At 69.8% G+C, this 56,315-nt stretch carries 52 protein-coding genes (1 of these 52 cut by a window edge); 21 read left to right on the top strand and 31 right to left on the bottom strand.

Features of this window, described 5'->3' with window-relative positions:
- A protein-coding gene (locus AB0I54_RS02795) for an O-methyltransferase (RefSeq protein ID WP_363294361.1) crosses the window boundary here: on the top strand, nt 1–148 show its end. Its footprint begins 551 nt before the window's first position; the window shows 148 of its 699 coding nt (coding positions 552–699); its start codon lies off the left edge, out of view; the stop codon is at nt 146–148.
- 114 nt (nt 149–262) lie between these two features.
- On the opposite strand, the gene AB0I54_RS02790 is transcribed toward AB0I54_RS02795, so the two are convergent.
- A complete protein-coding gene (locus AB0I54_RS02790) occupies nt 263–430 on the bottom strand; it encodes a DUF3117 domain-containing protein (RefSeq protein WP_018544333.1) in 168 nt (55 codons plus the stop codon).
- Between the two features lie 372 nt (nt 431–802).
- Between AB0I54_RS02790 and AB0I54_RS02785 the strand changes: the two genes are divergently transcribed.
- Complete coding sequence (locus AB0I54_RS02785) at nt 803–1,606, top strand: enoyl-CoA hydratase-related protein (protein WP_363294048.1); 804 nt, start codon at nt 803–805, stop codon at nt 1,604–1,606.
- A gap of 71 nt (nt 1,607–1,677) precedes the next feature.
- On the opposite strand, the gene AB0I54_RS02780 is transcribed toward AB0I54_RS02785, so the two are convergent.
- Together AB0I54_RS02780 and AB0I54_RS02775 are read right to left on the bottom strand one after the other, a co-directional pair.
- Nucleotides 1,678–2,262 (bottom strand): DNA-3-methyladenine glycosylase I, encoded by a 585-nt coding sequence (locus AB0I54_RS02780; protein WP_363294047.1) that lies wholly within the window; start codon nt 2,260–2,262, stop codon nt 1,678–1,680.
- On the bottom strand, nt 2,259–2,615 hold the full coding sequence (locus tag AB0I54_RS02775; protein ID WP_363294046.1) for a DivIVA domain-containing protein: 357 nt from the start codon (nt 2,613–2,615) through the stop codon (nt 2,259–2,261). The genes AB0I54_RS02780 and AB0I54_RS02775 overlap by 4 nt, the downstream gene beginning before the upstream one ends.
- A 137-nt stretch (nt 2,616–2,752) precedes the next feature.
- Between AB0I54_RS02775 and folP the strand changes: the two genes are divergently transcribed.
- Nucleotides 2,753–3,613 carry a dihydropteroate synthase gene (folP, locus tag AB0I54_RS02770; protein WP_363294045.1) on the top strand — a complete coding sequence of 287 codons (861 nt, stop codon included), beginning with the start codon at nt 2,753–2,755 and terminating at the stop codon, nt 3,611–3,613.
- Between the two features lie 189 nt (nt 3,614–3,802).
- On the opposite strand, the gene AB0I54_RS02765 is transcribed toward folP, so the two are convergent.
- The 3 genes from AB0I54_RS02765 to dapE all read right to left on the bottom strand — a co-directional run bounded on the left by AB0I54_RS02765 (nt 3,803) and on the right by dapE (nt 6,037).
- Nucleotides 3,803–4,069 (bottom strand): type II toxin-antitoxin system prevent-host-death family antitoxin, encoded by a 267-nt coding sequence (locus tag AB0I54_RS02765; RefSeq protein WP_363294044.1) that lies wholly within the window; start codon nt 4,067–4,069, stop codon nt 3,803–3,805.
- Nucleotides 4,070–4,084: 15 nt separating this feature from the next.
- On the bottom strand, nt 4,085–4,843 hold the full coding sequence (locus AB0I54_RS02760; protein ID WP_363294043.1) for a TIGR00730 family Rossman fold protein: 759 nt from the start codon (nt 4,841–4,843) through the stop codon (nt 4,085–4,087).
- Nucleotides 4,844–4,957: 114 nt separating this feature from the next.
- A complete protein-coding gene (gene dapE, locus AB0I54_RS02755; RefSeq protein WP_363294042.1) occupies nt 4,958–6,037 on the bottom strand; it encodes a succinyl-diaminopimelate desuccinylase in 1,080 nt (359 codons plus the stop codon).
- Nucleotides 6,038–6,130: 93 nt separating this feature from the next.
- Between dapE and AB0I54_RS02750 the strand changes: the two genes are divergently transcribed.
- Nucleotides 6,131–7,129: a heavy metal transporter gene (locus AB0I54_RS02750; RefSeq protein ID WP_363294041.1), complete on the top strand. Its 999-nt coding sequence runs from the start codon at nt 6,131–6,133 to the stop codon at nt 7,127–7,129.
- A gap of 311 nt (nt 7,130–7,440) precedes the next feature.
- Complete coding sequence (locus tag AB0I54_RS02745) at nt 7,441–7,887, top strand: ATP-binding protein (RefSeq protein ID WP_363294040.1); 447 nt, start codon at nt 7,441–7,443, stop codon at nt 7,885–7,887.
- Nucleotides 7,888–8,022: 135 nt separating this feature from the next.
- Here the strand turns inward: AB0I54_RS02745 and AB0I54_RS02740 are convergent, their stop codons facing one another.
- A complete protein-coding gene (locus AB0I54_RS02740; protein ID WP_363294039.1) occupies nt 8,023–9,120 on the bottom strand; it encodes a bifunctional succinyldiaminopimelate transaminase/glutamate-prephenate aminotransferase in 1,098 nt (365 codons plus the stop codon).
- Between the two features lie 123 nt (nt 9,121–9,243).
- The gene (fdxA, locus tag AB0I54_RS02735; RefSeq protein ID WP_263212261.1) at nt 9,244–9,564 is read right to left on the bottom strand and encodes a ferredoxin; all 321 of its coding nucleotides are present in this window, start codon (nt 9,562–9,564) and stop codon (nt 9,244–9,246) included.
- A 140-nt stretch (nt 9,565–9,704) separates the two neighbouring features.
- Here fdxA and AB0I54_RS02730 point away from each other — a divergent pair, with 140 nt between their 5' ends.
- Both AB0I54_RS02730 and AB0I54_RS02725 read left to right on the top strand, forming a co-directional pair.
- A complete protein-coding gene (locus AB0I54_RS02730) occupies nt 9,705–10,718 on the top strand; it encodes a GNAT family N-acetyltransferase (RefSeq protein ID WP_363294038.1) in 1,014 nt (337 codons plus the stop codon).
- Nucleotides 10,719–10,796: 78 nt separating this feature from the next.
- The gene (locus tag AB0I54_RS02725; RefSeq protein ID WP_363294037.1) at nt 10,797–11,648 is read left to right on the top strand and encodes a transglutaminase-like domain-containing protein; all 852 of its coding nucleotides are present in this window, start codon (nt 10,797–10,799) and stop codon (nt 11,646–11,648) included.
- Between the two features lie 27 nt (nt 11,649–11,675).
- Here AB0I54_RS02725 and AB0I54_RS02720 read toward each other — a convergent pair whose 3' ends face one another.
- The 7 genes from AB0I54_RS02720 to mshB form a co-directional block, all read right to left on the bottom strand.
- Nucleotides 11,676–12,290, bottom strand: a complete 615-nt coding sequence (locus tag AB0I54_RS02720) for a response regulator transcription factor (protein ID WP_363294036.1) — start codon at nt 12,288–12,290, stop codon at nt 11,676–11,678.
- Nucleotides 12,287–13,483, bottom strand: a complete 1,197-nt coding sequence (locus AB0I54_RS02715) for a histidine kinase (RefSeq protein ID WP_363294360.1) — start codon at nt 13,481–13,483, stop codon at nt 12,287–12,289. Before AB0I54_RS02715 ends, AB0I54_RS02720 begins: the two co-directional genes overlap by 4 nt.
- Nucleotides 13,484–13,488: 5 nt before the next feature.
- A complete protein-coding gene (locus tag AB0I54_RS02710) occupies nt 13,489–14,229 on the bottom strand; it encodes an ABC transporter permease (RefSeq protein ID WP_363294035.1) in 741 nt (246 codons plus the stop codon).
- A complete protein-coding gene (locus tag AB0I54_RS02705; protein ID WP_363294034.1) occupies nt 14,226–15,152 on the bottom strand; it encodes an ABC transporter ATP-binding protein in 927 nt (308 codons plus the stop codon). The genes AB0I54_RS02710 and AB0I54_RS02705 overlap by 4 nt, the downstream gene beginning before the upstream one ends.
- A gap of 148 nt (nt 15,153–15,300) precedes the next feature.
- Nucleotides 15,301–17,571, bottom strand: a complete 2,271-nt coding sequence (locus tag AB0I54_RS02700) for a hypothetical protein (RefSeq protein ID WP_363294033.1) — start codon at nt 17,569–17,571, stop codon at nt 15,301–15,303.
- A gap of 156 nt (nt 17,572–17,727) precedes the next feature.
- Nucleotides 17,728–18,120, bottom strand: a complete 393-nt coding sequence (locus AB0I54_RS02695) for a DUF6113 family protein (protein ID WP_363294359.1) — start codon at nt 18,118–18,120, stop codon at nt 17,728–17,730.
- A 35-nt stretch (nt 18,121–18,155) separates the two neighbouring features.
- Nucleotides 18,156–19,019, bottom strand: coding sequence for an N-acetyl-1-D-myo-inositol-2-amino-2-deoxy-alpha-D-glucopyranoside deacetylase (mshB, locus tag AB0I54_RS02690; protein WP_363294032.1), 864 nt, complete (start codon nt 19,017–19,019; stop codon nt 18,156–18,158).
- Between the two features lie 583 nt (nt 19,020–19,602).
- Here mshB and AB0I54_RS02685 point away from each other — a divergent pair.
- Both AB0I54_RS02685 and AB0I54_RS02680 read left to right on the top strand, forming a co-directional pair.
- Nucleotides 19,603–20,520 (top strand): helix-turn-helix transcriptional regulator, encoded by a 918-nt coding sequence (locus AB0I54_RS02685; protein ID WP_363294031.1) that lies wholly within the window; start codon nt 19,603–19,605, stop codon nt 20,518–20,520.
- A complete protein-coding gene (locus tag AB0I54_RS02680; protein WP_363294030.1) occupies nt 20,517–20,726 on the top strand; it encodes a DUF397 domain-containing protein in 210 nt (69 codons plus the stop codon). Before AB0I54_RS02685 ends, AB0I54_RS02680 begins: the two co-directional genes overlap by 4 nt.
- Nucleotides 20,727–20,860: 134 nt before the next feature.
- On the opposite strand, the gene AB0I54_RS02675 is transcribed toward AB0I54_RS02680, so the two are convergent.
- Nucleotides 20,861–21,055, bottom strand: a complete 195-nt coding sequence (locus AB0I54_RS02675) for a hypothetical protein (protein ID WP_030346161.1) — start codon at nt 21,053–21,055, stop codon at nt 20,861–20,863.
- Between the two features lie 190 nt (nt 21,056–21,245).
- On the opposite strand from AB0I54_RS02675, the gene AB0I54_RS02670 reads away from it, so the two are divergent.
- On the top strand, nt 21,246–23,375 hold the full coding sequence (locus AB0I54_RS02670; protein ID WP_363294029.1) for a prolyl oligopeptidase family serine peptidase: 2,130 nt from the start codon (nt 21,246–21,248) through the stop codon (nt 23,373–23,375).
- Nucleotides 23,376–23,485: 110 nt separating this feature from the next.
- Here the strand turns inward: AB0I54_RS02670 and AB0I54_RS02665 are convergent, their stop codons facing one another.
- The 5 genes from AB0I54_RS02665 to AB0I54_RS02645 are packed head-to-tail and all read right to left on the bottom strand — an operon-like array spanning nt 23,486 to nt 29,034.
- A complete protein-coding gene (locus tag AB0I54_RS02665; RefSeq protein ID WP_363294028.1) occupies nt 23,486–24,535 on the bottom strand; it encodes a dipeptide ABC transporter ATP-binding protein in 1,050 nt (349 codons plus the stop codon).
- Nucleotides 24,528–25,502 (bottom strand): ABC transporter ATP-binding protein, encoded by a 975-nt coding sequence (locus AB0I54_RS02660; RefSeq protein ID WP_363294027.1) that lies wholly within the window; start codon nt 25,500–25,502, stop codon nt 24,528–24,530. The genes AB0I54_RS02665 and AB0I54_RS02660 overlap by 8 nt, the downstream gene beginning before the upstream one ends.
- 6 nt (nt 25,503–25,508) lie before the next feature.
- Nucleotides 25,509–26,489, bottom strand: a complete 981-nt coding sequence (locus AB0I54_RS02655) for an ABC transporter permease (protein WP_363294026.1) — start codon at nt 26,487–26,489, stop codon at nt 25,509–25,511.
- Nucleotides 26,482–27,405, bottom strand: a complete 924-nt coding sequence (locus AB0I54_RS02650) for an ABC transporter permease (RefSeq protein ID WP_363294025.1) — start codon at nt 27,403–27,405, stop codon at nt 26,482–26,484. The genes AB0I54_RS02655 and AB0I54_RS02650 overlap by 8 nt, the downstream gene beginning before the upstream one ends.
- A 6-nt stretch (nt 27,406–27,411) precedes the next feature.
- On the bottom strand, nt 27,412–29,034 hold the full coding sequence (locus AB0I54_RS02645) for an ABC transporter substrate-binding protein (protein WP_363294024.1): 1,623 nt from the start codon (nt 29,032–29,034) through the stop codon (nt 27,412–27,414).
- A gap of 490 nt (nt 29,035–29,524) precedes the next feature.
- Between AB0I54_RS02645 and AB0I54_RS02640 the strand changes: the two genes are divergently transcribed.
- The 6 genes from AB0I54_RS02640 (at nt 29,525) to AB0I54_RS02615 (ending at nt 36,596) form a co-directional block, all read left to right on the top strand.
- A complete protein-coding gene (locus tag AB0I54_RS02640) occupies nt 29,525–30,553 on the top strand; it encodes an ABC transporter permease (RefSeq protein WP_363294023.1) in 1,029 nt (342 codons plus the stop codon).
- A gap of 79 nt (nt 30,554–30,632) precedes the next feature.
- Entirely contained in the window at nt 30,633–32,393 is a 1,761-nt protein-coding gene (locus tag AB0I54_RS02635; protein WP_363294022.1) for an ABC transporter substrate-binding protein, read from the top strand.
- A gap of 97 nt (nt 32,394–32,490) precedes the next feature.
- Nucleotides 32,491–33,471 (top strand): ABC transporter permease, encoded by a 981-nt coding sequence (locus tag AB0I54_RS02630; protein WP_363294021.1) that lies wholly within the window; start codon nt 32,491–32,493, stop codon nt 33,469–33,471.
- Nucleotides 33,472–33,517: 46 nt separating this feature from the next.
- Complete coding sequence (locus AB0I54_RS02625) at nt 33,518–34,555, top strand: ABC transporter ATP-binding protein (protein ID WP_363294020.1); 1,038 nt, start codon at nt 33,518–33,520, stop codon at nt 34,553–34,555.
- Nucleotides 34,556–34,581: 26 nt separating this feature from the next.
- Nucleotides 34,582–35,625, top strand: a complete 1,044-nt coding sequence (locus AB0I54_RS02620) for a dipeptide ABC transporter ATP-binding protein (protein ID WP_363294018.1) — start codon at nt 34,582–34,584, stop codon at nt 35,623–35,625.
- 230 nt (nt 35,626–35,855) lie between these two features.
- Nucleotides 35,856–36,596, top strand: a complete 741-nt coding sequence (locus AB0I54_RS02615; protein WP_363294017.1) for a methyltransferase domain-containing protein — start codon at nt 35,856–35,858, stop codon at nt 36,594–36,596.
- Here the strand turns inward: AB0I54_RS02615 and AB0I54_RS02610 are convergent.
- The 7 genes from AB0I54_RS02610 to AB0I54_RS02580 all read right to left on the bottom strand — a co-directional run bounded on the left by AB0I54_RS02610 (nt 36,593) and on the right by AB0I54_RS02580 (nt 47,530).
- A complete protein-coding gene (locus AB0I54_RS02610) occupies nt 36,593–37,711 on the bottom strand; it encodes a dipeptide ABC transporter ATP-binding protein (RefSeq protein WP_363294016.1) in 1,119 nt (372 codons plus the stop codon). The genes AB0I54_RS02615 and AB0I54_RS02610 overlap by 4 nt on opposite strands.
- A gap of 17 nt (nt 37,712–37,728) precedes the next feature.
- Nucleotides 37,729–38,793 carry an ABC transporter ATP-binding protein gene (locus AB0I54_RS02605; protein WP_363294015.1) on the bottom strand — a complete coding sequence of 355 codons (1,065 nt, stop codon included), beginning with the start codon at nt 38,791–38,793 and terminating at the stop codon, nt 37,729–37,731.
- Between the two features lie 19 nt (nt 38,794–38,812).
- Nucleotides 38,813–39,793, bottom strand: a complete 981-nt coding sequence (locus AB0I54_RS02600) for an ABC transporter permease (protein WP_363294014.1) — start codon at nt 39,791–39,793, stop codon at nt 38,813–38,815.
- Nucleotides 39,794–39,884: 91 nt separating this feature from the next.
- The gene (locus AB0I54_RS02595; protein WP_363294013.1) at nt 39,885–41,693 is read right to left on the bottom strand and encodes an ABC transporter substrate-binding protein; all 1,809 of its coding nucleotides are present in this window, start codon (nt 41,691–41,693) and stop codon (nt 39,885–39,887) included.
- Nucleotides 41,694–41,784: 91 nt separating this feature from the next.
- Entirely contained in the window at nt 41,785–42,819 is a 1,035-nt protein-coding gene (locus tag AB0I54_RS02590; RefSeq protein ID WP_363294012.1) for an ABC transporter permease, read from the bottom strand.
- Between the two features lie 559 nt (nt 42,820–43,378).
- Nucleotides 43,379–45,295, bottom strand: coding sequence for a translational GTPase TypA (gene typA, locus AB0I54_RS02585; RefSeq protein WP_363294011.1), 1,917 nt, complete (start codon nt 45,293–45,295; stop codon nt 43,379–43,381).
- 141 nt (nt 45,296–45,436) lie between these two features.
- A complete protein-coding gene (locus AB0I54_RS02580; protein ID WP_363294010.1) occupies nt 45,437–47,530 on the bottom strand; it encodes an ABC transporter family substrate-binding protein in 2,094 nt (697 codons plus the stop codon).
- Nucleotides 47,531–47,855: 325 nt separating this feature from the next.
- On the opposite strand from AB0I54_RS02580, the gene AB0I54_RS02575 reads away from it, so the two are divergent.
- The 4 genes from AB0I54_RS02575 (at nt 47,856) to AB0I54_RS02560 (ending at nt 51,786) form a co-directional block, all read left to right on the top strand.
- On the top strand, nt 47,856–48,146 hold the full coding sequence (locus AB0I54_RS02575) for a hypothetical protein (RefSeq protein WP_363294009.1): 291 nt from the start codon (nt 47,856–47,858) through the stop codon (nt 48,144–48,146).
- A 95-nt stretch (nt 48,147–48,241) separates the two neighbouring features.
- A complete protein-coding gene (locus AB0I54_RS02570; RefSeq protein ID WP_363294008.1) occupies nt 48,242–49,063 on the top strand; it encodes a hypothetical protein in 822 nt (273 codons plus the stop codon).
- Between the two features lie 18 nt (nt 49,064–49,081).
- Nucleotides 49,082–51,019: a fumarate reductase/succinate dehydrogenase flavoprotein subunit gene (locus tag AB0I54_RS02565; protein ID WP_363294007.1), complete on the top strand. Its 1,938-nt coding sequence runs from the start codon at nt 49,082–49,084 to the stop codon at nt 51,017–51,019.
- Nucleotides 51,016–51,786, top strand: a complete 771-nt coding sequence (locus tag AB0I54_RS02560) for a succinate dehydrogenase/fumarate reductase iron-sulfur subunit (RefSeq protein ID WP_363294006.1) — start codon at nt 51,016–51,018, stop codon at nt 51,784–51,786. Before AB0I54_RS02565 ends, AB0I54_RS02560 begins: the two co-directional genes overlap by 4 nt.
- On the opposite strand, the gene AB0I54_RS02555 is transcribed toward AB0I54_RS02560, so the two are convergent.
- The 3 genes from AB0I54_RS02555 to AB0I54_RS02545 are packed head-to-tail and all read right to left on the bottom strand — an operon-like array spanning nt 51,767 to nt 54,179.
- Nucleotides 51,767–52,081 carry a hypothetical protein gene (locus AB0I54_RS02555; protein WP_363294005.1) on the bottom strand — a complete coding sequence of 105 codons (315 nt, stop codon included), beginning with the start codon at nt 52,079–52,081 and terminating at the stop codon, nt 51,767–51,769. The two genes, AB0I54_RS02560 and AB0I54_RS02555, sit on opposite strands and share 20 nt — an antisense overlap.
- A gap of 5 nt (nt 52,082–52,086) precedes the next feature.
- Entirely contained in the window at nt 52,087–53,061 is a 975-nt protein-coding gene (locus tag AB0I54_RS02550; RefSeq protein WP_363294004.1) for a phosphotransferase, read from the bottom strand.
- Complete coding sequence (locus tag AB0I54_RS02545; protein WP_363294002.1) at nt 53,058–54,179, bottom strand: hypothetical protein; 1,122 nt, start codon at nt 54,177–54,179, stop codon at nt 53,058–53,060. Before AB0I54_RS02545 ends, AB0I54_RS02550 begins: the two co-directional genes overlap by 4 nt.
- 79 nt (nt 54,180–54,258) lie before the next feature.
- Here AB0I54_RS02545 and AB0I54_RS02540 point away from each other — a divergent pair, with 79 nt between their 5' ends.
- Nucleotides 54,259–55,812, top strand: a complete 1,554-nt coding sequence (locus AB0I54_RS02540; protein ID WP_363294001.1) for a hypothetical protein — start codon at nt 54,259–54,261, stop codon at nt 55,810–55,812.
- Nucleotides 55,813–56,315 lie beyond the last annotated feature (503 nt).

Here is a 56,315-nt window from a genome sequence, read left to right as displayed (position 1 = left end):
CGGTAACGGCCGGACGGTCGACTCGGGACCGCAGCCCACGGAGGTGCTGCGACTGCGCGAGCTGCTGCGCACGGTGCGCGAGAGCCAGGAGCTGGTGCCCTCACTGCTGCCGGTGGGCGACGGCCTGCTGTGCGCCGTCAAGCGCTGACCGCCCGCTCGGACGGCAGCGCGGTCGACGGACGCGGACCTGCGCCCGGGAACGCAACTGCCCCGGCACCGCGTACGGTGCCGGGGCAGCTGAAAGGGTATGGTCGCTGGCGCGTCAGACGACGACCTTCTTGAGGGCGTCGCCGAGCGCCTCTGCCTCGTCAGGGGTCAGCTCGACGACGAGCCGACCGCCGCCTTCGAGCGGAACGCGCATGACGATGCCCCGCCCCTCCTTGGTCACCTCGAGCGGGCCATCGCCCGTCCGCGGCTTCATGGCCGCCATGCTCGTTCCCCTTCCTGAAACCAGCTCATCGTCTGCCGACGGCCCTGGAGGGCACGCGCGATCCGTGTGGGACACGCGACACCGGCATCGAACACATTGCTTCCAAGCCATTATCCCGCATCTCAGGACCCGATGACCAACATCAGTCGGCATCGCTTGGGCAACGCGCGCGAGCAAAACCACTCAATTCGGCGATGTGACTGCGATACTGCGCCACCGCACGGACGTCGGCCGACGAAAACCGTGGCGGATTTCTTTGACGCAGGTCACACGTCGGGTCCGGCCCGTGGACGGGGTTCTCCGCCATGCTGTCCTCAGACATCGGCGTACCAAGTGGTACGTCAGAGCCGTTCACAGCAGAGGGGATGCGCCATGGCCGACACCGTGCTCTACGAGGTGACCGACGGGCTCGCAACGATCACGCTGAACCGCCCCGAGGCGATGAACGCGCTGAACATCGCGGCCAAGGTCGCCCTGCGGGACGCGGCACAGGAGGCGGCGGGCGACGGGTCCGTGCGGGCGATCCTGCTCACCGCCGCCGGGGACCGGGCGTTCTGCGTGGGCCAGGACCTCAAGGAACACATCGGGCTGCTCGCGGCCGACCGCGAGACGGGGGCCGGGCAGACGATGACCACGGTGAAGGAGCACTACAACCCGATCGTGCGGGCCCTCGCGGGGGCCGCGAAGCCGGTCGTCGCGGCGGTGAACGGGGTCGCGGCCGGGGCGGGCTTCGGTTTCGCGCTGGCGGCGGACTACCGGGTGGTGGCGGACACCGCGGCCTTCAACACGTCGTTCGCCGGGGTGGCGCTGACCGCCGACTCCGGGATCTCCTGGACGCTGCCGCGGGTCGTGGGCGCCTCGCGCGCCGCGGACCTGCTGCTCTTCCCGCGCAACATCAGCGCGCAGGACGCGTACGAGCTCGGCATCGCCAACCGGCTCGTGCCGGCCGCCGAGCTGCGGGCCGAGGCCGAGAAGGTCGCCCGGAAATTGGCCGACGGGCCGACGGTGGCGTACGCGGCGCTCAAGGAGTCGATCGCCTTCGGGCTCGCGCACTCCCTGGACGAGACGCTGGACAAGGAGGACGAGCTGCAGATCCTTGCGGGCAGGTCCGAGGACCACGCGATCGCGGTGCAGGCGTTCGTGAACAAGGAGAAGCCGAAGTATCTGGGCCGGTGACGGACGGCCGTCGGCCCACGGCCGACGGCCTCTTCCTCACCCGCAGGTCTACGCGTTGCTCACCCGCCGGTCTACGCGTTGCGGCGTGCGCAGCCTTCCAGGTGGTCGTTGACCAGTCCGCACGCCTGCATCAGCGCGTAGGCCGTCGTCGGGCCTATGAAGCGCAGGCCCCGCTTCTTGAGGGCCTTGGACAGGGCCGTGGACTCCGGGGTGACCGCGGGGACGTCGGAGAGGGTCCTCGGGGCCGGGCGGGCGGCCGGATCGGGGGCGTGGGACCAGATCAGGCTGTCCAGCTCGCCCGAGGACCACTCCGCGAGCACGCGCGCATTGCCGAGGGTCGCGTCGATCTTGGCGCGATTTCTGATGATGCCCGGGTCCACCAGGAGGCGTTCGCGGTCGTCGTCCGTGAAGGTGGCGACCTTCTCGATCCTGAAGTCGGCGAAAGCGGCGCGGAAACCCGGGCGGCGGCGCAGGATCGTGATCCACGACAGGCCCGACTGGAAGGCCTCCAGGCTGAGGCGCTCGTAGAGGGCGTCGTCGCCGTGGACGGGACGGCCCCACTCCTCGTCGTGGTACGTCACGTAGTCGTCGGTGGACAGCGCCCAGGGGCAGCGCGGCGTGCCGTCGGGGCCGGCCAGGGCGGTGCCGTCGCTCACCGCTGGTCCTCCTGCGCGGGCTTGTCCAGCCGGACGTGCGCGGCGGCCTGGGCACCGGCGAGCGCGGACTCCAGGTGGGCGATACGGGCGTCCCGCTCGGCGAGTTCGGCGCCGAGGCGGCCGAGGGCGTCGTCCACGTCCGCCATGCGGTAGCCGCGGGGGGCGAGCGGGAAGCGGAGGCTCTCCACGTCCGCGCGGCCGACGGGGCGGTCCGGGGGCAGCGAGTCGTCGAGGCGCTCGGGCGCGACCTCGGGCAGGGGGCCGGTGGCGCCCTCGCCGCCGCCCACCACGGCGAGTGTCACCGCGGCGACCACGACGGCGAGCGCGACGACCAGGAACAAGAACATAACCATCGCTGGGTCCCCACGCTCTGTAGTACTCGGTCTCTAAAGTCTCTCGCTCCGATCGTGCCATGCGAGTCTGACAGTTAGGGTCACAGGCGGGCGCGGGGCGGAACACAAGCACGACTCACTGGAAGAGGTCACAGGGGATGCTCAGGCTTGGCAGGCGGGAATTCGAGCCGCACGAGCCGGTGATCATGGCGATCGTGAACCGGACCCCGGACTCCTTCTACGACCAGGGGGCGACCTTCCGTGACGAGCCGGCGCTCGCGCGCGTGGAGCAGGCGGTGGCCGAAGGTGCCGCGATCATCGACATCGGCGGGGTGAAGGCCGGGCCCGGGGACGAGGTGACCGCAGAGGAGGAGGCGCGGCGGACGGTCGGCTTCGTGGCCGAGGTACGGCGGCGGTTCCCCGACGTGATCATCAGCGTGGACACCTGGCGGGCCACGGTCGGGGAGGCCGTGTGCGAGGCCGGGGCGGACCTGCTGAACGACGCCTGGGGCGGGGTGGATCCGGGGCTGGCCGAGGTCGCGGCGCGGTACGGGGTGGGGCTGGTGTGCACGCACGCGGGGGGCGCCGAGCCGCGGACCCGGCCGCACCGGGTGACGTACGACGACGTCATGGCCGACATCCTCCGGGTGACCCTGGGACTGGCCGAGCGTGCGGTGGCGCTGGGTGTGCCCCGCGAGTCGGTGCTGATCGATCCCGGTCACGACTTCGGGAAGAACACGCGGCACAGTCTTGAGGCGACCCGGCGGCTGGACGAGATGGTGGCCACGGGGTGGCCGGTGCTGGTGTCGCTGTCCAACAAGGACTTCGTCGGGGAGACGCTGGACCGGCCCGTGAAGGAGCGGGTGTTGGGGACACTGGCGACGACCGCGGTGTCCGCGTGGCTCGGCGCCCAGGTGTACCGGGTCCACGAGGTGGCGGAGACGAAGCAGGTCCTGGACATGGTGACGTCGATCGCGGGCCACCGCCCGCCGACGGTCGCGCGCAGGGGGTTGGCGTAGACGCTCCCCGCCGACGCCGACCCCCCGCTGCCGCTCACTGTGATGGGTACCCCAGGCCCTGGAACCTTCAGGCCTGGGGTCCTAGGCGAGTTGATCGGTCGCCTGGAGGAGCGTGTCCACTCCGTGGGGTCGTCCTTGAGGAAACCGGTGGCTTCGTCGAGCGCCATCGGCTCCGCTGGACCTCCCAGGTCACTCCGTACTCCTCCCTCCGGCTTCGAGGAGTATCCGCCGAGCCTCCGCATGGGGGACGGGGACTTCGGTGCGCCCCAGAGCGCGGTCCCGCTCAAGGCGGGCCAGCGCCAGAGCATCCTCAAGGTCTTCCAGTTCCGCCGGAGAGACGAGGACGGCAGTCGGGATGCCACGGTCGGTCAAGGTGATGTGCTCATGCTGGGCAGCACGGCGGGCAAGCTCGCCGAGTTTGCCCCTCGCCTCGGCGGTGGGACAGGTAGCAGACATGTATCACCTCGGCGCCTAACGCGCGGCTTCCTTCGACACCAGTGCCACCGCCTCCTCCACGTCGTCCGTGACGTGGAAGAGGAGCAGGTCCTTTTCGGAGGCCTTGCCCTGGGAGATCACGGTGCTCCTCAGCCAGGTGACCAGTCCGCCCCAGTACTCGGTGCCGAAGAGCACGATGGGGAAGCGCGTGACCTTCTGGGTCTGCACGAGGGTGAGGGCCTCGAAGAGCTCGTCCAGGGTGCCCAGGCCGCCGGGGAGCACCACGAAGCCCTGCGCGTACTTCACGAACATCATCTTCCGGACGAAGAAGTACCGGAAGTTGAGGCCGATGTCGACGTAGGGGTTGAGGCCCTGCTCGAAGGGCAGCTCGATGCCGAGGCCGACCGAGGTGCCGCCCGCCTCGCAGGCGCCCTTGTTGGCCGCCTCCATCGCGCCGGGACCGCCGCCGGTGATCACCGCCCAGCCGGCCTCCACCAGCCCGCGGCCGAGCCGCACACCGGCGTCGTACTCCGAGGAGTCCACCGGAGTGCGCGCCGAGCCGAACACGCTGATCGCGGGCGGGAGTTCGGCCAGGGTGCCGAAGCCCTCGATGAACTCCGACTGGATCCGCAGGACCCGCCAGGGATCCGTGTGGACCCAGTCGGACGGGCCGCCCGCGTCCAGCAGGCGCTGGTCCGTCGTGCTCGCGGTGACCTGGCCCCGCCGCCGGAGGACCGGCCCCAGGCGCTGCTCCTCCGGTGGGCGCTTCTTGCCCTCGGGGTTGCCAGTAGCCATGTGCGCTCCCTCCGCGTGCAGGTGTATCCACGCAAGAGTAGATCCACCCTGGTTACGCGCGGGGGACGTGAGCATGTCCGCATTGAAGCGTCAGGCCCACACCCGCCACGCGTCTCAGCTCGTCAGCCAGGCCCGCAGGCGCTCCTCGCCCGCCAGGATCTTGGCGATTTCAACCCTTTCATCCCTTTTGTGAGCCAAGTGGGGGTTTCCGGGGCCGTAGTTGACCGCCGGGATGCCCAGGGCGGAGAAACGGGAGACGTCCGTCCAGCCGTACTTCGGCTGCGGAGTGCCCCCGACCGCCTCGATGAAGGCCGCCGCGGCCGGGTGGGACAGCCCCGGCAGCGCCCCGCCGCTGTGGTCGTCCACCACGAACTCCGTCACGCCGCAGTCCGCGAAGACCTCGTGGACGTGCGCGAGCGCCTCCTCCTCGGACCGGTCCGGGGCATAACGGAAGTTGACCGCCACCACGCACTCGTCGGGGATGACGTTGCCCGCCACCCCGCCGGAAATGCGCACCGCGTTCAGGCCCTCGCGGTACTCCAGGCCGTCGATCACCGGGTAGCGCGGTTCGTACGCCGCCAGGCGGGCCAGGATCGGGGCCGCCGCGTGGATCGCGTTGGAGCCCATCCAGCCGCGCGCCGAGTGGGCCCGCTCGCCCTGCGTCCGCAGCAGCACCCGCAGGGTGCCCTGGCAGCCGCCCTCGACCTGGCCGTCGGAGGGCTCCAGCAGCACCGCGAAGTCGCCCGTCAGCCAGTCGGGGTGCGCCTCGGCCACGTGCTTGAGGCCGTTCAGGTCGGCGGCGACCTCCTCGTTGTCGTAGAAGACGAAGGTCAGGTCGCGGTTCGGGGCGGGGACCGTGGCCGCGATGCGCAGCTGGACGGCCACGCCGGACTTCATGTCGCAGGTGCCGCAGCCCCACAGGACGCCGTCCTCGTCGAGCCGCGAGGGGACGTTGTCGGCGATCGGGACCGTGTCGATGTGGCCGGCCAGGATCACCCGCTCCGCCCGGCCCAGCCGCGTACGGGCGACGACGTTGTTGCCGTACCGGTCGACCGTCAGATGCGGCAAGGAGCGCAGGGCGGCCTCGATCGCGTCGGCGAGGGGCTTCTCGGTGCCGCTCTCCGAGGGGAAGTCGACCAGCCGCGCGGTGAGCGCGGCGGCGTCCAGCGTCAGGTCAAGCGTGGTGTCGGCCATGGTGACGACCCTAACGCTCCCCCGGTCCGGCCGGGCCGCACCGCAGGCGCCACCCGCCTCCCGGGCCCGGAAGGCCTCCAGTACCTTGTACGGGTGCCAGAGCCGTCCCCCACTTCTCCCAAGCGTCGCGGCCGCCTCTTCCGTTTCAGCGCGGCCTTCTTCGTCCTGTTGGCCGTCACGGGCTATCTCGTGGTGCAGTACGTCACGGGTGGCACCAGAGCCCCGGGCTGCAAGGTCGTCTCGGCCGAAGGCGGCGAGACCCCCTACGAGTTCACGCCCGAGCAGGCGGTGAACGCGGCGACGATCGCCGCCGTCGGCACCGGACGCGGCATGCCCGAACGCGCCGTGACCATCGCGCTGGCGACCGCGCTGCAGGAGTCGGGCCTGCGCAACATCGAGCACGGCGACCGTGACTCGCTGGGCCTGTTCCAGCAGCGCCCCTCGCAGGGCTGGGGCACCGAGAAGCAGATCATGGACCCGACCTATTCGGCGGGCATCTTCTACGAGCACCTGGCCAAGGTGCCCGACTACAGGCAACTCCCGCTCACGGTGGCCGCGCAGCGCGTGCAGCGCAGCGGCTTCCCGGAGGCGTACGCCAAGCACGAGCCGGACGCCAAGCTGCTCGCCGCGGCCCTGACCGGACAGGCGGCGGCCACGCTGACCTGCCAGGGGCGCCCCGCGACGGGCACCTCTGCCGAGGCGGCGGCGACGGGTCCGGACGCCGTACGGGCCGCGCTGGTACGGGACTTCGGGCGCGACGCGCTCCAGGAGGCCGGCGCCGAGGTGAGCGGTGCGGCGGAGGCGAGTCCGTCCCCGAGCGTGACCGCCGAGGCGCAGGGCAGGACCGTGACCGTGCCGGTGCCGGAGGGCGCGAGGACCGACCGGAGCGGGCGCAGCGAGCGGGAGCGGGGCTGGCAGCTGGCCCACTGGGCGGTGGCCAACTCCTCGGCGCTGCACATCGCACGGGTCTCGTACGCGGGGCGCGTGTGGGCCGCCGGGAGCACGGACAGCCAGTGGCGCACGGCCGGCACGACGGGTGCCGCGGGTGCGGAGAAGTCGGCGGGGTCCGTTCGGATCGTGACCGGGCAGTAGTACGGGGGTTCACTCGCGGGGGTCACCCTGCGGGTGATGACGCGGCGGTGTGCGCAGGTTTTCGTGCGGTCACCCTCCTGGTCGTAAACGCCCTTGGAAACAAAGGGCCGTAAGGATTCTGCGAAGTCATACGGCGGGTGACTTTTGCCCGTTTTTATCCACAGCAGATAATGCGATGCGTTGCCAACTCTTTACCTTTGGGCTCCGCAACCTTCGTGGGCTTCGAGCGGTAGTCACTGCGTCCGAGCCCGGAGATCAACTGCCGGACACGGTCGGACACTTCAACGTTCCCTCCCGTCGAATGGAGCATCATGTCCCTCCCCCTGACCCGCAGGATCGCCCGTGCCGCGCTGCTCGTCGCAGCGGGAGCGGCAGCCGGGGTCGGTGCGGCCGGCTCCGCGAGCGCTGCCCCCGATCTGCCGGCCACTCCGAACCTCGGCGGCCTGACCGCACTGGACGGGGCTCAGGTCGGCAACACGGTCGACGGTGCCACGCAGCACGTCACCGGGCTCGCGGGCGACGCGGGCGGCCAGGCGGTCAAGAAGGCGGTGCCGGCCGCGGGCAAGGCCGGCGGCAAGGCCGTGCAGAAGGCGGCGCCCGCGGCACAGAAGGCCGCGGGGGACGCGGCCGGATCCGCCGGGCAGGTCCTCGGCGCCACGGCCGGGACGGCGACCAAGGGCGGGCTGCCCACGGACTCCCTCACCAAGGGCGGGCTGCCGACGTCCACGCTGCCGATGAGCGGCCTGCCGCTCGGCTAGGCATCTCGGTCTCGACAGCGCGAAGGGGTCCAGGGAACTCTCCCTGGACCCCTTCGCGCTGTGCAGTGCTGTGCAGGTGCAGTGCTGTGCTGTGCTGTGCTGTGCTGTGACGAACGGTGCGCTGTCCGGGCCGAGCTAGCCCGCCAGGCGCGCCACCGCGGCCGCCACGCGCTCGTCCGTCGCCGTCATGGCCACGCGGACGAACTTCTCGCCCGCCGTGCCGTAGAAGTCGCCGGGGGCGACCAGGATGCCCCGCTCGGCCAGATGGGCCACCGTGTCCCAGCAGGACTCGTCACGGGTGGCCCAGAGGTACAGGCTGGCCTCGCTGTGCTCGATGCGGAAGCCGTGGGCCAGCAGGGCGTCGCGCAGGGCGGTGCGCCGGGCGGCGTAGCGTTCGCGCTGCTCGCGGACGTGGATGTCGTCGGACAGGGCCGCGACGACCGCCGCCTGCGTGGGCGCCGAGGTCATCATGCCGCCGTGCTTGCGGATCTCCAGGAGGGGGCCCAGGACGGCCGGGTCGCCGGCCAGGAAGGCCGCGCGGTAGCCCGCCAGGTTGGACCGCTTGGAGAGGGAGTGGACCGAGACGATGCCCTCGTACGAGCCGCCGTTGACGTCCGGGTGCAGGACCGAGACCGGGTCGGCCTCCCAGCCCAGCTCCAGGTAGCACTCGTCGGAGAAGAGCAGGACGCCGTGCTCGCGGGCCCAGGCGACGATCCGGGTGAGCTCCTCCTGGCCCAGCACCCTGCCCGTGGGGTTGGACGGCGAGTTCAGCCAGAGGAGCTTCAGGTTCGTGGGGTCGAGCTCGGTCGGGTCGTCGTAGACCTCGTAGTCGGCGCGGGCCAGACGGGCGCCGACCTCGTAGGTCGGGTAGGCCAGACGGGGGTACGCGACCCGGTCGCCGGGGCCGAGGCCCAGCTGGGTGGGGAGCCAGGCCACCAGTTCCTTGGAGCCGACGATCGGCAGGACATGGCGGTGGGTGACCTCACGGGCGCCCAGCCGGCGCTCCAGCCAGCCCGTGATCGCGTCGCGCAGCGCCGGCGTGCCCCAGACGGTCGGATAGCCCGGCGAGTCGGCGGCGGCGATCAGGGCCTTCTGGATCAGCTCGGGGACCGGGTCGACCGGGGTGCCGACGGACAGGTCGACGATGCCGTCCGGGTGCGCCGCGGCCGTCTTCTTGTACGGCTCCAGCTTGTCCCAGGGAAAGGTGGGCAGACGGTCGGAGACTGCGGACACGATGTTCTGGCTCACTTTCGTCGGTAACGGCAAACGCCTCGGTCCCGTACGGCGATGATCAAGGCGATCGGGCCGTACGGGACCGAGGCGGCGCGCTGCGGGCTGCTGCCGGCCGCCTGCGGATTACTCGGCCTGCGGCGGGAGCGCGGCGATGAGGGGGTGGTCGCGCTCGATCAGGCCCAGCTTGCTGGCGCCACCGGGAGAGCCGAGCTCGTCGAAGAACTCGACGTTGGCCTTGTAGTAGTCCTTCCACTCCTCCGGAGTGTCGTCCTCGTAGAAGATTGCCTCGACCGGGCAGACCGGCTCACAGGCACCACAGTCGACGCATTCGTCCGGGTGGATGTACAAGGACCGCTGGCCCTCGTAGATGCAGTCGACCGGGCACTCCTCGATGCACGCCTTGTCCTTCACGTCGACACAAGGCTGCGCGATGACGTAGGTCACGCTGTCGTTCCTCCTCGATTGGGCGCTGGCGGGCCTCCGTAGGCTCCGCCGCCTGGCGCGCGGGAGCGCGGCGTCGTCGATGCCCGCCCCTAGTATCTCCGTTCTTGGGCATGATCCGAACAGGAGGGGTGAACCGACCTGTGGAAATCTCTGCCGCTGGGCGACTCGAGGTCCGTATCACCGCTGCTGACGTGGGTAAACGAGTCTCCGTACGGCGCTTGAGCGAACCTGGAACACGGGGTGAGAAGTTCACCGACACGGTGGGTGTTCTCACATCATGGGACAAGGGTGTGCTGCTGATCACACGAAAGAACGGGGAGACCGTCCGGATTCCGGAATCCTCGCTGGTCGCGGGCAAGGTCGTACCGGCCGCCCCGGCGCGTCGGCGGGGTCCCGCCGCCTCCTACGAGGAGCTCGCGCGCATCGCCTCGCGGGCCTGGCGGCCGGTGGAGAGCGAGCGGCTGGGCGAGTGGGAACTGCGCGCCGCCGAGGGGTTCACGCGGCGGGCCAACAGTGTGCTTCCGCTCGGCGACCCCGGCCTTCCGCTCGACGCGGCGCTGGAGGCCGTACGACGCTGGTACGGCGAGCGCGGCCTGCCCGCGTACATCCAGACCGCGACCGGCGCCGAGGGCACGCAGGAGCTGCTGTGCGCGGAGCTGGAGCGGCGCGGCTGGGTGCGCGAGGTGACCGCCGAGCTGTGGATCGGCGCCCTGGCGCCGGTGGCCGACCGGGACGAAGGCGCCCAGGTGGTGCTGGCCCGGGCGGCGGACGAGGCATGGCTGGACCGGTATCAGCGCAAGGGGGTGAGCGAGGTGGCCCTGAAGGTGCTGGGCAGCGGGCCGTCGGTGTGGTTCGCGACCGTCCCGGGTGAGGCCGGGGGCGCGCCGGCCGCGATCGGGCGGTGTGTCGTGGACGGCCGGTGGGCGGGCTTCGCGGCCGTCGAGGTGGCCCCGGAGCAGCGCAGACGCGGCCTGGGCAGTGCCGTGATGGCCGCTCTCGCCCGCCAGGCCCTGGCCGAGGGGGCCTCGGCCGCCTGGCTGCAGGTCGAGGATGACAACGAGGCGGCCCGGGCGCTGTACGCCGCCATGGGCTTCGCCGCGCATCACGCGTATCACCACTACCGGGAGCCGGGTGCCTCCGGCGCCGGCCGGTGATATGGATCATCGCCGGTCGGTAGGACGGATCATCGTCGATCGGTGGTACGGATCACCGTGAAAGGGCACGAGCCAGCTATGCGTCCCCCTTATCCCCCATCGCCGGAGCGGTCGGCCGAGGTGCGGCACCGGTTCGCCGAGGAGGCACGGTCCGAACGGCCCGACCTCTCGGCGCTGTGTCTGCTGCTCGGCGCGGAGGCCGACGGCTCGCTCGACGAGGCGGGCATGGACGCCGCGCAGATGGAGCTGGACCGGCTGGCGGGACAGCTGCCGTACCGGCCCGGCGGGCCCCTGGCCTGGGCGACGGCGCTGCACCACCTGCTCGGCGTCCGCTGCGAGTTCCACGGCTCCGCCGCGGACTACCGCCGGCTGGAGTCCTCGCTGCTGCACGAGGTGCTGCGGCGGCGGCGCGGGTTGCCGATCCTGCTGTCGGTGGTGTGGATGGAGGTGGCGCGACGGGCGGGCGCGCCGGTGTACGGGGTCGCGCTGCCGGGGCACTTCGTGGTCGGGTTCGGGGCGGCCGGGGAGCAGGTGCTCGCCGATCCCTTCGACGGGGGCCGGGTGCTCACGGGGACGGACGCCGAACTGCTCGTCGTCGGGGCGACGGGGGCTCCGCTGGACCCGGGCATGCTGGTGCCCGCGGATCCGCTGGATGTCGTCGTGCGGATCCTGAACAACATCCGGGCGTGGGCCGCGGCCCGGCCGGAGCGGTCGGACGTGGCCCTGTGGGGGGTGGAGCTGTCGTTGCTGCTGCCCTCGCATCCGGCGCGGCTGCGCTACGAGCGGGCGCAACTGCTCGTGCAGCGCGGCGAGTTCCTGGCCGGAGCGGCGGAACTGGAGGCGTACGCGGAGGTGGTGGCCGGGGTGGACGAACCGACCGCACAGCGGGTACGACGTCAGGCGCACACGGCGCGCTCCATGCTCAACTAGGGGCGACCAGGGAGGTGTTCCAGCGGGTTACAGCCAGCCCTTCTCCCGTGCGATCCGTACCGCCTCCGCCCTGTTCCGCACGGCCAGCTTCTGGATCGCCGTCGAGAGGTAGTTGCGGACCGTGCCCTGGGACAGGTGCAGGGCCGCCGCCAGTTCGGCGTTGGTGGAGCCGTCGGCCGCGGCGCGCAGCACCTCGCGTTCGCGGTCGGTGAGGGGGTTGGCGCCCTCGGCCAGGGCGGCCGCGGCGAGCGTGGGGTCGATGACCCGCTCGCCGGCCAGCACCTTGCGGACGGCCTCGGCGAGTTGGGCGGCCGGGGCGTCCTTGACCAGGAAGGCGTCGGCGCCCGCCTCCATGGCGCTGCGCAGATAGCCGGGGCGGCCGAAGGTGGTGAGGACGACCAGCTTGACCGCGGGAAGTTCCTTGTGGAGCCGGGCCGCGGCCTCGATTCCCGTGCAGCCCGGCATCTCGATGTCGAGCAGGGCGACGTCCACACCGTGCTCCCGGGCGGCCGCCGACACCTCGTCGCCGCGCGAGACCTGGGCCACGACCTCGATGTCTTCCTCAAGGCCGAGCAGGGCGGCCAGCGCCTCGCGGACCATCGACTGGTCCTCGGCGAGGAGAACCTTGATCGTGCTGCTCATGCCCCGGATACTACGTCCACCCCACTGGCCGTGGGCACACGGGCGACCAGCCGGAACCCATGCCTGACCCGGCCCGCCTCCAGCGTGCCGCCGACCTTCTCGAGGCGCTCGGTCAGACCGGTCAGACCATTGCCGGGACCCTTGCCGGAGCCGCCCGATCCATCGTCCTCGACGGAGAGTTCGAGGACCGGGCCGTCCAGCGTCTGGCGTCCGAGGAGCTCCACCGTGCAGCGTCCGGCGCCGCTGTGCCGTACGACGTTGGTGACCGCCTCGCGCAGCGCCCAGGCGAGGGCGGACTCGCCCTCCTCGGGGACGCCGTCGAGGACCGGTTCGGCGGGCACCTGGGCGGTGACCCCGGCGGCGGTCAGGGCGACCTGGGCACCGGCGAGTTCGGCGGCCAGCCGGGGACGCCGGTAGCCGGTGACCGCCTCGCGCACGTCGACCAGGGCCTGCCGGCTTACCTGTTCGATGTCGGCGACCTGCTGCGCCGCCTTGTCGGGGTGGTCGGGGAGCATCCGGCCGGCCAGTTCGCTCTTCAGCGTGATGAGGGAGAGCGAGTGGCCGAGCAGGTCGTGCAGGTCCCGGGCCAGGCGCAGCCGCTCCTCGTTGGCGGCGAGTTGGGCGACGGTGGCGCGGGCCTTGCGCAACTCGATGGTCGTACGGACCAGTTGGACGACCCCGGTCATGGCGAATCCGATGAGGAACACCAGGATCAGCAGGTCCAGGGCGTGCTGCTCGCCGACGTGCAGGCCGACCAGCAGCAGCACGCCCGCCGTCCCCGGGATCGCCCAGCAGGCGGCCCGCAGCGGGAGGGTGGCCCCGCAGGCGACGGAGACGTAGCAGTACAGGGCGAGCCAGGGCGCGCCGAGCGTGAAGGACAGCAGGGTCGCGAGGACCCCGAGGACGGCGATCAGGGCGCCGACCCGCCTCGGGGTGGCCGGGCTGCCCATGTCCCGGAAGACCAGGGTCAGATAGACCCCGACGAAGACCGCCAGGCCCACCCACCCGGCCACGGTCGCCCCGGTGGTGTGGCTCCCGGAGACGAGGTCGTCGACCGGGGCGCTGAGGAAGACCAGCCAGACGCCGATCCACAGCATCTTGCGCAGGAACAGGTCGCGCCGGCTGCGGGGGGACTGTCCCAGGGGGATCAGCTGCTCCCGGCGGGCTTCCTCGGTCAGCGGGTCTTCCGTCATGGCGCTCACGCCTTCAGCGTGTCCTTCCGGTACAGCCAGGCCGCGCCGCCCGCGAAGAGGACGAAGAAGACGGCGAGGACGGCGATGTCCTGGGCGTGCGGGGACTGGCTCTGCTCGATCGACCGCCCGAGGGCAGCGTACGCGTGCGTGGGCAGCCACTTCGCGATGTCCTGGAGCCACTGCGGGAAGGTCGTGGTGGGCATCCACAGGCCGCCGAGCATGGACAGGCCGAAGTAGGTGATCATCGTGATCGGGCGGACGGCGTCCCCGCTGGCGAGGTAGCCGATGGCGACGCCGAGCGCGGCGAAGACCAGGCTGCCGGCCCAGATGGCGCCGGTGAGGGCGAGCCACTGCCAGGCGTCCAGCCGCACGTCCTTCACTGCCGCGGCGACGACGAAGACGACGACGATGGAGGGCAGGCTGACGACGGCCGCGCTCGCGGTCTTGGCGAGGACGTATCCGCGCCCGGGCAGGGTGGTCAGCCGCAGCTGCCGTACCCAGCCGCTCTCCCGCTCCTTGGCGATGCGCTCGCTGTTGCCCATCAGGACCGCGGTCAGGGCGCCGAAGGAGGCCATGGAGACCATCATGTACGTCGGCACGGTGAGCCCGGTGCCGTCAATCTTGGTCTTGCTGTCGGCGTTGCCCGCGATGAGCAGGAACAGGGCGGAGGGGTAGATCACCGAGAAGAACAGGAACTTGCGGTTGCGCAGGGCGCGGGCGAGTTCCAGCTTGATGAGACTGTTCATGCCTGCTTGGCCTCCTCGGCCTCCGTGATGGCGACGAATGCCTGCTCCAGGCCGAGCCCGGCGACTTCGAGATTGCGGGGGTAGACACCGAGGCCGTACAGGGCGTGGACGGTGGCGTCGGCATCGGTGGACTGGATGCGGACGGTCTGGCCGGAGACGCTGACCGAGGCCAGGAAGGGCAGCGCGCGCAGGGCCGGCTCGTCGATGTCGCCCTCCAGGTCGAAGGAGACCCTGCGGGCCCCCGCCTTCGCCTTGATCTCGGCGGCGGTGCCGTCGGCGAGCAGCCGGCCGCGGTGCAGGACGAGCACGCGGTCCGCGATGGCGTCGGCCTCTTCGAGGTAGTGGGTGGCGAAGAGGACCGTACGGCCCTGATCGGCCTGTTCGCGCATGGTGGCCCAGAAGGCCTGGCGGGCGGAGACGTCCATGCCCGTGGTCGGCTCGTCGAGGACGATCAGGTCGCTGTCCCCGGCGGTGGCGAGGGCGAAGCGGACGCGCTGGGCCTGCCCGCCGGAGAGCTTGTTGACCTTGCGGTCGGCGATCTGGGAGATGCCGGCGCGGGCCAGTACGTCGGTGACCTTGTACGGCTTCGGGTGCAGATCGCAGGCGAGCCGGACCAGTTCGGTGACGGTGACCTCGTCCATCAGCCCGCCGCTCTGCAGCATGGCGCCCACCCGCCCGGCGACGATCGCCTCGCGCGGGCTGGTGCCGAAGACGCTGACCGTGCCGCCGTCGGCCTGCTTGAGACCGAGCAGCAGGTCGAGGGTGGTGGACTTGCCGGCGCCGTTCGGACCGAGCAGGGCGACGGTCTCCCCCGGGTGCAGCGCGAGCGACAGCCCGTCCACCGCCCGCACGCTCCCATAGGTCTTGCTCACCTGATCGAACCCGACCACCGGGGCGCCGGTGGTCACCGCTGTCGTTGTCATGGCGTCCATGGTGGCCAGGGGGGCCGGGTGCGGGGCAGTGTCGGGGGTCCTGAGAGCCGGATGACAGATGTCATACCGCCGACGTGACATGCCGGAGGGGCGCCCGGTGAACACCGGACGCCCCTCTGCGGGCCGGGCTGGTTCCGGGCTAGTTCGGGGTGGTGTCGATGACCGCGATCCGGTTGGTCTTGCTCGTCAGGGCCTGGCGGAGGGCGCCGTACACGTCCTGCGGGGTGACGGGCGTCTTCTTGCCGTTGGACCGGGTGATCAGCACGCCGTCGAACGCCTGGCCGTAGAGGTTCTTCAGGGCCACCAGGTCGGGCTTGTCGACGAGCTTGCCGTCGACGGCCGTCACCCGGAGGAACTTCCACAGCGAGTTCTGCGGGCTCAGCGGGACCGAGTGCGCGGCGTCCGTCTGCACGGTGACCTTGGCGGACATCGCCGGCTCCGCGAAGGCCTTCATCTCGCGGTCGACCTCGGCGTTGGAGACCGTCGGCTGCTGAGTGGTCGTCGGCACCGTGACCGGGTTGGCCGTGCCGGTTTCCACCATCGACCGGTAGGCCTCCTCGACCGCCTGTGTCGAACCGGCCGCGTCGATGCCCTTGCCCGCCTTGCCGTAGACGGCGACGGCCTTGCCGGACTGGAACTTGATCGTGCCCTCGGCGACCGAGCCGGAGCCACCGCCCGCGTCCTTCAGGGCGACCTGGAGCTTCTCGTCGTCGACCGGCATGACCGGCTCCACGACCCGCTTCTGGCCGAAGAGGGAGCCGATCACGGAGACGGGGTTGTAGTCGCTCGTCGCGGCCGCGCTGACGGTGGCGGTGGTGTCGAACTGGAGTCCCGCCTTGTCCGGCGTGAGCGAGACCGTCTTGCCGCCCACCGACAGCTTCAGCGGCTTGTTCACCCGGTCGCCGAACGCCTCGTCGAGCTTCTTGACGGCGTCGTCGCGGGTGCCGCCGCCGATGTCCACACCGAGCACGGTGGTGCCCTTGGGCACGTCGGAGTGGTTCATCAGCAGTCCGGCGCCGTACACACCGATGCCGGCGACGACCACGACCCCGCCGAGCAGGGCCGGCTTGCTGCGGCCCTTCTTCTTCTTGGACTTGCTCTGCGGGACGTTCGGCGAGACGGGCTCGGGCAGCTTCGGGGGCGTGTGCGACATGGCCCCGTCGGAGGGGGCGCCCGGCCCGAACGGCGAGGCCGCCGTGGGCGGGACGACCGGGATGCCGCTGGTCACGGTGTGCCCGGAGATGTTGTCCGCCGGGGAGCCGTAGCCGGGCATGCCCGGTTCGGGGGCCGGCTTCTGCGGGGTGAGGATCGCGGTGTCGTCGCTCAGACCGCCGCCGGGGCCGCGGCCGGCGGCGGGACCGACGCCGGGGGTCCGGCGGTGCCCGCCGACGGTGCCGGGGCCGGTGAAGGACTCGCCGGGCACCGTGCCGAGGCCGCCGGGTCCGCCGGTGACCGGCGGCACCATCGGGCCGTCGCCGGTGACCGGACCGCCGGTCGGGCCCGCGGGGCCCTGCGGAACGCCGGGGCCGCCGAGACCGTTCGGACCGTTGAAGCCGCTGGAACCGTCGGGTCCGGCCGGGCCGGCGCCCTGGCCGTTCGCACCGCCGAAGCCGTTCTGGCCGCCGGGGCCGCTCTCCGCGAAGTACGGCAGATCGTCGCGGCGCGGCTCGTCGCCGCCCGCGCCGGGACGGGAGCCGTTGCCCAGCGGGCCCGCGGCCAGCGCCTCGGTCACGTCGAAGGAGCCGGTGCCACCGCCGTGCCCGGGAGCCACGGGTCCGCCGGTGGCGCCGGGGAGCCCCGCGCCGTTCGTACCGCCGGGACGGGAGCCGCCCGGCGCGCTCATGGAGCCGACCACACCGCCGGGGCGACCGGCGCCCGGACGCGCGCCCTTGGGCGCAGCCGCGCCGCCGGGGGCAGCCGTGCCCGTGCCGGAAGCGGTCGCGCCGGCCGCGGAACCGCCGGGGATTCCGGCGCCGTTCGTGCCGCCGCCGGCCGGACCGCCCTTGCCCGCGCCGGACTTGCGGGGTGCGAACCAGTCGCTCGTCTTCTCCCCGGCCGCCGCCGCGGGCTCGCCGGACGGCTCGACGCCGCCGCTGGGCCCGGTGGGCTTCGGGGCGGGCGCCGGCTGCGCCTCGGGGGCAGCGCCCGTGTCGTCGTCGGAAGCCTCGGTGTCCGCGACGGGCGTGCGCACGACGACCGGCGGAATGGGCCGCGATCCGGGGATGTTGATCCGGATGCGCGTCGTCAGCGTGGTCTCGGTCTTTCGCTCCTCCGGCTGCGCGGCCGAACGGTCCGCGCCCGTACCGTCGCCGGAAACCATGGGGGTCCCGTACGGCGGCGTGCCCGAGGGGTATGCGGCTCCGCCGCGCCCGTTGGGCCCGGAGGACGGAGTGTCAGTTTCACGACTCAAGGCAGGTTCTCCCGGTTGGCTCCGCCGCCCGTCACGACCTTGCTCGGGCGGCTCGGCGGCGCGCACCACCATACTGGCCACTTCTGGCGCGTATCCCATGACCGCTGGGGAAACCCACACCGGACTCGCACGCGCGCCCCGTGGCGAATTGGTACGTCACTTGGCAAGTCGGGCGGCATCGCCGTCCGGTTGCCGCCCCGGTCCAAGGGTGGCGCAGATCACAGCCAGAGCCATGCCGCCCAGCAGGAACAGATAGGAACCGCCCCCCGCGCCGAACAGGAAGTCTCCTTCGGGGCGGCCGGCGGTGAGCAGGATGACGGTGACGATCCAGCCCGCCGCGGGCGCGACCGCCCCGGCGCGGCCGCCGGTGGCACGCGCCCCGCCGAGGAACACCCCGGCCGCGCCCGCCAGGGCGAGCAGCAGCCCGCCGGGGAACCAGCCGCCCTGCACCAGCGCCCCGGCGAGCCCGACCAGGGCTCCGAGCACGAACAGGCCCACATGGGCGGCGATCCGCCCGGCGGAGGGCCGCTGCAGCGGCTGGGCGAGCATGGATCCGCGTCCTGCCGAGCCGCGTCCTGCCGAACTCATGACGCCTCCTCGACGCCGGTCCCGGCGAACAGGTCGGTCTCCCGGGTCCGCGGGCGCTCTGCGCCCACCAACTCGTAGTACTCCGTGGTGAAGACGGGCTGGGCCAGTTCGTTGGAGAGCGCGAAGTACGGTTCGGCCACCTCGATCTGGGTGGCGTGCGCGCGCATCGCAGCGGCCTTGGCGGCGGCGTACGCGGTGCCGTCGACCTCGGCGGTGACGCGCTCCTCGTCGACCACGCCCGGGACGTCCTCGACGGAGGCCGGCTTGGCGAAGGGCAGAGCGGGCAGATCGTCCCGAAGGCGGGCGAAGGCGTCCTCGGCGACCCGGCGCGGAACGCGATTCCAGTAGACCTTGGGGACACTCCAGCCCGCGTCGGCGGCCAACTCCACAGCCCTCATGGCGACGCGGTGGGCCTGGATGTGGTCCGGGTGGCCATACCCCCCATTGTCGTCATAAGTGACCACGACCTGGGGCCGGACCTCCAGGATCACCTCCACGAGGTAACCGGCGGCCTCGTCGAGGTCGGCCTGCCAGAAGCAGGCGGGGTCGTCGTTGTCGGGCAGCCCCATCATCCCGGAGTCCGCGTAGCGCCCGGCGCCCCCGAGCAGCCGGAAGTCATCGACACCCAGCGCGCCCATGGCACCCCGTAGCTCACGCAGCCGGTACTCACCGAGGGCGGCACCGCCCAGATGCCCCAGCTCGGGCGGAATCACCTCACCTCGCTCCCCGAGGGTGCAGGTGACCAGGGTGACCCGCGCTCCCTCGGCCGCGTACTTGGCCATGGTCGCGCCGTTGTTGATCGACTCGTCGTCCGGGTGCGCGTGCACCAGCAGCAGACGCCGGGCGGGCAGTTCCGTCATGACCCCACCCTACGAGGCACCCACCCACACCGCGGCACACGCCCACCCAGACGCCCAGGTGGCGGACGCCCGGGTGCCCCCACGGAGAGGGGGGTGGGTGAGGGCGGGATAAGCCGGGTGCGGTACGGCGGGGAGCGGCTTGCGGGGTGTGCGCTCCTTGGGTGTCTTGGGCCTCTCGGGGGCTCGGGGGCGTGGCCGGCAGCTGGTGACTGTACGACGCCCGGCGCAAGCCCACCCGGCGTGCCACCACGCGCCTCCCCGCGCCCCACCCGCCGGCCGCTTGCCGCCAGGCCCACCCGGCGTGCTGGCGAGGCGAGACCGCGCCCCCGTCACCCCGGACGCGAACGCAGCCCACCCAAGGGATGGTGCCCCAAGTCGGCCACTTTCCCCGGGCTGCCCGCTCGCTTCTCACCCGTGCTGCGGAAGCACGACACTGACGAAGAAGCGGGCGGCCCACCTGTGCTTGACAGTCGACGTCGGGACAACGCCCCCCGCCGCTAGAACGTCCCCGCGGGTGTCCGTTTTCCTGGTTCACGTCACTCAGCGTGGCCACCTCTGCGTACCGTGAACAGTGACGCAGCCGATGCGTGCGGTTACTGTCCGGAGTTCGACGGAGGGGTGCGGGACGAGTGTGGACGGCGAGGCGGTACGGCTCAAGAGCGAGGCCGACGAACCGGGTTGGGAAGTGGACCCGGACGACGACTGGGGCATCGCCGTGATCGCAACCGTCGGACGTCAGCTCAAGCTGCGGCGCGAGGCGGCGGGGATGCGGGCCGCCGTGTTCGGGGAGGCCGTCGGGTACGGCGAGGACATGGTCTACAAGATCGAGGGCGGGAAGCGGATCCCGAGGCCCGAGTATCTGGACAGGGCGGACGAGGTGTTGGGGGCGGGCGGACTGCTCTCGGCGATGAAGGAGGACGTGGCCAAGGTCCGGTATCCGAAGAAGGTGCGGGACCTGGCGAAGATGGAGGCCAGGGCGGTCGAGCTTCAGCTCTACGACCCGCTGAACGTCCATGGGTTGTTGCAGACGCCGGAGTACGCACGAGGGCTGCTCCTTATGCGGCGCCCGGCGTACACCGAAGACGAGGTGGAGCGGTTCATCGCCGCGCGGGTGGCCCGCAAGGCTGTGTTCGAGCGGGATCCGGCGCCCGAACTCAGCTTCGTCCTGGAGGAGTGGACCCTGCGACGCCCACTCGGCGGGAGGGCGCTGCTACGCCAGCAGCTTGATCATCTCCTTGAGGCAAGCCAGTTGCGGAACGTCGAGCTTCAGGTCATGCCGATGGATCGCGAGGAGCACGCCGGACTGGCCGGCGGGATCGAGGTGCTGAAATTCGCTGACGGCTCGGCGGTGGGGCGCTCCCCAGTGGTGGCCGGCGGCCGACCGGTGTCCGAACCGAGGCAGCTCCGTATCCTTGAGCTGCGGTACGGCATCATCCGGGCGCAGGCTCTCACGCCACGTGAGTCGGCGGCCTTCATCGAGCAACTGCTGGGGGACACATGATCCGCAACACCTCGACCGAGGACGCCTCGGAACTGGCGTGGTTCAAGAGCAGCTACAGCAGCAGCAGCGAGGGGGACTCCTGCGTCGAACTCGCCACCACCCCCGCCACCGTCCACGTCCGCGACTCCAAGCACACCGCGGGCCCCCGCCTGGCCTTCTCCCCCGCCAGCTGGTCCGCCTTCGTGCCGTACGCGGCCCAGGACTGACCACTCCCCGCCGCCGACACGGCTTCAGCCCATCGAGTGCCGTCGCCGCGTCGAAACCCCGTCCGCGCGATCCGCGCCATCGGCGCGAACCACCCGGCCCCGGCGAGGCCGCCCAGGGCCAGGCTCGGCGCGTGTCAGAACTTGATGCTGCCGATCATGCTCGCCACGTTCGTCGTCAGCTCACTGATCGTTGGAGCGACGGTCGAGGAGGCCAGGTAGAAGCCCAGCAGCATGCAGACGACCGCATGGCCGCCCTTCAGCCCTGACTTCTTGATCAGCAGAAAGACGATGATCGCCAGCAGCACCACCGCCGAAATCGAGAGTGCCACGGCGGCTCACCTCCAAAGATCCCAGGTACGCGGGGGGTTCGGACTATGGGGGTTGTAGATCGGTACAGCAAATCCATACACGAGCCAGCAGGTTCATACCCACTCAGCGGTAGTGATCATAACTATCCGTACTCGCGCATCGGTCGGCGCACGGCCGCACAAGGGGGCGCATGGCCAATATGGTCGGGGGATGACGACCGAGCCTGACTCCTTCCCCCGACGACACGCCCGCACCCAGCGGTTCACGCTCGGCGCGCCGCGTGCGTTCACCGTGGCTCCCGACGGTTCCCGTGTCGCGTTCCTGCGCTCGCACTCCGGTACGGACCGGGCCAACTCCCTGTGGATCATTGACGTGACGGACGGCCGGGAGCGCCTCGCGGCCGACCCACGGGCGCTGCTGGGCGGCGCCACGGAGCATCTCTCGCCCGAGGAGCGGGCGCGCCGCGAGCGCAGCCGTGAGGGCGGTGCCGGCATCGTCGGCTACGCCACCGACACGGCCCTGGAACTGGCGTCTTTCGCCTTGTCAGGGCGGCTTTTCACGGCGGAGCTACGGGCCGGCACGGCACGTGAACTCCCGGTTCCCGGACCGGTGATCGACCCGCGTCCCGCCCCCGACGGACGACATGTGGCGTATGTCGCCGGGGGCGCCCTGCGGGTGGTGGGTGCGGAGGGCGAGGGGGACCGGGCGCTGGCGGAGCCCGACGCGGACGGGGTCACCTATGGATTGGCCGAGTTCATCGCGGCCGAGGAGATGGGGCGTGCGCGGGGCTTCTGGTGGGCCCCGGAGTCGGACCGGCTGCTCGTGGCGCGTGCGGACGACACGCCGGTGCGGCGGTGGTGGATCGCGGATCCGGCCCATCCGGAGCGTGAGCCACAACACGTCGCGTATCCGGCGGCGGGCACCGCCAACGCGGACGTACGGCTGTTCGTGATCGGCCTCGACGGGTCCCGCACGGAGGTCGCCTGGGACCGGGCGCGCTATCCGTATCTGGCTCATGTGCACTGGTCAGAGGCGGGTGCCCCACTGGTCCTGGTACAGGCGCGGGACCAGCGCAGCCAGCTGTTCCTGGCCGTGGACCCGGACTCGGGGGCGACCCGGATGGTGCATGCGGAAGAAGATCCAACATGGCTGGAACTTTTCCCTGGCGTGCCCTGCTGGAGCCCCTCCGGACAGCTCGTGCGGATCGCAGACGAGGGCGGTGCGCGGGTGCTCGCGGTGGGCGAACGCCCGCTGACCGGAGCCCAGTTGCACATCCGTGCGGTGCTCGACGTCTCGGACGACGACGTGCTGGTCTCGGCCTCGGCCGGCGAGGAGGCCGAGGCTCCCGGCATCGGCGAGGTGCACGTCTACCGGGTGAACGAGCTGGGTGTGGAGCGCGTGTCGCAGGAGCCCGGCGTGCACTCGGCGGTGCGCGCGGGGGGCGTGACCGTACTGGTCTCCGCCGCGCTGGACCGGCCGGGTGCCCGCGTCCAGGTACTGCGTGACGGAAAACCGACGACGACTGTCCAGTCGTACGCCGAAGATCCCGGTATGTCCCCGCGGGTGACGCTCACCGAGGGGGGCGCACGGCGAATCCCGTGCGCCGTGCTTATGCCACAGGACTACCCCTCCGACACTCCCCTGCCGGTGCTGCTGGACCCCTATGGCGGTCCGCACGGCCCGCGCGTGGTCGCCGCGCACAATGCGCACCTGACCTCGCAGTGGTTCGCCGACCAGGGCTTCGCGGTGGTCGTCGCCGACGGCCGGGGCACCCCGGGGCGCTCCCCCGCCTGGGAGAAGGCGGTGCACCGTGACTTCACGGTGTCCCTGGACGACCAGGTCGAGGCGCTCCAGGACCTCGCGAAGCGTTACCCCCTCGACCTGACCCGGGTGGCGATCCGCGGCTGGTCCTACGGCGGCTGGCTGGCGGGCCTGGCCGTGCTGCGCCGCCCGGACGTCTTCCACGCGGGCATCGCGGGGGCTCCGGTCACCGACTGGCGTCTGTACGACACCCACTACACCGAGCGGTACCTGGGCGACCCGGCCACGGACCCGGCGTCGTACGCGAAGAGCTCCCTGGTCACGGACGACGGTCTGGCCTCCCCTGCCGAGCCGCACCGCCCGCTGATGATCGTGCACGGTCTGGCCGACGACAACGTGGTGGTGGCCCACGCGCTGCGCCTGTCCTCCGCCCTGCTGGCCGCCGGCCGCCCGCACGAGGTGCTGCCGCTGTCCGGCGTCACGCACATGACCCCGCAGGAGCAGGTCGCGGAGAATCTGCTCCTCCTCCAGGTGGACTTCCTCAAGCGTTCGCTGGCACAACCGCGCAAACACGCGTGAACCGCGTTAACACGCAGGCAACTTCGCGGAAGCGGTACCGATATACGGACGCGCGACGCTGAACAGCGTACGGCCGTGCGGGTGCCGTAAACGGGCCGGGGTGCACCATGTCACCCCGGCCCGTTGCCGTGTTCCTCCAGCGGGACCACCTGCTTCTCCTCCGCGAAGTGACACGCCGAGTCGTGCGCCGCGGGACCCGTCGTGCCGCGGAACTCGGCGGGTACGGCGAGCGCCGGCACCTCCAGCGCGCAGCGCTCCTGGGCCTTCCAGCAACGGGTCCGGAAACGGCAGCCGGACGGGATGTTCGTGGGGGACGGGACATCGCCCGTGAGGATGATGCGCTCGCGGTGCTCACGGGCGTCGGGGTCCGGCACCGGGACCGCGGACAGGAGGGCCTGGGTGTAGGGGTGCGTGGGGTGGTCGTAGATCTCGGCGTCCCTGCCGGTCTCCACGATGCGCCCCAGGTACATCACCCCCACCCGGTCCGAGATGTGCCGCACGATCGACAGGTCGTGGGCGATGAAGACGTAGGAGAGCTCGAACTCCGTCTGGAGCCGGTCCAGGAGGTTGACGACCTGCGCCTGGATCGAGACGTCAAGCGCCGACACCGGCTCGTCGGCGACGATCACGTCCGGGCGCAGCGCCAGCCCGCGTGCGATGCCGATGCGCTGGCGCTGGCCGCCCGAGAACTGGTGCGGATAGCGGTTGACGTACTCGGGGTTGAGGCCGACCACGTCCAGGAGTTCCTGGACCCTGCGGCGGCGGTCGCCCTTCGGGGCCGCCTCGGGGTGGATCTCGTACGGCTCCCCGATGATGTCGCCCACCGTCATACGGGGGTTGAGCGAGGTGTACGGGTCCTGGAAGACCATCTGGATATGGCGTCGTACGGCCTTCAGGGCCTTGCCCGAGAGCCTGGTGATGTCCTCGCCCCTGAATCGGATCGAGCCCGCCGTCGGCTGTTCCAGGTTGCACAGCATCCGGGCGACCGTCGACTTGCCGCAGCCCGACTCGCCCACCAGACCCAGGGTTTCGCCCCGGCCCAGCGTGAAGTCGACGCCGTCCACGGCCTTCACCGAGCCGATCTGCTTCTTGAAGAGGATGCCCCGGGTGAGCGGGTAGTGCTTGACGAGGCCGCTGACCTCCAGGATCGGCTCAGTCATGGAGGCACTCCCGCCAGAAGTGGCAGGCGCTGCCGCGCTCCTCGGAGACCTCGTACAGCGGGGGTTCGTCCGTGCGGCACACGTCCCGGGCCATCGGGCAGCGCGGGTGGAAGGCACAGCCCGGCGGGATGTCCATCAGGTTCGGCGGCAGGCCCTTGATGGCGTAGAGCTCCCGGCCCTTCTGGTCCAGGCGCGGGATGGAGTCGAGCAGGCCGCGTGTGTACGGGTGGGCGGGCGCCTTGTAGATGTCGTGGACCGGGGCCGACTCGACGATCCGTCCCGCGTACATGACGGCGATGCGGTCGGCGACGTCGGCGACCACGCCGAGGTCGTGGGTGATCAGGATCAGCCCCATGTCGTACTCGCGCCTCAGCTCGGCGAGCAGATCCATGACTTGGGCCTGGACGGTGACGTCGAGGGCGGTGGTGGGCTCGTCGGCGATGATCAGCGCCGGTTCCAGGGCCAGCGCCATGGCGATCATGATGCGCTGGCGCATTCCGCCCGAGAACTGGTGGGGATAGTCGCGCACCCGCTGGGCGGCGCCAGGGATGCGCACCCGGTCCATCAGCTCGATCGCCCTGGCCCGCGCGTCCTTGCGTGACATCCCCCGGTGCACGGTGAACATCTCGCCGAGCTGCTCGCCCACGGAGAGCACGGGGTTCAGTGCCGACAGGGCGTCCTGGAAGATCATCGCCATTTCGGCGCCGCGGATCCTTCTCCTCTCCTCTTCTTTCATCTTCAACAGGTCCTGGCCCCGGAAGAGGATCTCGCCGCCCGTGATCCTGCCGGGCGGCATGTCGAGAATGCCCATGACGGCCTGCGCGGAGACCGATTTGCCCGACCCCGACTCACCGAGCACCGCGAGGGTCTCCCCCGCGTCCACGCCGTAACCGACGCCGTTCACGGCCTTGGCGACCCCGTCCCGGGTCCTGAACTCCACGTGCAGGTCACGCACTTCGAGCAGCACGGCGGCTCACCTCAGCTTCGGGTCGAGGGCGTCGCGCACCGCGTCGCCGAGCATGATGAAGGCCAGGACCGTGATCGCCAGGGCGCCGGAGGGCCACAGCAGCGCGTGCGGGGCGTTGCGGATGAAGGGGGAGGCGGCGGAGATGTCGATGCCCCAGGAGACGCTGGGTGGCTTCAGGCCGACGCCGAGATACGACAGGGTCGCCTCCAGCGAGATGTAGGTGCCGAGCGCGATGGTCGCCACGACGATCACCGGGGCGACCGCGTTGGGCGCGATGTGGCGCAGCAGGATGCGGGCGTTGGAGGCGCCCAGGGCGCGGGCCGCCTGCACATAGTCGTTCTGCTTGACGGTGATGACGGAGCCGCGGGCGATGCGGGAGACCTGCGGCCAGCCGAGCAGCACCATGAACCCGATGACCGGCCAGACCGTATTGCTGGTCACCACGGAGAGGAGGACGAGACCGCCGAGGACGACGGGGATCGCGAAGAAGATGTCGGTCACCCGGGACAGGAGCGAGTCCCAGGCCCCGCCGAAGAACCCGGCGAGGCCGCCGAGCGCGGACCCGAGGAGCGCGACCCCGAGCGAGGCGCAGACGCCGACCGTGACGGACGTACGGGCCCCGTAGACGGTCCGTGTGTAGACGTTGCAGCCCTGGCCGTCGTACCCGAAGGGGGCGCCCGGCTGGGAGCCCTCCTGGGACTTGGCGAGGTTGCACTGCAGGGGGCTGCCGGTGGTGATCAGCGAGGGCCACAGGGAGATGACGACGAGGAAGAGGATGACGAGCGCGGAGACGATGAAGACGGGGTTGCGGCGCAGGTCCCGCCAGGCGTCGGACCACAGGCTGCGAGGCTTGGCGCGCGGGCCCGTGCCCAGCGGTCCCCCCGGAGTCTTCTCCAGCGTCTCGGCCTCGCTCGCCGCCAGGTCCATCCCGCTGCCGGCGCCGGTGCCCGCGATGGCGCGTTCGGGCTCGTGCAACTGCTCAGGCATAGCGGATCCTCGGGTCGAGTACGGCGTACAGCAGGTCCACGAGCAGGTTGACCAGCAGGAAGACGAGGACGAGGACGGTCACGAAGCCGACGACCGTCTGCGTGTTCTGCCGCAGGATGCCCTGGTAGAGCTGGTAGCCGACGCCGTGGATGTTGAAGATCCGCTCGGTGACGATCGCGCCGCCCATCAGCGCCCCGATGTCGGCGCCGATGAAGGTGACGACGGGGATGAGCGAGTTGCGCAGCAGATGGCGGGTGACGACCCGGCGCCGGGGCAGGCCCTTGGCGACGGCCGTACGGACGTAGTCGGACCGCTTGTTCTCCGCGATGGAGGTGCGGGTCAGCCGGGTGACGTAGGCGAGGGAGACGGCGGCGAGGACGAGGCCCGGCACGATCAGTTCGCCGAAGGCGGCCTGCTGGGAGACCGACGGCTGGATCAAGTGCCACTGCACGCCGAGCAGCAGCTGGAGCAGCAGGCCGGTGACGAAGGTCGGTACGGAGATCACGACCAGGGTGGTGAGGAGCACACCTGTGTCGACGGGGCGGCCGCGGTGCACTCCGGTGACGACGCCCAGGGAGATGCCGATGACGATCTCGAAGAGGATCGCCACGATCGTCAGCCGGATGGTGACGGGGAACGCGGTCGCCATCAGCTCGGTGACGGGCTGGCCGTTGAAAGCGGTGCCGAAGTCGCCGGTGAAGATGTTCCCCATGTAGGTCAGGTATTGCTGCCACAGCGGCTTGTCGAGGCCGAACTCCCGCTTCAGCTGGGCGGCCGTCGCCGGGTCGCAGGCGCGCTCGCCGCACAGTCCCGCGATGGGGTCGCCCATCACGTTCACCATCAGGAAGATCAGCAGCGTCGCCCCGACGAACACCGGGACCATCTGGAGCAGACGCCGGACGACATAGCGCCCCATCGCGGCTCAGCCGACCTTGATCTCGTTGTAGACGGGGACGCTGAACGGGTTCAGGGCGACGTTGGACAGCCGCTCCGAGTAGCCCGCGCTGCCGTTCTGGTACCAGAGCGGGATGGCGGCCATGTTGTCCCGGACGACCCCTTCGGCCTGCTGGAAGGTGGAGACCGCCTTGGCGGTGTCGGTCTCGGCGTTGGCCCGGTCCACGAGCTGGTCGAACTGCGTGTTGGACCACTTGCCGTCGTTGGAGGAGGCGTTGGTGTAGTAGAGCGGCTGCAGGAAGTTCTGGATCAGCGGGTAGTCCATCTGCCAGCCCGCCCGGAAGGGGCCGGTCATCTTGTGCTGGCCGATCTGGTTCCTGAAGTCCGCGAAGGTGCCGATCGGGTTGCCCACGCAGGCCCTGTCGTTGCCGAGCGCGTTGTTGATGGAGTTGCACACGGCGTCCACCCACATCCTGTGCGAGCCGGTGTCGGCGTTGTAGGTGATCTTGAGCTGCCCGCCCGGGAGCCCGCCGCCCTCCTGGATCAGCTTCTTGGCCCCGGCCGGGTCGTACTCGCAGGCGCTCCCGCACAGCCCTTCCTTGAAACCGCCTGCCGTGCCGAGCACCGGCGAGGTCCAGTCGCTCGCCGGGGTGCGGGTCTTCTGGAAGATCGTGTCGGTGATCTGCTTCCGGTTGATCGCCATGGACAGGCCGGTGCGGACCTTCTCGGCGCCGGCCCTGTCCCAGTCCTTGTCGTAGTACGGGAAGGCGAGGGTCTGGATGATGCCGGCCGGGGTGTTGATGTAGCGGTTGCCGATGTCCTTCTTGACGTTCCTCAGCTGCGCGGCGGGGACGTCGTCGACGAGGTCGAGGTTTCCGGCCAGCAGGTCGGTGTAGGCGGTGTCGCTGTCCGTGTAGACCTTGAGGGTCACACCGTCGTTCTGCGCCTTGTCGGTGCCGGGGTAGCCGTCCCACTTCGTCAGGGCCATCTGGAAGCCCCTGGTGTACGAGTCGATCATGTACGGCCCGTTGCCGACCGGCTTCTCCAGCCAGGCGGCGTGGTCGGAGAAGAACGAGCGGGGCAGCGGCGCGAAGGCCACGTAGCCCAGGGTGTCCGGGAAGCCGGAGAACTTCTGGTTCAGCTTGACCGTGAAGGTCCTGTCGTTCACGACCTTCAGACCGGAGAGCGTGTCGGCGCTCTGTGAGCCGGCGGCCGGGTGGACCTTGTCGTAGCCCTGGATGTAGCCGAAGAAGTAGGCGTTCTTCTGGTTGTTCTTCAGGCTCGCACCGTAGTTCCAGGCGTCCACGAAGGACTTGGCGGTGATCTTCTCGCCGTTGCTGAAGGTCCAGCCGTCCTTGATCGTGACGGTGAAGTTCTGCGAGTCCGGGGTGTCGATCTTCTCGGCGAGCATGTTCTGGGCCTGTGCGGTCTTTGGGTCGTACCGCTTCAGACCGCGGAAGATCATGTCGAGGACCTTGCCGCCCTGCACCTCGTTGGTGTTGGCCGGTTCGAGGGGGTTCTGCGGGTCGCCCCAGGAGGAACTGAGGACCCCGCCCTGCGTGCCGCTCGTGGCTCCGCCCCCGCACGCCGTCGCGACGAGAGCCACCGCCGTCGCACCGACGGCCCATCCGGCGTGCCTGGCTCCACGCATGGCGTGCCTCCTCCGTGAGCGGTGATCGATTACCGGTCAACATTGGCTACCGGTCAATATCAGCGCAAATGCCGCATATCGCATGGGTACGCCACTCGGGAGAGGGCCTTTCAGGGGACAGGTCATCCGGATGCACGCAGCCCCCGGCGGGGGGCGCGGTGATCTTGGGCGACGAATGCAATGGATCTCCGCGTAACGATGCCGAAACGTTGGATTGCGTCCCGCCGATGTACGCATTTCGACACACAGGCGTCCGCATATCGAACTTGTTGACCGAATAGTCCAGTTGGCCCGATATAAAGCACGGAACGATTACGGCGCGCTACCCGCGTAGCTACAGTATGGTCAAGTGCGAGCAAAGAAGGTAAATAGACAACCAAGGCGACCGAGAATTTATTGACCTTGAATGAATTGCGTTGAAAAAGTCCGGCGTAGCCCGTAGGGGAGCGCCCTGCGGAGTCATCAGACCCTCCCTTGGGCCAGGAGCACCATGACCCCCCCAACTCCATCTGCGGCTGCCCCGCTTGAGGTGACCGACGAGAGCGTCGAGAAGTCGACCACTTCCTCGACCCCGAAGGGCAACGAGAGCCGCTCACCGGGACGGCTTGCCTGGAACCGCTTCAAGCGCGACCGTACGGGCGTCATATCCGCCTATGTGGTGATCTTCTTCTTCGTCGTCGCGATCGGTGCGCCGCTGATCGCCAAGCTCTACGGCAAGAACCCGTACGAGCAGTACGGTCAGGAGACCCCTGGGCTGCTCAACGACTTCTCCTACCCGGTCAAGCCCAACGGCGGCATCTCCGCCGACTTCTGGTTCGGGATCGAGCCCCAGCTCGGTCGGGACGTCTTCACGTTCCTGATCTACGGCATCCGGACCTCGCTGCTGATCGCCACCGCTGCCACGCTGCTGACCACGCTGCTGGGCGTGGTGATCGGCACCACCGCCGGCTACCTGGGCGGCAAGACCGACTACTTCATCGGCCGGGTCATCGACATTCTGCTGTCGTTCCCGTCCACGCTGTTCTTCATCGCCTTCATGCCGGTCGTCTACGGCATGTTCGTCCCCTTCGACGAGGATGTCCCGGCCTGGCTGCGGGCCACCTGCCTGATCCTCGTCCTCTCCGCCTTCGGCTGGGCCTCCATCGCGCGACTGCTGCGCGGCCAGGTGCTCGGCCTGCGTGAACGGGAGTTCGTCGAGGCGGCCAAGGTGACCGGCGCATCGCCGCGCCGCATCATCTTCAAGGAACTGCTGCCCAACCTGTGGACGCCGATCCTCATCCAGTCGACCCTCCTGCTCCCGGCCTACGTCACGGCCGAGGCGGGCCTCGCGTTCCTGGGCGTCGGCATGATCGATCCGACCCCGGACTGGGGCGTGATGATCGGACGCGGCGCGCAGTTCTACTCGGACGACATCACCTTCATGATCTTCCCGGGCGTTTCGATGATCCTCTTCGTCCTCGCCTTCAACCTTCTCGGCGACTCGGTCCGCGACGCGCTCGACCCGAAGTCCAAGCGCTGAGCCCCACTCCGGTCCGGTCATCGTCGTCCGGCTGGTTGCTCCTCCTCTCTCACTCCATCCACCCCTAGGCAGGTAAGCCATGTCCTTTTCCCGCAGAAACTTCCTCATAGCCACTGGTGTGGCGGCCGGCGCGACCACCGTGCTGAGCGCTTGCAGCAGCGGCAACGCGGGCGGCAGCGGTGCCAGCCAGGCTCCGTCGGTCGACAAGGCCAAGGCAGCCACCATCGACGTCGGCACCAAGGCCGACTCCACCGGTCCGGCTCCCGAGGTCCCCGGGGCGGTCAAGGGCGGCACGATCTACACGCTGGAGCAGATCGACTGGGACCACCTGGACCCCGCTCAGGTCTACTCCTCGTACGAGGGCGCCTGCTCGGTCCTGTTCCTGCGCGGTCTGACCGGCTACAGGATCGACTCCAAGGGCACCACCACCCTCGTCGGCGACCTCGCCACGGACGCGGGCACGGTGAAGGACGGCGGCAAGACCTGGTCCTTCACGCTCAAGGACAACGTGAAGTGGGAGGACGGCGCCGACGTCACCATCGAGGACGTCCGCTGGACCTTCGAGCGTCTCTTCGCCAAGTTCGTCACCCAGGGTCCGCGTTACCCGCAGAGCTGGCTGCTCGGCGGCGACAAGTACAAGGGCCCCTACGACGGCAAGCATCTCAAGTCGATCGAGGTGGACGGCAAGACCATCACGTTCAAGCTGAAGGAGGCCCACGCCGACTTCAACTTCATGCTCGCGATGCGCGGCTTCTCCATCGTGCCGAAGAAGCACGACACCAAGGAGAAGTACGACAAGCGCCCGTTCTCCTGCGCCCCGTACAAGATCGCGAAGCGCGACATCGGCAAGTCGGCGTCGCTGGTCCGCAACGAGCACTGGGTCGCCGAGACGGACCCGATCCGCAACGCCTACCCGGACAAGGTCGAGTTCCAGTTCGGCTTCCAGAACCTGGCGTCCACGGACCGTTACATCGCCGACCAGGGCAACGACCAGTTCACGCTGTCGGTGCTCAACGAGGTCGCCCCCGAGCGCCTCCAGAAGGTGATGACGAACCCGGAGCTCAAGAAGCGCGTCCTGACCCAGGTCGACACCACCTGCTACTACTTCGCGATCAACACCACGCGCGTCAAGGACGTCAAGGTCCGTCAGGCGCTCAACTACGCGTGGCCGACGCAGCAGCTGAAGCAGATCCGTGGTGGCTCGCTCTCCTCGGCGACCGCGACCACGATCATCAGCCCGCTCACCCCGGGCCACAAGGACTTCGACCTCTACGGCAAGAAGACCAAGCCGATGGGTGACCCGGACAAGGCCAAGGCCCTGCTCAAGGAGGCCGGCAAGGAGGGTCAGACCGTCGTCATCGCGATGCAGCAGTCGGACAACTCCGTCAAGCAGGCCGTCGCGATCAACAGCGCGCTGACCAAGGCCGGCTTCAAGCCGGTCGTCAAGCAGGTCGACAAGACGTCCTTCTACAGCCAGATCGGCCAGCTGGACAACAAGTACGACCTGTTCGCCGCGGGCTGGGGCCCGGACTGGCCGGCCGGTTACGCGGTCATCCAGCCCTGCTTCGACGGCAGCCAGATCGCCGACGGCGGTGTCAACTGGCCGCAGCTGAACAACACGAGCGTCAACAAGGCGATCGCCGCCGCCACGGCCGAGACGGACCAGAAGAAGGCCGCGAAGATGTGGGGCGACATCGACGAGCAGATCATGCAGCTCGCCGCGGTGGTTCCGGACTACAACCCGATCCGCAACTACTTCTACGGCTCCAAGGTCGGCGGCGTGATCTGGGACTCCGGCAACACCTGCATCGCTCTGGGCAAGGTCTACGCCAAGGCCTGATCCCGCTTCGGGGCGGCGGCCACGGCCGCCGCCCCGGTTCCCCCTCCGATTCACTCCCCACATCCCGGCGACGGCGCCCCGTCCGGAAAGTCACGCCATGTTCCGTTTTCTAGTCCGCCGTGTCATCGGCGCACTTGTCATTCTGCTGATCATCAGCGCCGTCACCTTCATGCTCTACTACGCGCTCCCGCGTGACCCGGCCCGTATGGCGTGCGGCAAGGTGTGCACCCCGGAACTGCTCGCGCAGGTCCGGCACAACCTCGGAATGGCCGACCCGCTGCCGGTGCAGTACTGGCACTGGCTGGAGGGCCTCTTCCTGGGCCGCGACTACGGCGGCCTCGGCAACTGCAACGCGCCCTGCCTGGGCTTCTCCTTCACCAACCGCGAGCCGGTCCTCGGCACGATCCTGGACCGCATGCCGCTGACCATCTCGCTCGCGCTGGGCGCCTCGTTCTTCTTCCTGATCATCGGCGTCGGCACCGGCATGATCGCCGCCGTCAAGCAGGGCAAGGCGGCCGACAAGATCGCCAGCTCGTTCTCGCTGATCGGCTCCTCGCTGCAGATCTACTTCGTCGGCTACATCGCCATGTTCTTCCTGGTGCAGCAGCTCGGCATCCTGGACCAGCCGTCGTACACGCCGTTCACCGACAACCCCGTCAAGTGGGCCTCGGGGCTGCTGCTGCCGTGGCTGGTGCTGTCCATCATCTTCACCGCCAACTACACCCGTATGACGCGCTCCCAGCTGGTGGAGCAGCTCAGCGAGGACTACGTGCGCACCGCACGGGCCAAGGGACTGTCCCGGCGCTCGGTGTTCTTCCGCTTCGCCTGGCGCGGTGCGATGGGCCCGATCGTCACGATCTTCGGCATCGACATGGGCACCCTGATCGGCGGTGCCATCATCACCGAGTACGTCTTCAGCCTCCAGGGCATCGGCCGGCTCTCGCTCACCGCGGTGGACGCCAACGACCTGCCGATGCTGCTCGGCGTGACCCTGGTGGCGTCGGCGGCGATCGTCTTCTTCAACATCATCGTGGACGCCGTCTACGCCCTCATCGACCCGCGGATCCGGCTCGCCTGACCTCCGCCCACCCCGACCCCCCGCATCACCCCCCAGGAGCGTCACCGTGACGAGCACCGAACAGCAGCCGTTCCTCTCCATCAAGGACCTGAAGGTCCACTTCTCCACCGAGGACGGCATCGTCAAGGCCGTCGACGGGCTCAGCTTCGACCTCGCCAAGGGCCAGACGCTCGGCATCGTGGGCGAGTCGGGCTCCGGCAAGTCCGTCACCAACCTGACGATCCTGGGTCTGCACGACCGCGACCGGACCGCGATCGACGGCGAGATCCTGCTCGACGGCCAGGAGCTGCTCACCGCTCCCGAGCGGCAACTGGAGCGGCTGCGCGGCAACAAGATGTCCATGATCTTCCAGGACGCGCTGGCCTCGCTGTCGCCGTACCACACCATCGGTACGCAGATCGGCGAGACCTACCGCAAGCACACCGGCGCCTCCAAGAAGGAGGCCCGGGCGCGGGCCATAGAGATGCTCAGGCGGGTCGGCATCCCCCAGCCGGACGTGCGCGTCGACGACTACCCGCACCAGTTCTCCGGCGGTATGCGCCAGCGCGCGATGATCGCCATGGCGCTGGTCTGCGACCCCGAGCTGCTGATCGCCGACGAGCCGACCACGGCCCTCGACGTGACGGTCCAGGCCCAGATCATGGACCTGCTCAAGGACCTCCAGCAGGAGTTCGGCACCGCGATCATCTTCATCACCCACGACCTGGGCGTCATCGCCGACATCGCGGACGACGTGCTCGTGATGTACGGCGGCCGCTGCGTGGAACGCGGCACCAAGAAGGAGGTGCTGAGCACCCCGCAGCACCCCTACACCCTCGGTCTGCTCAACTCCATGCCGAGCCTCGACGGGCCGGTGGACGTGCCGCTGTCGCCGATTCCGGGCTCGCCGCCGTCGCTGCTCAACCCGCCGTCCGGCTGCCGCTTCCACCCGCGGTGCTCTTTCGTCGAGAAGGTCGCGGGCGGGCTGTGCTCCGGCGAGCGGCCGGTACTCGAAGTGGTGGAGGGCCGGGGCTCGGCCTGCCACCTCACGCTGGAACAGCGCCAGGAATTCTTCGCCGACTTCGCCGGATCCCGGCACAAGTGACGGACACGAGACGGGACTTCACGACCATGAGCAACACAAACCCCCTCCTGGACGTCTCCGGGCTGACCAAGCACTTCCCGATCAAGGGCGGCTTCCCGATTCGGCGGACCATCGGCGCGGTGCAGGCCGTGGACGGCCTCGACTTCCAGGTCGCCGAGGGTGAGAGCCTGGGTCTTGTCGGCGAGTCGGGCTGCGGCAAGTCGACCACGGGCCGACTCATCACCCGCCTCCTGGAGCCGACCGGCGGGAAGGTCCTCTACCGCGGCCAGGACATCACGCACTCCAGCCGCAGGCAGCTCGCGCCGATCCGGTCCGAGATCCAGATGATCTTCCAGGACCCCTACGCCTCGCTGAACCCGCGCCAGACGGTCGGCAAGATCATCTCCGGCCCGATGGAGGTCAACGACATCAACCCGGCCGGCGGCCGCGAGAAGCGCGTCCGTGAGCTGCTGGAGATCGTCGGTCTCAACCCCGAGCACTACAACCGCTTCCCGCACGAGTTCTCCGGCGGCCAGCGCCAGCGCATCGGTGTCGCCCGCGCGCTCGCCCTGGAGCCGAAGCTGATCGTCGCGGACGAGCCGGTCTCGGCGCTGGACGTCTCCATCCAGGCGCAGGTCGTGAACCTCCTGCAGAAGGTCCAGAAGGAACTCGGCATCGCGTTCGTCTTCATCGCCCACGACCTGGCGATCGTGCGGCACTTCTCGCAGCGCGTCGCGGTGATGTACCTGGGTAAGATCGTCGAGATCGCCGACCGCGACGACCTCTACAACAACCCGCGTCACCCCTACACGCGGGCCCTGCTCTCCGCCGTGCCCGAGGCCACGGTGGACGACACCCCGCGCGAGCGCATCCGGCTCACCGGCGACGTGCCCTCCCCGATCAACCCGCCCTCCGGCTGCCGCTTCCGCACCCGCTGCTGGAAGGCGACGGAGAAGTGCGCCACGGAGGCCCCGCCGCTGGTCCAGGTCGAGGGCAACAAGCCCGGCCATCTGACCGCCTGCCACTACCCGGAGACGGCGGAGACGATTCCCTCGCCACGCCTCTCCATGGACCCCGAGACGGCGGCCTGACACACCCCTTTCCGTCGGCCGTCGACTGCGGAACGGACTTTCACCGGCCCATTGACCCGAGCCCATGATCGTCCTGTTCCAGGGGACGAAGGCCCGCGCCTCCCCAGGCGCGGGCCTTCGTTGTACCGTCAAGTCGCCTCGGGCGAACGGGTGTTGCCCCGAGTTCGGAAGCTGACAAGAAGACGGCGGATCCCGCCGTGCGGTTCACTCACGTATGACAAACTGCCGCGGTGGTCGATCATTCGTTCGCCGATCTTTCGCTTGCCGCCCTGTACGACAGCCTCAACCCGTGGGGGCCGGGTGACGACTTCTACCTCGGTCTGGTGAAGTCGGCGGAGTCCGTGCTCGATGTCGGCTGTGGCACGGGGCAGTTGCTCAGACGGGCGCGCGAGGACGGCCACCCCGGCCGGCTCATGGGGCTCGATCCGGCCGCCGCCATGCTCGTACAGGCGCGACGCGGCGCCCCTGCCGTGGAGTGGGTGCTCGGGGATCTGCGGACGCGGCTGTGGGGCGGCGAGTTCGAACTGGTCGTGATGACCGGGCACGCCTTCCAAGTGCTGCTGGACGACGAGGAGTTGCGGCTGTGTCTGCGCGCCGTCCGGTCGGCGCTCGCGGACGGCGGGCGGTTCGTCTTCGAGACCCGCAACCCGGCCGTCCGCGCCTGGGAGGGCTGGACCCCGGACCGGGTGCGTGAGGTCATGGGCGCCGACGGCACGGCCGTACGCGTGTGGCACGAGGTCCAGGGCGGTCCCGTCGGGGGCCGGGTGACGTTCACCGAGACCTACCAGGGCGACGGCTGGGCCCGGCCCCGGGTCAGCCGGGCCACACTCCGCTTCCTGGACCCCGGGACCCTGTCCGGCTTCCTCGCGGAGGCCGGACTGGAGGTCGTCGAGCAGTACGGCGACTGGAAGCGCGGGCCGGTGACCCCCGCGAGCCCGGAGATCATCACGGTGGCCCGGCGCGCAGGCTAGCCTTCCTGGTCCTCCAGCGCCGCCAGTGCCGGGTCCAGCACGATGTCCTCTTCGCGTGCCTCGATCGTGGGCTCCTCCGGAAAGTGGCATGCCGTCAGGTGGCCGGTCCGGTTGCCGGAGATCTGGATCAGCGGGGGCTCCTCGGCCGCGCACTTGTCCTGAGCCTTCCAGCAGCGGGTGCGGAAGCGGCAGCCGGAGGGCGGGGAGATGGGGGACGGGACGTCGCCGGCCAGCCGGATGCGCTCGCGCCCGGCGGAGTCGGTGTCGGTGAGGTTGACCTCGGGCACCGCGGACAGCAGGGCGTGGGTGTAGGGGTGACGGGGGCGGGTGTAGATGGAGTCGCGGTCGCCCACCTCGATGATCTTGCCGAGGTACATCACCGCCACGCGCTGCGAGAAGTGACGGACCACCGCGAGGTCGTGGGCGATGAACAGGAACGCGATGCCCAGTTCCCTCTGTACCTCCTGGAGGAGGTTCACCACCTGCGCCTGGATGGAGACGTCCAGCGCCGAGACCGGCTCGTCCGCCACGATCAGCTTCGGTTCGAGGGCCAACGCCCTTGCCACGCCTATGCGTTGCCGTTGACCGCCGGAGAACTCGTGCGGGAAGCGGTTGTAGTGCTCGGGGTTGAGGCCGACGATCTCCAGGAGTTCACGGACGCGCTTCTCCCGGCCGCCGTCCGGTGCGATCCCGTTGATCTCCATCGGGTTGGAGATGATCCTGCCGACCGTCTGGCGCGGGTTCAGCGAGGAGTAGGGGTCCTGGAAGATCATCTGGATCTCGGAGCGGATGGGCGCCAACTGCTTGCGCGAGGCGTGGCTGATGTCCTTGCCCCGGTACGTGATCTTCCCGTTCGTCGGCTCCAGGAGGCGGGTGATCAGCCGGCCCGTCGTCGACTTGCCGCAGCCCGACTCGCCCACCAGGCCGAAGCTCTCGCCGACGCGCACGGTCAGGTCGATGCCGTCGACGGCCTGCACATGGCCGACCGTACGCCGGATCGGAAAGCCGCCCTTGACCGGGAAGTGCTTGGTCAGCCCGGAGACCTCAAGGAGCGCTTCTGACTCCACGCCGCCGGCCGACTCGCGCGGAGCGGGGAGCACGAGGTCCTCTTTCATGCCGTGTCCTCCTGGCCCTAGCCCAGCCGGGGCTTGATCTCGTCGATGAAGATGGTCCGCTTCTGCTCGCCCGTCAGATGGCAGGCGGAGGCCCGGTCGGGGGCCAGCAGCGGGCGTTCGTTGACACAGCGTCCGGCGCCCTGCACCCGGTCCTGGAAGGTGCAGCGGGGGTGGAAGCGGCAGCCGGACGGCGGGGTGAGCAGCGAGGGCGGGGTGCCCGGGATGGGCGACAGCGGCGCCGCCAGGTCGGAGTCCAGTCGCGGCATCGAGTTCAGCAGACCCCAGGTGTAGGGGTGCTGGGGCGAGCGCAGCACCTCGTCGACCGTGCCGCGCTCCACCGCGCTGCCCGCGTACATCACCATGATGTCGTCGGCCATGTCGGCGATCACGCCGAGGTCGTGGGTGATGAAGACGATCCCGGAGCCGAACTCCTGCTGGAGGTCCTTGAGGAGGTCGAGGATCTGGGCCTGGACCGTGACGTCGAGGGCCGTGGTCGGCTCGTCGGCGATCAGGAGGTCGGGGTCGCAGACCAGCGCCATGGCGATCATCGCGCGCTGGCGCATACCGCCGGAGAACTGGTGCGGGTAGTCCTTCGCCCGCTCCTTCGGGTTCGGGATGCCCACCTTGCCGAGCATCTCGACCGCACGGTCCCAGGCGGCCCGCTTGGAGGCGCCGTTGTGCTTCATGAACGGCTCGGCGATCTGGCGGCCCACCGTGTAGTAGGGGGACAGCGCGGTCAGCGGGTCCTGGAAGATCATGGCGACCTTGTTGCCGCGCAGCTTCTCCAGCTCCGACTCCCGCGCGGTGGTCAACTCCTGCCCGTCCAGCAGGATCTCGCCCTCGACGGTGGCGAACATGGGGTTGTGCAGGCCCAGGATGGTCAGGTTCGTCACCGACTTGCCCGAGCCCGACTCCCCCACGATCCCCAGGGTCTTGCCGCGTTCCAGGTCGAAGGAGAGCCCGTCCACGGCCCGTACGATGCCGTCCTCGGTCTTGAAGCTGACGTGCAGGTCCCGCACGGACAACAGGGGACCCGCACCGGCCGGGACGGAAGCGCCGGCCTCCTTGGTCAGAGTGGTCACGAAAGTGCTCCTAAACGGCCTAGGCCAGCCGCACGCGCGGGTCGATGAAGGCGTAGCAGGCGTCGACGATGATGTTGAAGAGAAGGATCATGGTCGCGGAGAACAGCATCACGCCGAGCAGCAGCGGCAGGTCGCTGAAGAAGACGGACAGCACCGCCAGTTGGCCGAGGCCCGGCAGGCTGAAGGTGTACTCGGTGATGATGGCGCCGCCGAGCAGGGATCCCAGGTCGATGCCGAAGATGGTGACGATGGGGATCAGCGAGCCGCGCCAGGCGTAGCGGAAGAAGACGTACCGCCGTGACATGCCCTTGGCCCGGGCGGTGCGGACGTGTTCCTCCTGGAGCTGTTCGATCATCGACGAGCGCGCCATACGGGTGTACTGCGCGGCGAAGATCGTGGAGAGGACCACCCAGGGGATGATCAGGCCCGTGAACCAGGTGATCGGGTCGGCGGTGAAGTTGTTGTAGGCGGGTTTGTCGAACCAGTGGGTCTGGTAGACGAGGATCGCCAGGGCGAGCGGGCCGAGGAAGTAGATCTGCATCGAACTGAGCACCATCGCACCGGCGGTGGCCGCCTTGTCGATGAAGGTGCCGCGCCGCCAGGCGGCGACCAGGCCGCTGCCGAGGCCGACGAGCAGGAAGCAGAACGCCGCGCCGAGGGTGAGCGAGACGGTGGTGGGCAGCCGGTCCATCAGCGTGGCCCACACCGGTTCGTTGGTGTGGTACGAGTACCCGAAGCAGGGCGCCGGGCAGGGGCCCTGGGCGAACTGGTTGCTGCCCATCACCAGGTTGTGCAGGAAGATCCAGTACTGCTCGGGTATCGACTTGTCGAGGCCGAGCACATGGTGGATGTTGGCGAGGCTGTCCGGATTGCACGTCTTGCCGCACATCAGCAGCGCCGGGTCGCGCGGCATCCCGAAGAACAGCAAGAACGTGACGATGCTCAGCAGGAAGAGAATGACGATGGCACCGAGGATCCGGCGGACGAGGAAGCGCAGCATGACAGGGGCAGCTCTCTGACGTCGGCGGGCCGGACGGTACCCGGTGCTCCCCCCTCGCTGGGGTGATGCACCGGGTACCGGGCGGGGACGGTTACTTGATGAAGAGGCGACGCGGGTCGACGCCGCCGATGACGTCGTCGTAGACGAGTCCGCCGACCTTCGAACCGGCGATCTGGGTCTGCTTGTAGTACGCGGTCGGGACGACGTTGACGACGTCCTTGACGATGTACTGGTCGAGCTTCTCCCACTCGGCCGCGGACTTCACCGGGTCGGTGATCTGGTTGATGCGGTCGATCTCGCTGTTGACCTTGGGGTCGTTGATCTGCGAGTAGTTCTGCGCGCCGTCGGCGATCACGCGGCCGTCGTACAGCGGCGGCAGGACGGTCGAGGCGGACGGCCAGTCGGCACCCCACGCGGTGTGGAAGATGTCGTAGTTGTTGTCGAGCTTGCTGACCTGGTCGTAGTACGTCTCGGCCGGGATCTCCTGGCGCTGGACGTTGAAGCCGGCCTTCTTCAGGCCCGCGGCCATGGCGGTGGAGTACTGCTGGCCCTCGGGGGTGTTGATGTAGCCGAAGGTCAGCTTCATGTTGAGCTTGCCGGCCTTCTTCAGCAGCTCCCTGGCCTTGTCCGGGTCACCGGCGGGCTTCTTCTTCTTGCCCCACGGGTCGAAGGCCGCGTCGTAGCCGCTGACGGTCGGGGAGATCAGGCCGCCGGCGACCTCCATGGCGTCGGTGCCGCCGTAGGCACGGACGAAGGGCGTGACCGGCAGGGCGTAGGCGATCGCCTCGCGGATCGTCTTGTCCTTGAGCGCCGGGTGGCTCATGTTGATGTTCATCTGGCCCACGTACGGCTGGTAGCCGGAGACCGTGCGGGCCTTCATCTTCGGGTCCTTGAGGACGTTGGACAGGTTGCCCGCGTCCACCTGGTTGTTGAAGCTGATGCCGGTCTGGTCGGCACCGCTGTCGGCGAGCAGCGCCTTCGTGGACGTCTCGAACTGCTGGTTGAAGGTGATGTTGAACTGGTCCACGTACTGGTGGCGGATCGGGTCCGTCTTCGGGTCCCAGTTGGTGTTCTTCACCAGGACCATGGACTTGCCGGACTTGAACGACTGGATCTTGTACGGGCCGGTGACCACCGGGGCCTTGTCGTACTTCTCCTTAGTGTCGCCCTTCTCGGAGACCACCGCGTAGCCGGCCATCGCCAGCGCGTAGGGCAGGTCGGGGTGGGCCGTCTTGAAGTGGAAGACGATCGTCTTGTCGTCCGGCGTTTCGAGGATGCTGCTGGGCAGGTGCTTGCCCTTGTACGGGCCGTCCTTGAGCAGCTTGCGGTACGCGGTGCCCGGGGAGTCGGCCAGCCACTGCTGGAGGTAGGTCGGGCCCTGGTTGACGAACGGCGCGAAGAGCCGCTCGACGCTGTGCCGGATGTCCTTGGACGTGATCGGGGACCCGTCCTGGAACTTGATGCCGTCCTTCAGCGTGTACTTCCAGGTCTTGCCGCCGTCCGTGGTGGTACCGGAGTCGGTGGCGAGGTCACCGACGACCTCGTGCTTCGAGCCGTCGTCGCTGGTCGACTTGTAGCCGGTGAGGCCTCTGTGGAGCAGCGTGGCCAGGGAGCCCTCGTCGGACACATAGATCTGGGCCGGGTCGAGGTGTGCGTAGCTGTCGCGCTGCAGTACTTCCATGGTGCCGCCGGGCTTGGCGCCGGGTACGTCGGCCGCCGGGCCGGTGGAGTCCGCCGTGCCGCCGAACTTGATCGACGCCTGCTGACGCTTGGCGTTCTCCTGGTCCTTCTTGTCGTTGCCACCGCTGTCGCTGCCGCCCTTGCTGCAACCGGTGAGCACAAGAGCTCCGGCTGCGAGCACGGAGAGTGCGCCGTAGACGTGGCGTCCGCCCCTACTCATCACTCAGTTTCCACCCATCTTGTGTGTCACCGGTGCCCCGTCTGTCACCAGTGCGGAAGAACTGCCGTGCAGGAGATGTGCAAGTGCCCGGTCAGCGAGCGGTCTTGGGGTCGAAGGCGTCCCTGACCGAATCCCCGAGCAGGTTGAACGCGACGATGAAGATGATCATCGAGATGCCGGGGAAGAACATGTAGGTGATGTCGTTCTGCATCACCAGTTCGGTCGACGCCTTGGAGAACATCTGCCCCCAGTCGGGCGTCGGTTCGACGATGCCCACGCCCAGGAAGGAAAGACCGGCCTCGGCGGTCACGAAGCTGGGCAGCAGATACGTCGACTGCACCAGGAGCGGTGTGACGACGTTCGGCAGGATCTCCTTGCGGATGATCCGCCAGGGCGAGGCCCCGCTCACCTTGGCCGCCTCGATGAACTCCCGTTCACGCAGGGCCAGTGAGGTGCCGCGCAGGATGCGGGCCAGGCTCATCCAGCCGAGGAACCACTGGACGAGGATGAGCGCGACCACGCGCACGTACGTCGGTGTCTCGTCGCGCGGGCTGACGAACAGTGAGACCACGACGGGCATGCTGGCGATGAAGAACAACTGCGCCGGGAAGGCGAGCAGGAAGTCGATGACCCGGCCGATGAAGAAGTCCGTCCGGCCGCCGAGGTAGCCGGCCGCGACGCCGAGCACGATGCCGGTCAGCACGACCGCGACGGTGACCGCGACCGAGATCATCAGCGAGGTACGGATCCCGTAGATGAGCTTGGTGAAGACGTCGTAGCCGTTGCCGGGTTCGAGGCCGAACCAGAACTCGCTGCTGATGCCGCCGTTGGGCTGCACGGGCACGCCCGCGCTGTCGAAGAGTTCGGGGCGTTCGTCCGCGTACACCGTGTACGGGTTCTTCCCGTACAGCTTGGCTATCAGCGGTGCGAGCAGCCCGACCAGGAAGAAGAAGCCCACGACGTAGGCCGAGATCACGCCCGTACGGTCGCGTTTGAAGCGGATCCACATCAGCTGGCCGGGGGACCGGCCTTCGAGTTTGACGGCTTCGGGCTGCGTCTGCGGCCCCAGGTCGCCACCGACGGCCACCGTTGTCCCGCCGCCCTCAATGTCGATAGGACTTGTCACTGTTCGTCCGTTTCACAAGTGTGGGTGTGAGAGGCGTCCAGGTACTCCGAGCCACGCGAATCCGCAGTGGGACGCGCGTAGTTGAGCGGCCGCGCTGAGCGGTCGCGGGATTCTCAGAGCTGGTCGCCGGACGAACGGCCGGAATGACCACGCATGGGGGTTCCTCCTCATGACGTCACGTGTTCACCAACGGGAGGGGGTAACCGTCCTCGTCCTCCGACACCCCTGACGGAGGGTCAGACACCCCCTGGTGCTCGTGAGTCGGCGCTGTCCCCACAGCGCGTGACCCATTGACCCGAGCGCTACGCGGCTAACTATCTGCCATGGGCCGACCACCGACCACCGTTCTTAAATCTCAATTCAGTCACAGCTCACGTGTAGACCTTCCAAAATCTGGACAAACTGTTCGACCGAAGAAGGGCGCGAAACGGACGTGTTACATGGGTATCGGGCAGGGATCACCGCATTACGGACATCGGCCATCGGAAAACGGGTTGCAAAAAGCCCGGGTGTCCCCACGATGGGAACACCCGGGCTCCGGACTGCTGTTCGCCGTGCGTCAGCCGTGCTTGGCGCGGCTCGCGGCGCGGGCGCGCTCACGCGCGTCCAGGTTCACCTTGCGGATGCGGACCGCCTCCGGGGTCACCTCGACGCACTCGTCGTCGCGGCAGAACTCCAGCGACTGCTCCAGGGACAGCTTCCGCGGCGGCACGATCGACTCGGCCACGTCGGCCGTCGAGGACCGCATGTTGGTGAGCTTCTTCTCCTTGGTGATGTTGACGTCCATGTCGTCGGAGCGGGAGTTCTCACCGACGATCATGCCCTCGTACACCTCGGTGCCCGGCTCGACGAAGAGCACACCGCGCTCCTGCAGGTTCGTCATCGCGAAGGCGGTGACGGCACCGGAGCGGTCGGCGACCAGGGAGCCGTTGTTACGGGTCTGGAGCGTGCCGAACCAGGGCTCGAAGCCCTCGTGGATGGAGTGGCCGATGCCGGTGCCGCGGGTCTGGGTCAGGAACTCGGTACGGAAGCCGATCAGACCGCGGGACGGCACGACGAACTCCATGCGGACCCAGCCGGAGCCGTGGTTGGACATGTTGTCCATCCGGCCCTTGCGGACACCCATGAGCTGCGTGACCGCGCCCATGTGCTCCTCGGGCACGTCGATCGTCATGCGCTCGACCGGCTCGTAGACCTTGCCGTCGACGTCCTTGGTGACCACCTGGGGCTTGCCGACGGTGAGCTCGTAGCCCTCCCGGCGCATGGTCTCGACCAGGATGGCGAGCGCCAGCTCACCACGGCCCTGGACCTCCCAGGCGTCCGGACGCTCGGTCTCCAGGACGCGCAGCGAAACGTTACCGATCAGCTCGCGGTCGAGGCGGTCCTTGACCTGGCGGGCGGTGACCTTGCGGTCCTTGACGGCCGCCTTCGCGTCGGCGCCCTTGCCGGTGCCGCCGCGGCCGACCAGCGGGGAGGTGTTGGTGCCGATGGTCATCGAGATCGCGGGCTCGTCGACCGTGATCAGCGGGAGCGGCACCGGGTTCTCGGTGTCGGCCAGGGTCTCGCCGATCATGATGTCCGGGATACCGGCGACGGCGCAGATGTCACCCGGGCCGGCCTTCTCGGCGGGCTTGCGGGTGAGGGCCTCGGTCATCATCAGTTCGCTGATGCGAACGTTGCTGATCGAGCCGTCGCGCTTGATCCAAGCCACGGTCTGGCCCTTGCGCAGCTCGCCCTGCTCGACGCGGAGCAGCGCGATACGGCCGAGGAAGTTGTCCGCGTCCAGGTTGGTGACGTGGGCCTGGAGCGGCGCTTCCGCGTCGAAGGTCGGGGCCGGGATGTGCTCCAGGATCGTGGAGAAGAACGGCTCCAGGCTGGTGGAGTCCGCCGGGACCGTGCCGTTCTCCGGCTTGGTCAGCGAGGCGATGCCGTCACGGCCGCACGCGTACACGATCGGGAACTCGATCTGCTCCTCGTCCGCGTCCAGGTCGAGGAAGAGGTCGTAGGTCTCGTTGACGACCTCGTCGATGCGGGAGTCCGGGCGGTCCGTCTTGTTGATGCACAGGATGACGGGCAGGCGCTGCTGAAGGGCCTTGCGCAGCACGAAACGGGTCTGCGGCAGCGGGCCCTCGGAGGCGTCGACCAGCAGCACGACACCGTCGACCATCGACAGACCGCGCTCGACCTCGCCGCCGAAGTCGGCGTGGCCGGGGGTGTCGATGATGTTGATGGTGATCGGGTCGCCACCGTCCTTGGGGTGGTACTTCACCGCCGTGTTCTTGGCGAGGATCGTGATGCCCTTCTCACGCTCCAGGTCGTTCGAGTCCATCATCCGGTCATCGACCGAGTCGAGCTGGTGGGCGGCGAAGGCACCGGCCTGCTTCAGCATGCCGTCGACGATGGTCGTCTTGCCGTGGTCGACGTGGGCGACGATGGCGACATTGCGGATGTCGTGACGTGTCGCGGACACAGTCATATTGCGACGTACTCCCGGGGTGTGAGGAAGGCCCTCTGCGTACGTCCGTGTGACGCGGGCCCTGCCGGGCTTGACATGCCACGGCCTCACCCCATGTTACGTGGCTCGGCGGGAGGTGGCTTCCGCAGGGGAACGCGGGACTCACTTCACCATCGGGCTCGCGGGCATCCTCGCGCCCTTCTTCAGGAAGCCCATGTCCTCGTAGACCGGGGTCTGGAAACCGAAGGCACCCGCGTTGACCAGGCTCTTCCTCACCCCGATGAGCTGGGGACGCTGATAGAGGGGCAGCGAGCCGGCCGCCGCCCAGATACGGGAGTCGGCCTTGCGGATCAGATCCTTGGCCTCGTCCTCGTCGAGGGTGGCGGCGGCCTCGTCGAAGAGCTGGTCGATCTGGTCGGTGCCGACGCGGGTGTAGTTCTGCTCGACGCTCAGGGAGCCGTCGGCGGCCGGGACCGGCTTGGCGTAGACCGGGCGGGCGTCGGTGGCGGGGAAGGCGGAGGACGGCCAGGAGTAGAGGGCCAGGTCGTACTGGCCCGCGGCGATGTGGTCCTTGAAGTAGCTCTCGTCCGGGACCCTGGTGATCTCCGTGCGGATGCCGACCTTCTCCAGCATCTGCGTGATCCGGTCGGCGACCGAGCGCAGGGTGTCCGAGCCGGGACCCGAGGGGAGCACGAAGCGCAGGGTGAGCGCCTTGCCGTCCTTGGCCAGCGTATTGGCGGCGGCTCCGGCCGGGGCGGCGGTGCCCTTGGGGGCATAGGCGCCGGGCGCGCCGCCCTGCTGCAGATGCCGTTCCGTGTACTGCTTGCCGTCCTGTGCGAGGTGTCTGCCGCCCTCGTCACCGGTCGGCTCGCGGTGCTTGTTCTTGTGGTCCCTGGGGTCCTTGTTGTCCTCGCCGACGATGAACACGCCGTCGTCGCCGCCGTTGGACTGGTCGGCGGCGCGGCCCCGCGGCCCGGCCGCCTTCTCGGGCTTCTTCTGCTCCTTGACCGGCCCGCCGAGCACCCATCCGGCCTCCGCGAGCAGCGCCTGCGCCTCCTTGGTGTCCTGGCCGCCCAGGGCGCCGCTGCCGTCGGCGTAGTCGGTCTGGCCGGAAAGGGCGAGATGGCTGCCGACGGGGACGGGGGGCAGGCCGAGCGGGGTCAGGGCGACCTTGGCGAGCGCCGTACGGTCCAGGGCGCGGGCCACGGCACGGCGGACCCGCTCGTCGGCGAGGGGTCCCCCGGAGCCGTTGAGGGCGAGCTGGGTGTAGGCCGGATCGAGGGACCTGCGGACCTCGACGCCGCTCAGCTGGTCCTGGAGCTTCTTGGCGGAGACGCGCCCGGCGCCCTGCAGGGGCGTGCCGGTGCCGCCGTCGCGGCCGGCGATGCTGATGCGCTCGGCCACGGCGGGGTCGATCTCGGCCAGGTCCACGGTGCCGTCGGCCAGCGCGGTGGCCCGCTTGTCGCGGGGCACGGCGTGCAGCACGATCTCGGACAGCTTGGTGGGATGACCCCACCAGCGCGGGTTGCGGGTGAGGACGACGTCCTTCTTGGCGGTGTCCAGCTTGTCGACCTTGAAGGGCCCGGCGCTGATCTGGAGCTTGCGGCGCGCCCCGTCGTTGAAGGCGTCCGGGGTGCCCATGACGTCCTTCGGGTACAGCGGGGAGAACAGCGACTTCCAGTCGGCGTAGGGACGGCTGAAGGTGACCCGGACCTCCAGGTCGTTGGCGCCGCGTTCGATCTTGTCGATGCGGTCGTAGCCGGCGTTGTGGGCGCTCCAGTAGGCGGCGTCCTTGCCGGACAGGGCGCGCCACTGGGCGGCGAAGTCGGCGGCGCCGATCTCCCGGCCGTCGCTCCAGACGGCCTGCTGGTTGAGCTTGTACAGGACGACCTGGCGCGGCTCTGTCTCGATGACCTTGGCGGACTCCAGATAGTCCGGGTTGCGGACCGGGCGCCCGTTCTGGTCGGTTCGGAACATGGAGGGCAGGACGGCCTGGGCGACGCGGGTGGTGCCGGCGTCGGCGTCGGCCTGGAACGTGTTCAGGGTCTCCGGGACGGCGTCCACGGCCCAGCGCAGGGTGCCGCCGTCGGCGACCAGGTTCCGGGCGGCGGGGGCGATGTCCTGTCCGGCCAGCGGACGGCCCGCCTCGTCGTCTCCGGAGCTGCAGCCGGCGAGGACGGGTACCGCGAGCGCGCCGGCGGTGAGGAAGGCGACCGAGCGCATGACCGCGCGCAGTGCGACGCCGTCGTGGGACATCTGCTACCTCCGGGGAGCCCGGTGACACGGGTGTGGTCTGTTCACATTTGGCGGTATTTTGGTGCTGATCAGATGTATGGACCCACTGAAGAGGAAAGGGTTCGCCCGTCGGGGGCGACACGGCGGCGGGGGCTCTCAAGGCCACCCGTGCGGCGCAACACGCGCTCCCGGCGCACACACAGCGCGCGTGCGGGCGTGCGGTGGAGGCGTGCAATCCGCCAATCGCTGCACATGCCTTCACATCGGCAGGTGTGACGCGCAACACTCGCAGGCGCATGAACGTTGCCGCCTAGGACCACGAGGTCCGCGGAAGTGAGGTCACGTCATGTCCGTGCACGACGACCTGACGTCAGTCCAGCGTTGTCTCGACGACCTGTTCCGGTCCGTCGGACGCCTGGAGCAACAGCTCGGGAGCGGCGGACTGGAGATGCGCCGCGTCCGCGCCGACGCCGATCACCTGCGCGAGAGCGTGGCACTGCTGCGCGAGGTCGCCCCCGGCCTCGGCCAGCCGCGTCGCCCCGATCTCGTGACCATCTCCGACACGCCGTACGACATCAGCCTGTGGACGGACTCGGACGACGAGGGTCTCGGCGCCCGCGACCGGCACGCCCCCTAGGAGCGAGACCGACACGCCCCTGGAGCGCGGCCCGCAGGCCCCGAGGGAGTGCCGACAAGCACCCCCACTCACCCGAACCCGACCGGAGTCATGAGTTGGCCACTGGTACGGAACCCCATATGAACAGCGGCGGCGTACACACCGATACGCGCGCCGCGATCGCCGCCCCGCATCTGCGGACCGACCGCTGGTGGCTGGCCCCCGCCGTCACCGCGGCCGGTCTGTTCGCCTTCGTCGTCTACTCGACCTGGCGGGCCTTCGCCAATGCGCACTACTACGCCGCGCCGTACGTCTCGCCCTTCTACTCCCCGTGCCTGGCGGACAACTGCCGGACCATGCGCGCGGGCCCGAACGCCGATCTGTTCGGCAGCTGGTGGGCGATCTCCCCGGCGATCATCATCCTGATCTTCCCGCTGGGCTTCCGCCTGACCTGCTACTACTACCGCAAGGCCTACTACCGCAGCTTCTGGCTGTCCCCGCCGGCCTGCGCGGTGGCCGAGCCGCACCGGAAGTACACCGGTGAGACCCGCCTCCCGCTGATCCTGCAGAACATCCACCGGTACTTCTTCTACGCCGCCCTCCTGGTCGCCGGTGTGCTCACCTACGACACGGTGCTGTCCTTCCGCGACGAGCACTACCGCTGGGGCCACATGGGTCTCGGCACCCTGGTCTTCCTGGCCAACATCGTGCTGATCTGGGCGTACACCATCTCCTGCCACTCCTGCCGGCACATCGTCGGCGGGAAGCTCAAGCACTTCTCGAAGCATCCCGTGCGCTACAAGGCGTGGCAGTTCGTCGGGAAGCTGAACGCCCGCCACATGGAGCTGGCCTGGGCGTCGCTGGTGAGCGTGGCGCTCGCCGACTTCTACGTCTATCTGATCGCGTCCGGTGTCTTCGACGATCCGCGCTTCTTCTAGATTGGGTGGGGCCTTCTGATGTCCGTGGTCGACCGGCAGGAGTGGGACGTCGTCGTGGTCGGTGCCGGTGGCGCCGGGCTGCGCGCCGCGATCGAGGCCCGGGAGCGCGGCGCCCGTACGGCGGTGATCTGCAAGTCGCTGTTCGGCAAGGCGCACACCGTGATGGCCGAGGGCGGCATCGCGGCCGCGATGGCCAACGTCAACGCGCACGACAACTGGCAGGTCCACTTCCGCGACACCATGCGCGGCGGCAAGTTCCTCAACCAGTGGCGGATGGCCGAGCTGCATGCGCTGGAGGCCCCGGACCGGGTGTGGGAGCTGGAGACCTGGGGCGCGCTGTTCGACCGTACGAAGGACGGGAAGATCTCCCAGCGCAACTTCGGCGGCCACGAGTACCCGCGCCTCGCGCACGTCGGCGACCGCACGGGACTGGAGCTGATCCGCACCCTCCAGCAGAAGATCGTCTCCCTGCAGCAGGAGGACAAGGAGGAGACGGGCGAGTACGAGTCACGCCTGAAGGTCTTCCAGGAATGCACGGTCACCCGGATCCTCAAGGACGGCTCACGCGTCAGCGGTGTCTTCGCGTACGACCGCGAGTTCGGCCGTTTCTTCGTCCTCGAAGCGCCCGCCGTAGTCATCGCGACCGGCGGCATCGGCAAGTCCTTCAAGGTGACGTCGAACTCGTGGGAGTACACGGGCGACGGGCACGCGCTGGCGCTGCTCGCGGGCGGCTCGCTGCTGAACATGGAGTTCGTGCAGTTCCACCCCACGGGCATGATCTGGCCGCCGTCCGTCAAGGGCCTGCTGGTGACGGAGTCGGTGCGCGGCGACGGCGGGGTGCTCCGGAACTCCGAGGGCAAGCGGTTCATGTTCGACTACGTCCCCGACGTCTTCAAGGAGAAGTACGCCCAGTCCGAGGAGGAGGGCGACCGCTGGTACGACGACCAGGAGAACAACCGGCGCCCGCCCGAGCTGCTCCCCCGCGACGAGGTGGCCCGCGCGATCAACTCCGAGGTGAAGGCGGGCCGCGGCTCCCCGCACGGCGGGGTCTTCCTGGACGTCTCGACGCGGATGCCGCCCGAGGTCATCAAGCGCCGGCTGCCGTCCATGTACCACCAGTTCAAGGAGCTGGCCGACGTCGACATCACGGCGGAGCCGATGGAGGTCGGGCCGACCTGTCACTACGTGATGGGCGGCATCGCGGTCGACTCCGACACGGAGGCCGCGCGCGGGGTGCCGGGCCTGTTCGCGGCCGGTGAGGTCGCGGGCGGCATGCACGGCTCCAACCGGCTCGGCGGCAACTCCCTCTCGGACCTGCTGGTGTTCGGGCGCCGGGCGGGCTGGCACGCGGCCGAGTACGCTGCGGGCCTGGCGGACGCCCGCCCGCCCGTGGACGAGACCCAGGTGGACATGGCGGCGGCCGAGGCGCTGCGCCCCTTTTCCGCGGAGGGCCCCGAGGCGGACGACGGACGCCCGCCGGAGAACCCGTACACCCTGCACCAGGAACTCCAGCAGACCATGAACGACCTCGTCGGCATCATCCGCCGCGAGGGCGAGATGGAACAGGCCCTGGAGAAGCTCGCGGATCTACGGGTACGGGCCCGCCGGGCCGGCGTCGAGGGCCACCGCCAGTTCAACCCGGGCTGGCACCTCGCCCTGGACCTGCGCAACATGCTGCTGGTCAGCGAGTGCGTGGCGCGGGCCGCCCTGGAGCGCACGGAGTCGCGCGGCGGGCACACCCGCGAGGACCACCCGACGATGGACCGCAGGTGGCGCCCCGTCAATCTGCTGTGCGGGCTGGCCGATCCGACCGGCGGTCTGGCCGCGACCGACCCGGTCCAAGGGCAGATCGAACTCACCCGCGAGACCACCGAACCCATCCGCCCGGACCTGCTCGCCCTCTTCGAGAAGGAGGAGCTGGTCAAGTACCTCGCCGAAGAGGAGCTCTACGAGTGAGCAGCTACGAGGCCCGCTTCAAGGTGTGGCGGGGCGACGTCGAGGGCGGCGGCCTGGAGGACTTCGAGGTCGAGGTCAACGACGGCGAGGTGGTGCTCGACATCATCCACCGCCTCCAGGCCACCCAGGCACCCGACCTGGCCGTGCGCTGGAACTGTAAGGCGGGCAAGTGCGGTTCGTGCTCCGCGGAGATCAACGGGCGGCCGCGGCTGATGTGCATGACGCGCATGTCGGTCTTCACCCGCGACGAGACGATCACGGTCACTCCGCTGCGCGCCTTCCCGGTGATCCGCGACCTGGTGACGGACGTCGGCTTCAACTACGAGAAGGCCAGGGAGGTTCCGTCCTTCGTGCCGCCCGCCGGCGTCGGTCCGGGCGAGTACCGGATGATGCAGGAGGACGTGGACCGGTCACAGGAGTTCCGCAAGTGCATCGAGTGCTACCTGTGCCAGAACACCTGCCATGTCGTGCGCGACCACGAGGAGAACAAGAAGGCGTTCGCGGGGCCGCGCTTCCTGATGCGGGTGGCTGAGCTGGACATGCACCCGCTGGACGCGGCGGCCGAGACCGGCCTGGACCGCAAGAGCACGGCCCAGGACGAACACGGCCTCGGCTACTGCAACATCACCAAGTGCTGCACGGAGGTGTGCCCCGAGGGGATCAAGATCACTGACAATGCGCTGATCCCCCTGAAGGAACGGGCCGTCGACCGCAAGTACGACCCGCTGGTGTGGCTGGGGTCGAAGATCAGGAGGCGGACTTCGTAGGGGTCGGCCGGGGGGTACGGCCGGGGCGCTGGGCCAGCATCTGCATACCGAGGCTCCCCATGAATACGAACCAGCCGATGAGCGGGATCACATCGAATCTGGCGCGGAACACGCCGAGGAACATCCACAGGGACATCCCGACCGCGCCGAGCAGCTGGCTGTACCCCCACAGCTTCGGCCGCAGGACGCGGTGCCGGCCGAACGGCACCACCCAGCCGGTCGTGATGCCGGCGATGCCGAACACCGCCATCAGCGTCACGGCCAGCACCGCCGCGACCACCAAGAACATGTGCATGACGGTCATCGTCCCACCAGGGCCAGCGCCTGCGCCAGGTTGTACTCCGCGATGCCGCGTATGAATTCCGTATCGGGGAAGTCCCCGTCGAGCAGGCGCAGCGGGCCCGCGACGAGGTTCAGGTGCATGGCCAGGCGGTACAGGCGCAGTCGGGCCTCGTCGAGGCCGGGGGCGCGCAGGACGTCGTACGCGGGGCCGAAGCGGAGCCGCAGGAACACGTGTTCCCACTCGGCGTCGAAGTACATCAGCCCCTCGATGTCGATGAGCACCGGGTCCCCGTCGGCGTCCACGAGGACGTGGTCCGGGCCGAGTTCGCCGTGGATCAGGGTGTGCCGGGCGCGCGGGCGGACCTCGGCGGCCAGGGAGCGCACGGTGTCCTCCAGCGCCCGGCGGGCGGCGGCGATCCGCGGGTCGCGTACGGCGACCTGGGCGATGTCGGCCAGCGCGCGGTCGGTGACGAGCTGCTCGCAGGAACCGCCGTGCGAGGAACCTCCGTTGTCGACGAGACTCACCTTGCCGTAGGCGTCCGCCGTGCAGCCGCCCATCGCCGCCAGCGCCTCGGCCAGACGCTCGAGGACCGGGCGGGCCGCGTCCGGATCGCGCCGCAGCGCCTCCTCCAGGCTGCCGCCCCGGATGTCCTCGACGACGGCCGCGTTCGCCTCCGGGTCGGCGTGCAGCAGGCGGGGCGTGCGGACGCCGAGGGCGGACAGACGGGCGTGCGACGCGGTGAACAGGTCGAGGCCGGAGGCGTGCGAGAACGGGTCGCGGGGGTCGCTGTCGGGCTGGTCCCAGTAGTCCTCGTCCGGGGACCAGACGTAGGCGACCACCGTCGTGGCGTCGTCGAGGGCGAGGCGGTAGGCGCCCTTCTTGGAGCCGCCGCGCAGCCGGGTGACGGCCACGAGGGTGCGGGCCGGGCCGACGGCGGCCCGGGTCAGCGGGGCGAGTGCGGCGACGGTCGGTTGCTGTCGTGTGCGGGTCACCGCACCCAGTCTTCCTTGTAGGCCCTCCAGTCGGCCTCCGTGGCCGCGAAGTCCACGTACAGGGCGACGCCGAAGCGCGAGCGGTCCGCGTCCGTACGGGACAGGCCCAGGCGTACACCGCGTACGGCGGCCGGGACGGTCTCGGCGTGCGCCCAGTGGCCGAAGCGGTTCTCGTGGTAGAAGGGCAGGCCCATGAGGAGGTCGGTGGAGGCCGGGGTGACCTCCAGGGCGAGGCTGGTCTGCTGGGCGACATAGCCGCCGTACAGGCTCTGCAGCGGCTGCATGGTGTCGTACGACATGACGGCGATCTGGTCCACGCGGCGGGCCACCTCGCCGAAGTACGCCTGCGACCACCACTTGGGGTGGCCGGTGGTCGTGCCCCAGAAGGAGTGGAAGGCGGGCAATGGGTCGATCTGGTGGGCGGCGACCGAGAGCTGGGCGTTGTTGTCGCGGGTGACGCGGCGCAGGTCGTCCAGGAGGGACAGGTAGTCGCGGTCGCCGGAGTGGAGGGGCTCCAGGTCGAAGTGGGCGCCCTCGAAGCCGGCGGCGAGGATCTGCCGGGTGGAGCGGACGACGGCCGCGCGGGTGCCGGCGCGCTCCAGGCGCAGACCGTCGGGGGACTCACTGGCCAGCTTGTCGCCGAGCCAGGCCTGGACGCGTATGCCGGGAAGCTCCCGGTGCACGGCGGCGATCAGCCAACGGGCTCTCGGATAGTCCGACTCGGGGAGGGTTCCGTCGTGCTCCAGGGGACCCGAGTGGACGTACAGATCCCGGATGCCGGTGTCGCGCAGCCGACGGGCGAGGGCCTCGACATCGGCGTCCTTCTTGCGCCCGTCGACCCAGGCGTGCCCGAGCCAGATGGCGTCCTTGTTCCTGGTGTACGTGCCGTCGGCCGGGTCACCGGTGTAGTTCACGCGCAGGGCGGTCTCGGCGGCGAGAAGGGGCAGGAGGACGGCGAGGACCACCGAGAGCGCCGCTCGCCGCGCCCATGTGACCCACCGCCGACGCCGGACACGGGGACCGGCGCCCGCACCGGAGTCCCGGTCCGCCGCCCCCGGCGCATCACCTTCCGCCGCCGGCACCTCGCCTTCCGTGGGCCGTATCGGTGCCGTGTCCATCCCGTACCCCCTGTCCGTCGTCCCCCACGCGCATCCATAGCGGTCGCGGAGCCGCTTACCTGCCCATACGCTCCGAAATGTGACGTCATCCTCGATCCGTGGCCGGCCCCGGCACGCCAAGTCGCACATAGCCGTGCGGGTGGCGCATGCCCTGCTGGGCTGTGTGGCCGCGGTCGTGTGGCTGGTGTTGCCGGGGATGACGATCAGGGCCCAAGATCCGGTTCCCGTGGCGGGGGTGACCGCCGCGGCGGAGCAGGGCGGTACCTCTCCCGCCGACCTGGTCCTGCCGCTCGTGGTCGTGGCCGCGGTGGTGGTGCTCGCGGGGTACGGGTATCTGCGCCGCACCCGGCGGGCCCGGAGCCGTACGACGCCCGGTCTGGTGTCCGCGGCCCCGCCCGAACCGTCGGCCCGCGACTTCGAGCGGCAGGCGCGGGCCTCGCTGGTCGCGGCGGACGACAGCGTGCGCACGAGCCGCGAGGAACTCGGCTTCGCCGAGGCGCGGTTCGGGCCGGAGGAGCTGGAGCCCTTCACGGGGGCCCTGCGGGCGGCGGAGACCGAGCTGACGGCCGCGTTCGCGATACGGCGGCGGTACGAGCAGGGAGTTCCGGAGGACGAGTCGGCCCGGCGGCAGGCGCTGGTCGGGATCGTGGGGCGGTGCGTGGAGGCCGGGCGGCGGCTGGACGCGGAAGCGGCCGGGTTCGATCAACTGCGGTCGCTGGAAGGGGGGATGAGTGAGGCGCTGGAGGTCGCGGAGGGCCGGTTCCGGGCGCTGGCCGGACGGACGAAGAGCGCCGACGCCGTGCCGGCCGAGCTGCGTGAGCGGTACGCGCCCTCGGCCGCCGCACCCATCACCGGCTACATCGAACAGGCCAAGGATCGAATCGTGTTCGCCACGACCCACCTCAACCGGGCCCGCCAGACGGCCGATTCCGGGGACGGCTGGGGGGCGGCACGTGAACTGCGCGCGGCCGAGGGGGCCGTGGCCCAGGCGGAGGTCCTCGTGGCCGGGGTGGAACGGCTGGCCGCGGAGCTTCAGGAGGCGGCGCGGCTGGTGCCGGCCGTGCTGACCGGCGGGGAGGCGGAGGTCGCCGAGGCGCGCAGGCGGCCCCCGCTGCTTCCCGAGGGTGAGCTCCGGGCCCGCCTGGCCCACGCCGACACGGCCCTGGCCGCCGTACGGGAGGAGCTGATCGGTGGACCGTACGACCCGCTGGACGCCCTGCGCCGCATCACGCGGGCCGTCGGACTGCTCGCGGTGGGACGCGCCGGTGTCATCCCCGTGGCCGCCCTCCTGGCCGCCCGCAGCGCCACGTCCGCCGCGGGGGACTTCATCGCCACACACCGGGCGGCGGTGGGCGCCGAGGCCCGCACGCGCCTGGCGGAGGCGGAACGGCTGCTCGCCGCGCAGGCGGGCCGGTACGCCGACGCCGACGCCCTCGCCCGGGAGGCCCGGGAGCTGGCGGAGCGGGACGTACGGGCGCACGGCAACCCGTACGACGGCGCCACCGACCGCGCAAGCGGCCGGACCGGGGCCGTCCTCGGCGGCATCCTGCTCGCCGAGGAACCCGACGGAGGCCCCCCGGCCGGCTTCGGCGGCCCCGACACCCGCGACCGCCGCAGACTCCCCCGGGAGTAGCACCGACCAGGACTTGCGCGGTCCTGACGGCGGCGGAGCGGCCACCCGCAACGGAGACCGCTGAGTACCCCCTCGCCGACGGCCTCGCCCGGGAAGCCCGGAAGCTGGCGGAGCGGGACGTACGGGCGCACGGCAACCCGTACGACGGCGCCACCGACCGCGCAAGCGGCCGGACCGGGGCCGTCCTCGGCGGCATCCTGCTCGCCGAGGAACCCGACGGAGGCCCCCCGGCCGCCTTCGGCGGCCCCGACACCCGCGACCGCCGCAGACTCCCCCGGGAGTAGCACCGACCAGGACTTTGGCGGGCCTGACGGAGACGGAGCGGCCACTCGCAACCGGGAGATGGCGCCACCGACCGCGCAAGCGGCCTCGCCGGGGCCGTACTCGGCTGCCCCGACGCCCGCAACCGCCGCAGACTCCCCCGGGAGTAGCACCGACCAGGACTTTGGCGGGCCTGACGGAGACGGAGCGGCCACTCGCAACCGGGAGATGGCGCCACCGAC

This window comes from Streptomyces sp. NPDC050625 (genome assembly GCF_040654755.1).
GTDB lineage: Bacteria > Actinomycetota > Actinomycetes > Streptomycetales > Streptomycetaceae > Streptomyces.
This window is presented reverse-complemented; position numbering and strand designations above follow the sequence as displayed.

What these genes read in the sequence shown, in the direction of transcription:
- AB0I54_RS02620 (WP_363294018.1), top strand. Translation starts at nt 34,582, where the DNA reads ATGAGCAACACAAACCCCCTCCTGGACGTCTCCGGGCTGACCAAGCAC.
- AB0I54_RS02595 (WP_363294013.1), bottom strand. Translation starts at nt 41,693, where the DNA reads ATGAGTAGGGGCGGACGCCACGTCTACGGCGCACTCTCCGTGCTCGCA.
- mshB (WP_363294032.1), bottom strand. Translation starts at nt 19,019, where the DNA reads ATGACGGAACTGCCCGCCCGGCGTCTGCTGCTGGTGCACGCGCACCCG.
- AB0I54_RS02645 (WP_363294024.1), bottom strand. Translation starts at nt 29,034, where the DNA reads ATGCGTGGAGCCAGGCACGCCGGATGGGCCGTCGGTGCGACGGCGGTG.
- AB0I54_RS02760 (WP_363294043.1), bottom strand. Translation starts at nt 4,843, where the DNA reads ATGGCTACTGGCAACCCCGAGGGCAAGAAGCGCCCACCGGAGGAGCAG.
- AB0I54_RS02790 (WP_018544333.1), bottom strand. Translation starts at nt 430, where the DNA reads ATGGCGGCCATGAAGCCGCGGACGGGCGATGGCCCGCTCGAGGTGACC.
- folP (WP_363294045.1), top strand. Translation starts at nt 2,753, where the DNA reads ATGCTCAGGCTTGGCAGGCGGGAATTCGAGCCGCACGAGCCGGTGATC.
- AB0I54_RS02555 (WP_363294005.1), bottom strand. Translation starts at nt 52,081, where the DNA reads ATGCACATGTTCTTGGTGGTCGCGGCGGTGCTGGCCGTGACGCTGATG.
- AB0I54_RS02705 (WP_363294034.1), bottom strand. Translation starts at nt 15,152, where the DNA reads ATGACAACGACAGCGGTGACCACCGGCGCCCCGGTGGTCGGGTTCGAT.
- AB0I54_RS02670 (WP_363294029.1), top strand. Translation starts at nt 21,246, where the DNA reads ATGACGACCGAGCCTGACTCCTTCCCCCGACGACACGCCCGCACCCAG.
- AB0I54_RS02565 (WP_363294007.1), top strand. Translation starts at nt 49,082, where the DNA reads ATGTCCGTGGTCGACCGGCAGGAGTGGGACGTCGTCGTGGTCGGTGCC.
- AB0I54_RS02545 (WP_363294002.1), bottom strand. Translation starts at nt 54,179, where the DNA reads ATGGACACGGCACCGATACGGCCCACGGAAGGCGAGGTGCCGGCGGCG.
- AB0I54_RS02610 (WP_363294016.1), bottom strand. Translation starts at nt 37,711, where the DNA reads ATGAAAGAGGACCTCGTGCTCCCCGCTCCGCGCGAGTCGGCCGGCGGC.
- AB0I54_RS02650 (WP_363294025.1), bottom strand. Translation starts at nt 27,405, where the DNA reads ATGGGGCGCTATGTCGTCCGGCGTCTGCTCCAGATGGTCCCGGTGTTC.
- AB0I54_RS02785 (WP_363294048.1), top strand. Translation starts at nt 803, where the DNA reads ATGGCCGACACCGTGCTCTACGAGGTGACCGACGGGCTCGCAACGATC.
- AB0I54_RS02710 (WP_363294035.1), bottom strand. Translation starts at nt 14,229, where the DNA reads ATGAACAGTCTCATCAAGCTGGAACTCGCCCGCGCCCTGCGCAACCGC.
- AB0I54_RS02630 (WP_363294021.1), top strand. Translation starts at nt 32,491, where the DNA reads ATGTTCCGTTTTCTAGTCCGCCGTGTCATCGGCGCACTTGTCATTCTG.
- AB0I54_RS02655 (WP_363294026.1), bottom strand. Translation starts at nt 26,489, where the DNA reads ATGCCTGAGCAGTTGCACGAGCCCGAACGCGCCATCGCGGGCACCGGC.
- AB0I54_RS02720 (WP_363294036.1), bottom strand. Translation starts at nt 12,290, where the DNA reads ATGAGCAGCACGATCAAGGTTCTCCTCGCCGAGGACCAGTCGATGGTC.
- AB0I54_RS02665 (WP_363294028.1), bottom strand. Translation starts at nt 24,535, where the DNA reads ATGACTGAGCCGATCCTGGAGGTCAGCGGCCTCGTCAAGCACTACCCG.
- AB0I54_RS02635 (WP_363294022.1), top strand. Translation starts at nt 30,633, where the DNA reads ATGTCCTTTTCCCGCAGAAACTTCCTCATAGCCACTGGTGTGGCGGCC.
- AB0I54_RS02695 (WP_363294359.1), bottom strand. Translation starts at nt 18,120, where the DNA reads ATGCTCGCCCAGCCGCTGCAGCGGCCCTCCGCCGGGCGGATCGCCGCC.
- dapE (WP_363294042.1), bottom strand. Translation starts at nt 6,037, where the DNA reads ATGGCCGACACCACGCTTGACCTGACGCTGGACGCCGCCGCGCTCACC.
- AB0I54_RS02685 (WP_363294031.1), top strand. Translation starts at nt 19,603, where the DNA reads ATGCGTGCGGTTACTGTCCGGAGTTCGACGGAGGGGTGCGGGACGAGT.
- AB0I54_RS02725 (WP_363294037.1), top strand. Translation starts at nt 10,797, where the DNA reads ATGCGTCCCCCTTATCCCCCATCGCCGGAGCGGTCGGCCGAGGTGCGG.
- AB0I54_RS02640 (WP_363294023.1), top strand. Translation starts at nt 29,525, where the DNA reads ATGACCCCCCCAACTCCATCTGCGGCTGCCCCGCTTGAGGTGACCGAC.
- typA (WP_363294011.1), bottom strand. Translation starts at nt 45,295, where the DNA reads ATGACTGTGTCCGCGACACGTCACGACATCCGCAATGTCGCCATCGTC.
- AB0I54_RS02745 (WP_363294040.1), top strand. Translation starts at nt 7,441, where the DNA reads ATGTCCCTCCCCCTGACCCGCAGGATCGCCCGTGCCGCGCTGCTCGTC.
- AB0I54_RS02775 (WP_363294046.1), bottom strand. Translation starts at nt 2,615, where the DNA reads ATGGTTATGTTCTTGTTCCTGGTCGTCGCGCTCGCCGTCGTGGTCGCC.
- AB0I54_RS02680 (WP_363294030.1), top strand. Translation starts at nt 20,517, where the DNA reads ATGATCCGCAACACCTCGACCGAGGACGCCTCGGAACTGGCGTGGTTC.
- AB0I54_RS02600 (WP_363294014.1), bottom strand. Translation starts at nt 39,793, where the DNA reads ATGCTGCGCTTCCTCGTCCGCCGGATCCTCGGTGCCATCGTCATTCTC.
- AB0I54_RS02580 (WP_363294010.1), bottom strand. Translation starts at nt 47,530, where the DNA reads ATGTCCCACGACGGCGTCGCACTGCGCGCGGTCATGCGCTCGGTCGCC.
- AB0I54_RS02765 (WP_363294044.1), bottom strand. Translation starts at nt 4,069, where the DNA reads ATGTCTGCTACCTGTCCCACCGCCGAGGCGAGGGGCAAACTCGGCGAG.
- AB0I54_RS02715 (WP_363294360.1), bottom strand. Translation starts at nt 13,483, where the DNA reads ATGACGGAAGACCCGCTGACCGAGGAAGCCCGCCGGGAGCAGCTGATC.
- AB0I54_RS02575 (WP_363294009.1), top strand. Translation starts at nt 47,856, where the DNA reads ATGTCCGTGCACGACGACCTGACGTCAGTCCAGCGTTGTCTCGACGAC.